At 70.5% G+C, this 57,671-nt stretch carries 46 protein-coding genes (1 of these 46 running past the window's edge); 13 read left to right on the top strand and 33 right to left on the bottom strand.

Annotation, left to right across the window (positions count from 1 at the left end):
- Positions 1–1,072, bottom strand: partial view of a glycoside hydrolase family 43 protein gene (locus ACK4TT_RS01410; RefSeq protein ID WP_410212175.1) — the 5' portion only. The gene continues 608 nt to the left of window position 1, outside the view; 1,072 of the gene's 1,680 nt are visible here — the first part of the coding sequence; it begins with the start codon at positions 1,070–1,072; its stop codon lies off the left edge, out of view.
- An 8-nt stretch (positions 1,073–1,080) separates the two neighbouring features.
- On the bottom strand, positions 1,081–2,205 hold the full coding sequence (locus ACK4TT_RS01405; protein ID WP_410212174.1) for an endo-1,4-beta-xylanase: 1,125 nt from the start codon (positions 2,203–2,205) through the stop codon (positions 1,081–1,083).
- Positions 2,206–2,339: 134 nt separating this feature from the next.
- On the opposite strand from ACK4TT_RS01405, the gene ACK4TT_RS01400 reads away from it, so the two are divergent.
- On the top strand, positions 2,340–2,996 hold the full coding sequence (locus ACK4TT_RS01400) for a hypothetical protein (protein ID WP_410212173.1): 657 nt from the start codon (positions 2,340–2,342) through the stop codon (positions 2,994–2,996).
- Between the two features lie 60 nt (positions 2,997–3,056).
- Here the strand turns inward: ACK4TT_RS01400 and ACK4TT_RS01395 are convergent, their stop codons facing one another.
- Positions 3,057–4,139: a substrate-binding domain-containing protein gene (locus ACK4TT_RS01395; RefSeq protein ID WP_410212172.1), complete on the bottom strand. Its 1,083-nt coding sequence runs from the start codon at positions 4,137–4,139 to the stop codon at positions 3,057–3,059.
- Positions 4,140–4,206: 67 nt separating this feature from the next.
- A complete protein-coding gene (locus ACK4TT_RS01390; RefSeq protein WP_410212171.1) occupies positions 4,207–5,010 on the bottom strand; it encodes a potassium channel family protein in 804 nt (267 codons plus the stop codon).
- Positions 5,011–5,109: 99 nt separating this feature from the next.
- Here ACK4TT_RS01390 and ACK4TT_RS01385 point away from each other — a divergent pair, with 99 nt between their 5' ends.
- Positions 5,110–5,295: a DUF3008 family protein gene (locus ACK4TT_RS01385; RefSeq protein WP_410212170.1), complete on the top strand. Its 186-nt coding sequence runs from the start codon at positions 5,110–5,112 to the stop codon at positions 5,293–5,295.
- Positions 5,296–5,379: 84 nt separating this feature from the next.
- Entirely contained in the window at positions 5,380–6,876 is a 1,497-nt protein-coding gene (locus tag ACK4TT_RS01380; protein ID WP_410212169.1) for an amidase, read from the top strand.
- Between the two features lie 162 nt (positions 6,877–7,038).
- Here the strand turns inward: ACK4TT_RS01380 and ACK4TT_RS01375 are convergent, their stop codons facing one another.
- Positions 7,039–8,124, bottom strand: coding sequence for an acyl-CoA dehydrogenase family protein (locus ACK4TT_RS01375; protein WP_410212168.1), 1,086 nt, complete (start codon positions 8,122–8,124; stop codon positions 7,039–7,041).
- A gap of 1 nt (position 8,125) precedes the next feature.
- Positions 8,126–9,292: an acyl-CoA dehydrogenase family protein gene (locus ACK4TT_RS01370; RefSeq protein WP_410212167.1), complete on the bottom strand. Its 1,167-nt coding sequence runs from the start codon at positions 9,290–9,292 to the stop codon at positions 8,126–8,128.
- Between the two features lie 188 nt (positions 9,293–9,480).
- Between ACK4TT_RS01370 and ACK4TT_RS01365 the strand changes: the two genes are divergently transcribed.
- Entirely contained in the window at positions 9,481–10,794 is a 1,314-nt protein-coding gene (locus tag ACK4TT_RS01365; RefSeq protein ID WP_410212166.1) for a PQQ-dependent sugar dehydrogenase, read from the top strand.
- Between the two features lie 10 nt (positions 10,795–10,804).
- Here the strand turns inward: ACK4TT_RS01365 and ACK4TT_RS01360 are convergent, their stop codons facing one another.
- Positions 10,805–11,176: a VOC family protein gene (locus ACK4TT_RS01360; RefSeq protein WP_410212165.1), complete on the bottom strand. Its 372-nt coding sequence runs from the start codon at positions 11,174–11,176 to the stop codon at positions 10,805–10,807.
- Between the two features lie 120 nt (positions 11,177–11,296).
- On the opposite strand from ACK4TT_RS01360, the gene ACK4TT_RS01355 reads away from it, so the two are divergent.
- Positions 11,297–13,666: a penicillin acylase family protein gene (locus tag ACK4TT_RS01355; RefSeq protein WP_410212164.1), complete on the top strand. Its 2,370-nt coding sequence runs from the start codon at positions 11,297–11,299 to the stop codon at positions 13,664–13,666.
- Positions 13,667–13,672: 6 nt separating this feature from the next.
- Here ACK4TT_RS01355 and ACK4TT_RS01350 read toward each other — a convergent pair whose 3' ends face one another.
- The 4 genes from ACK4TT_RS01350 to ACK4TT_RS01335 form a co-directional block, all read right to left on the bottom strand.
- Positions 13,673–16,225, bottom strand: coding sequence for a TonB-dependent receptor (locus tag ACK4TT_RS01350; protein WP_410212163.1), 2,553 nt, complete (start codon positions 16,223–16,225; stop codon positions 13,673–13,675).
- Between the two features lie 90 nt (positions 16,226–16,315).
- Positions 16,316–16,996 carry an SDR family NAD(P)-dependent oxidoreductase gene (locus ACK4TT_RS01345; protein WP_410212162.1) on the bottom strand — a complete coding sequence of 227 codons (681 nt, stop codon included), beginning with the start codon at positions 16,994–16,996 and terminating at the stop codon, positions 16,316–16,318.
- A gap of 131 nt (positions 16,997–17,127) precedes the next feature.
- Positions 17,128–18,300, bottom strand: a complete 1,173-nt coding sequence (locus ACK4TT_RS01340; RefSeq protein ID WP_410212161.1) for an acetyl-CoA C-acetyltransferase — start codon at positions 18,298–18,300, stop codon at positions 17,128–17,130.
- 101 nt (positions 18,301–18,401) lie between these two features.
- Complete coding sequence (locus ACK4TT_RS01335; protein WP_409633874.1) at positions 18,402–18,902, bottom strand: GAF domain-containing protein; 501 nt, start codon at positions 18,900–18,902, stop codon at positions 18,402–18,404.
- An 89-nt stretch (positions 18,903–18,991) separates the two neighbouring features.
- Between ACK4TT_RS01335 and ACK4TT_RS01330 the strand changes: the two genes are divergently transcribed.
- Positions 18,992–21,043 carry a prolyl oligopeptidase family serine peptidase gene (locus ACK4TT_RS01330; protein WP_410212160.1) on the top strand — a complete coding sequence of 684 codons (2,052 nt, stop codon included), beginning with the start codon at positions 18,992–18,994 and terminating at the stop codon, positions 21,041–21,043.
- Positions 21,044–21,360: 317 nt separating this feature from the next.
- Positions 21,361–21,774, top strand: coding sequence for a helix-turn-helix domain-containing protein (locus ACK4TT_RS01325; RefSeq protein WP_409633868.1), 414 nt, complete (start codon positions 21,361–21,363; stop codon positions 21,772–21,774).
- A gap of 90 nt (positions 21,775–21,864) precedes the next feature.
- Here ACK4TT_RS01325 and ACK4TT_RS01320 read toward each other — a convergent pair whose 3' ends face one another.
- Together ACK4TT_RS01320 and ACK4TT_RS01315 are read right to left on the bottom strand one after the other, a co-directional pair.
- Positions 21,865–23,412 carry a class I adenylate-forming enzyme family protein gene (locus ACK4TT_RS01320; protein WP_410212159.1) on the bottom strand — a complete coding sequence of 516 codons (1,548 nt, stop codon included), beginning with the start codon at positions 23,410–23,412 and terminating at the stop codon, positions 21,865–21,867.
- A 2-nt stretch (positions 23,413–23,414) separates the two neighbouring features.
- Positions 23,415–24,893: an MFS transporter gene (locus ACK4TT_RS01315; protein WP_410212158.1), complete on the bottom strand. Its 1,479-nt coding sequence runs from the start codon at positions 24,891–24,893 to the stop codon at positions 23,415–23,417.
- A 161-nt stretch (positions 24,894–25,054) separates the two neighbouring features.
- Between ACK4TT_RS01315 and ACK4TT_RS01310 the strand changes: the two genes are divergently transcribed.
- Complete coding sequence (locus tag ACK4TT_RS01310; RefSeq protein WP_409633859.1) at positions 25,055–26,092, top strand: alpha/beta hydrolase; 1,038 nt, start codon at positions 25,055–25,057, stop codon at positions 26,090–26,092.
- On the opposite strand, the gene ACK4TT_RS01305 is transcribed toward ACK4TT_RS01310, so the two are convergent.
- The 12 genes from ACK4TT_RS01305 to ACK4TT_RS01250 all read right to left on the bottom strand — a co-directional run bounded on the left by ACK4TT_RS01305 (position 26,093) and on the right by ACK4TT_RS01250 (position 41,168).
- A complete protein-coding gene (locus ACK4TT_RS01305) occupies positions 26,093–27,328 on the bottom strand; it encodes a TetR/AcrR family transcriptional regulator (protein ID WP_409633857.1) in 1,236 nt (411 codons plus the stop codon). It abuts the gene before it with no gap.
- A 32-nt stretch (positions 27,329–27,360) separates the two neighbouring features.
- A complete protein-coding gene (locus ACK4TT_RS01300; protein WP_410212274.1) occupies positions 27,361–27,798 on the bottom strand; it encodes a helix-turn-helix domain-containing protein in 438 nt (145 codons plus the stop codon).
- Between the two features lie 59 nt (positions 27,799–27,857).
- Positions 27,858–29,942: a penicillin acylase family protein gene (locus ACK4TT_RS01295; protein ID WP_410212157.1), complete on the bottom strand. Its 2,085-nt coding sequence runs from the start codon at positions 29,940–29,942 to the stop codon at positions 27,858–27,860.
- A gap of 78 nt (positions 29,943–30,020) precedes the next feature.
- The gene (locus ACK4TT_RS01290) at positions 30,021–32,474 is read right to left on the bottom strand and encodes a TonB-dependent receptor plug domain-containing protein (protein WP_409633853.1); all 2,454 of its coding nucleotides are present in this window, start codon (positions 32,472–32,474) and stop codon (positions 30,021–30,023) included.
- A gap of 149 nt (positions 32,475–32,623) precedes the next feature.
- Positions 32,624–33,646, bottom strand: a complete 1,023-nt coding sequence (locus ACK4TT_RS01285) for a ketopantoate reductase family protein (RefSeq protein ID WP_409633851.1) — start codon at positions 33,644–33,646, stop codon at positions 32,624–32,626.
- 100 nt (positions 33,647–33,746) lie between these two features.
- Complete coding sequence (locus tag ACK4TT_RS01280) at positions 33,747–35,084, bottom strand: MFS transporter (protein ID WP_409633849.1); 1,338 nt, start codon at positions 35,082–35,084, stop codon at positions 33,747–33,749.
- Positions 35,081–36,496 carry an amidohydrolase family protein gene (locus tag ACK4TT_RS01275; RefSeq protein ID WP_409633847.1) on the bottom strand — a complete coding sequence of 472 codons (1,416 nt, stop codon included), beginning with the start codon at positions 36,494–36,496 and terminating at the stop codon, positions 35,081–35,083. The genes ACK4TT_RS01280 and ACK4TT_RS01275 overlap by 4 nt, the downstream gene beginning before the upstream one ends.
- A 15-nt stretch (positions 36,497–36,511) precedes the next feature.
- Complete coding sequence (locus ACK4TT_RS01270; RefSeq protein ID WP_410212156.1) at positions 36,512–37,984, bottom strand: FG-GAP repeat domain-containing protein; 1,473 nt, start codon at positions 37,982–37,984, stop codon at positions 36,512–36,514.
- A gap of 103 nt (positions 37,985–38,087) precedes the next feature.
- Entirely contained in the window at positions 38,088–39,179 is a 1,092-nt protein-coding gene (locus ACK4TT_RS01265; RefSeq protein ID WP_410212155.1) for a PLP-dependent cysteine synthase family protein, read from the bottom strand.
- A 73-nt stretch (positions 39,180–39,252) separates the two neighbouring features.
- Positions 39,253–40,068, bottom strand: a complete 816-nt coding sequence (locus tag ACK4TT_RS01260; protein WP_409633841.1) for a sulfite exporter TauE/SafE family protein — start codon at positions 40,066–40,068, stop codon at positions 39,253–39,255.
- Positions 40,065–40,250, bottom strand: coding sequence for a hypothetical protein (locus ACK4TT_RS01255; protein ID WP_409633839.1), 186 nt, complete (start codon positions 40,248–40,250; stop codon positions 40,065–40,067). The genes ACK4TT_RS01260 and ACK4TT_RS01255 overlap by 4 nt, the downstream gene beginning before the upstream one ends.
- 9 nt (positions 40,251–40,259) lie before the next feature.
- Entirely contained in the window at positions 40,260–41,168 is a 909-nt protein-coding gene (locus ACK4TT_RS01250; protein WP_410212154.1) for an MBL fold metallo-hydrolase, read from the bottom strand.
- 119 nt (positions 41,169–41,287) lie between these two features.
- Here ACK4TT_RS01250 and ACK4TT_RS01245 point away from each other — a divergent pair, with 119 nt between their 5' ends.
- From ACK4TT_RS01245 to metC, 5 genes are all read left to right on the top strand, one after another.
- Positions 41,288–41,926 (top strand): peroxiredoxin, encoded by a 639-nt coding sequence (locus tag ACK4TT_RS01245; RefSeq protein ID WP_409633835.1) that lies wholly within the window; start codon positions 41,288–41,290, stop codon positions 41,924–41,926.
- Positions 41,923–42,294, top strand: a complete 372-nt coding sequence (locus ACK4TT_RS01240; protein ID WP_410212153.1) for an ArsR/SmtB family transcription factor — start codon at positions 41,923–41,925, stop codon at positions 42,292–42,294. The genes ACK4TT_RS01245 and ACK4TT_RS01240 overlap by 4 nt, the downstream gene beginning before the upstream one ends.
- Before the next feature lie 4 nt (positions 42,295–42,298).
- Positions 42,299–42,799: an Lrp/AsnC family transcriptional regulator gene (locus tag ACK4TT_RS01235; protein WP_410212152.1), complete on the top strand. Its 501-nt coding sequence runs from the start codon at positions 42,299–42,301 to the stop codon at positions 42,797–42,799.
- A 223-nt stretch (positions 42,800–43,022) separates the two neighbouring features.
- The gene (locus ACK4TT_RS01230; protein ID WP_409633829.1) at positions 43,023–43,589 is read left to right on the top strand and encodes an RNA polymerase sigma factor; all 567 of its coding nucleotides are present in this window, start codon (positions 43,023–43,025) and stop codon (positions 43,587–43,589) included.
- Positions 43,590–43,637: 48 nt separating this feature from the next.
- Positions 43,638–44,807 (top strand): cystathionine beta-lyase, encoded by a 1,170-nt coding sequence (gene metC, locus ACK4TT_RS01225; protein WP_409633827.1) that lies wholly within the window; start codon positions 43,638–43,640, stop codon positions 44,805–44,807.
- A gap of 9 nt (positions 44,808–44,816) precedes the next feature.
- On the opposite strand, the gene ACK4TT_RS01220 is transcribed toward metC, so the two are convergent.
- The 8 genes from ACK4TT_RS01220 to ACK4TT_RS01185 form a co-directional block, all read right to left on the bottom strand.
- Positions 44,817–45,089, bottom strand: a complete 273-nt coding sequence (locus ACK4TT_RS01220; protein ID WP_409633825.1) for a hypothetical protein — start codon at positions 45,087–45,089, stop codon at positions 44,817–44,819.
- A gap of 1 nt (position 45,090) precedes the next feature.
- Positions 45,091–45,828, bottom strand: a complete 738-nt coding sequence (locus tag ACK4TT_RS01215; RefSeq protein ID WP_410212151.1) for an amino acid ABC transporter ATP-binding protein — start codon at positions 45,826–45,828, stop codon at positions 45,091–45,093.
- Positions 45,825–46,886, bottom strand: a complete 1,062-nt coding sequence (locus tag ACK4TT_RS01210; protein WP_409633821.1) for an amino acid ABC transporter permease — start codon at positions 46,884–46,886, stop codon at positions 45,825–45,827. Before ACK4TT_RS01210 ends, ACK4TT_RS01215 begins: the two co-directional genes overlap by 4 nt.
- Complete coding sequence (locus tag ACK4TT_RS01205) at positions 46,883–47,944, bottom strand: amino acid ABC transporter permease (RefSeq protein ID WP_410212150.1); 1,062 nt, start codon at positions 47,942–47,944, stop codon at positions 46,883–46,885. The genes ACK4TT_RS01210 and ACK4TT_RS01205 overlap by 4 nt, the downstream gene beginning before the upstream one ends.
- An 89-nt stretch (positions 47,945–48,033) precedes the next feature.
- Positions 48,034–49,101, bottom strand: a complete 1,068-nt coding sequence (locus ACK4TT_RS01200; protein ID WP_410212149.1) for an amino acid ABC transporter substrate-binding protein — start codon at positions 49,099–49,101, stop codon at positions 48,034–48,036.
- Positions 49,102–49,221: 120 nt separating this feature from the next.
- Positions 49,222–52,275: a TonB-dependent receptor domain-containing protein gene (locus tag ACK4TT_RS01195; protein WP_410212148.1), complete on the bottom strand. Its 3,054-nt coding sequence runs from the start codon at positions 52,273–52,275 to the stop codon at positions 49,222–49,224.
- A 250-nt stretch (positions 52,276–52,525) separates the two neighbouring features.
- Positions 52,526–55,270: a M14 metallopeptidase family protein gene (locus ACK4TT_RS01190; RefSeq protein ID WP_409633813.1), complete on the bottom strand. Its 2,745-nt coding sequence runs from the start codon at positions 55,268–55,270 to the stop codon at positions 52,526–52,528.
- Positions 55,271–55,337: 67 nt separating this feature from the next.
- Positions 55,338–57,047: a CIA30 family protein gene (locus tag ACK4TT_RS01185; protein ID WP_409633811.1), complete on the bottom strand. Its 1,710-nt coding sequence runs from the start codon at positions 57,045–57,047 to the stop codon at positions 55,338–55,340.
- Positions 57,048–57,671: the final 624 nt, after the last annotated feature.

The raw sequence follows: 57,671 nt of genomic DNA, 5'->3' as shown, positions 1-57,671 counted from the left end.
GCAACTTCGGCCGGGCGTGGGTCAGCGGGATCTCCCGCCCGTTCTCCAGGATCACCGGCCAGCCGTCCTTCCAGGTCACGGGCAGCAGGAAGGTCTCGCGGCCGGTGTTGTAGAAGTCGCCCGCATAGGGCCGGGTCGCGAGGAAGCTCGCCCACCATTCGCCCGACGGCGTGTCCACCAGGTCGGCGTGGCCCGCCGAGGTCACCGGGTTGGGCCGATTCCGTGGCAGGTCGCGCTGGGTCAGGATCGGGTTGCCGGCATAGGGCTCGTAGGGTCCCCAGACGTCGCGGCTGCGCAGGACCACCTGCGAATGGCCCTCGGCCGTCCCGCCTTCGGCGCAGGTCAGGATGTACCAGCCGTCCTTCTTCAGGATGTGCGGCCCTTCGATCCAGATCGGCTTCTTCGAGAGGTCGACGCCGCCGTTGACCAGCACCTTGCGCGGCCCGACCGGCTTCTGGGCCTTGAGGTCGAACTCCTGCATCCAGATGGCCCGGTGGCCCTGGTACAGCGCCGGCCCCTCGGGCTCGCCGTTGTTGAGCAGATAGGTCCGCCCGTCGTCGTCGAAGAAGAACGACGGATCGATGCCCGCGACGTCCTTGATCCAGACCGGGTCCGACCACGGCCCCGCCGGGTCCTTGGCCGTGAGGTAGTAGTTCTCGCCGCAGTCCACGCAGGTGTTCAGGATGTAGAACGTCCCGTCGCGCCAGGTGATGTCCGGCGCGAACACGGCGCGCGACAGGCCGAGGCCCGAGAAGTCGAGCTGCGTCGGCCGGTCGATGGCGTTGCCGATCTGGGTCCAGGTCACGAGGTCGCGGCTGTGGAAGACCGGCAGGCCCGGGAAGTAGGCGAAGGTCGAGGTGACCAGGTAGTAGTCCTCGCCCACCCGCGTGATGCTGGGATCGGGATGGAAGCCGGTCAGGATCGGATTGCGGTATTCCCCCGGCCCGGCCACGACGCCCGCCAAGGCTCCGGCCGGGTCATGCCCCTGGTAGTCGAACCAGTCGAACCGGGCCTCGGCCGCCCGGGCGGGAGCCGCCAGCAGCAGGCCGGCCACCAAAGCGGCAGGGATCATTCGCGGGATCATGCCCAGGTCCTCCGTTCAGGGGCGGCGCGGAAGGCCGCGGCGATGGCCGCGCGCAGCGGCTTGGCCTTGAGGTCCGTGTCGTAGGGGGTGGGGCGCTTGGGCAGGCCGTCGGCGCGCGGCGCCGTGCCCTGGAGCCAGGAGTAGCGATCCGCCAGGCCCCAGACGAGCACCTGCTTCAGCTCGCGATAGTCCAGCATCAGGTCCAGGAAGTCCTTGGCCAGCGCCGCGACTTCGGCGTCGCGGCGGGCCGTGTCCGCCGGCATCGCCCGGTCGTTGACGTCGAACTCGGTGATCAGCAGGTCCAGGCCCATGCCGCGCACCTCGTCGACGAAGGCGCGCCAGTCGCGCTGGTCGGCCGCGGAGAAGCGGGCCACCGGGGTGGAATCCACGCCCCCGCCGATGTGCCCCTGGATCCCCAGGGCGTCGATGGGGACGCCCCGGGCCTTCAGGCCTTCGAGCAGCTTCAGCACGCCCTTGCGGTGCGTGGCCTCCTCGGCGCCGAAGTTCATGTAGTCGTTGTAGACGAGCCGGGCCTTCGGGGCGGCCGCCTTCGCTTCGTGGAAGCAGATGTCTATCAGCTCAGGCCCCAGCAGCTTGCCGAGCACCGTGGCGCGCAGCTCGCCGGTGGCCGGGTCGACGGTCTCGTTGATCACGTCCCAGGAGTCGATCTGGTTCGCGTAGCGGCCGGCCACCGTCCGGATGTGGTCGCGCAGCATCCGCCCGGCGGCCTCGCGGGGCCGCGACCCGAAGTCATGGGCGGGCAGCCACTTCGCCCCGTATTCGTCTCGGTTCCACAGCAGGGTGTGTCCGCGGAACCCCAGGCCCCTCTCCCGCGCGAAGGCCGCCAGCCGGTCGGCGGGGCCGAAATCGAAACGTTCGGCGGATGGCCGCAGCACGTACCACTTGAGCTCGTTCTCGGGGACGATCAGGCCGCACTCCTGCGCGATCAGGCCGCTGTACCCCGCATCGGCCAGGGCGCCGGCCGGCATGGCGGTCCCGAACCTCAGGCCCTTCTTCCGCGCCAGGGCGTCCAGGGACTCCTCGGCTGGCCTAGCCGCGCCGCAGAGCGCCGCCGCACCGGACAGCGCCAGCGCCTGCCGTCTCGATATGGCCTGAGACACCGCTTCCTCCGCGACCCGGCCCCGTCTGGCGCGGAGCTGTCGACCCGAACGTTGCCCAAGGTGGTCAGACCAATCAAGGAGAAAATGGTAGCGCTCCCAATGCGGGGCCGGGCAAAACCGTCTAAAGCTCGGCCGTGGACACTCCGGTGGAGCACGGGTGGCGAAGCTATGTTCCGGTCGCGGCCTGGACGGGCGCGGCCGTGGTCTGCGCGCTCGTCGCCGGCGAAGGCCCGTTCGCCCGCTTCCTGGGTCCGGCGCCTGCGGCCGCCGCCATGCTCGCCGCGGGCCTCGTGGCGGGTCTCTGCCTCTGGAGCCTGGGCCGCCGCGGGTTCGAGCCAGCGGGACGGGGGGTCCTGACCGGCGCCCTGACGGCGCTCCCCTTCGCCGCCGTGGTCACGGTCGCCGACATCCTGCTGCGCTTCCCGCAGGACCTGAACGCGCCCCTGCCGGCGGCGCTCGCCGTCTATCCGGCCATGGCGCTGGTGGCCGAGACGATCTTCCACCTCCTGCCGCTCGCGCTCATCCTGGCGGTCCTGCGGGGCCGCGCGGTGGGCCTGGCCCTCGTGCTCGCAGCCCTGGTCGAGCCGCTCTATCAGGTGCGCGGCATGTTCGCGGACGAGGGCCTGACGGCGCAGAACGCCTTCGTCCTGCCCTTCGTGCTGGCCTTCAACCTCGTCCAGCTCTGGCTTTTCCGCAGATACGGCTTCCTGGCCATGGCCGCCATGCGGCTCGCCAACTACGCCTGGTGGCACCTGGCCTGGGGCGCGCTCCGGCTGGAGCTGCTCTTCTAGCATCCAAAAAAGAAAGGCCCGGCGGATGGCCGGGCCTTTCCGTTCGACTTCTGGCGACGCCTACTTCGGCGCCGTCATCGGCGTCAGCGCCTTCACGGCTTCGCGCTGGGCGGCCAGTTCTTCCGTGTGCAGCGGGATCAGGCCGCGCTGGATCAGGTAGCCGCCGCGGCCGACGGCGGCTTCCGACAGGAAGCCGTCCACGAATTCGCGCAGGCCCGGGGTCACGCCCAGGTTGGCCTTCTTCACGTAGATGTAGAGCGAGCGCGACAGCGGATAGCTGCCGTTCGAGATGTTCTGCAGGGTCGGCTCGACGCCCTCGATCTTGGCGGCCTTCACCTTGTCGAGGTTGTTCTCCAGGAACGAGTAGCCGAACACGCCGACCGCGCCCGGGGTCTTTTCCAGGGTCTGGACGATGACGTTGTCGTTCTCGCCGGCGTCGATCCACGCGCCGTCCTTGCGCAGGACATGGCTGCGTTGCTTGAAGGCGTCCTCGTCGGACGTCTTCAGGGCGGCCATGGCCGGGACCTTCTCGGCGCCCTTCTCCATCGCCAATTCGACGAAGGCGTCGCGCGTGCCCGAGGTCGGCGGCGGGCCATAGGCCACGATGCGCTCGTTGGGCAGGCCGGGCGCCACATTGCTCCAGTTGGCGACGGTGTTGGTGGTGAAGCCCGAACCCTGCGGGACCTCGGCGGCCAGCGCCTTGTAGATCTGCTCGCGGGTGATGTTGAACGTGGGCGCCGCCTTGGCGTTGGCGATGACGATGCCGTCGTAGCCGATCTTGATCTCGAGGATGTCGGTGACGCCGTTGGCCTGGCAGGCGTCCCACTCCGACTTCTTCATGGCCCGCGAGGCGTTGGCCACGTCGGGGAAGCCCTTGCCGGCGCCGCCGCAGAACAGCTTGAAGCCGCCGCCCGTGCCCAGGCTCTCAACCTTGGCCGGCGCGCCGCCGGTGGTGCGGGCGACGGTCTCGGCCACGCGGGTGGCGAAGGGGAACACCGTCGAGGAGCCGGCGGCCCAGACCTGGCCCTGGGCGGCGCCCTTGGGCGCGGCCGCCTGGCCGGACTTCTGCTCGCCGCCTTGTCCGCAGGCGGACAGAGCGACCGCGCTGAGCGCGAGGACGGCGGTGAGGGTCGGGAATCGCATGGCGTTGCTCCGAATGTCGGTTGGTCTGGGCGCTACCACCGCTGTGTGACAGTTCGTTGACGGACGATCATGGCTCGTCGTTCGGGATGTTCAGCAGGGTCCCGCAGGCCTTGCAGTGCACGGCGTCGGCGTCGTGCCGCATCAGCCCGCAGGCCGGACAGGTGAAGCGCACCTTGTAGGGCCGGATCAGCGTCTGGGCGAGGCGCACGAACAGCGTGATCCCGCTGATCATGATGACGATGGTCAGCAGCCGGCCCCACACGCCGGTCAAGGTGATGTCGCCGAAGCCGGTCGTCGTCAGCGTCATGACGGTGAAGTAGAGCGCGTCCAGATAGCCCGCGATGCCCGGGTGCTCGCCCGCGAAGCTCGTGTAGACGAAGCCCGTGGCCACGAAGACGAAGGTGACCATGGTGGCCACGGCCTTGGTCACGTCCTCCCAGCGGGTCTCGTCGTAGCGGCGGCCGATGGTCTCCCAGAAGAAGTCGCCGTGGAACAGCGACCACAGCTTCAGCACCCGCAGGAAGGCCAGGTTGAACAGCCACAGCGGGAACAGCAGCGTGACCAGCACGAACAGGTCCACCCAGACGCTCGGCTTGCGAATCCAGGTCCAGAAGCCCGAGAACGCCATGGCCCGGGCCGCGATATCCACGGCGAGCACGAACGCGACCATGTAGTCGACGTAGAGGTAGACCGGGTATTTCCGCAGGAACGGCGCGGCGATGAAGAAGCCGATCAGCAGGAAGTCGAGCCCGATGATTCCCAGCCGGAACCGCACCGCGGCCGGCGTGCGGCCGTGGTAGAGCTCGCGCAGCTTCACCCGCAGCCTGGGCAGGCGCCGCCGCGATCCGCCGGCCTGTGTCGCCCCCGTCAAGATCCCTCCGCTCCGTCCCCTTCCGCCTGAACCCCTGCGCGCCTGAAGGGTTCATGAGACGCCGCGCAGGCTCGCGCGGCCAAGCGGAAAGGACAAGCCATGCCTGCCAAGTCCGGAGCCCAGCAGAAGGCCGCCGGCGCGGCCCTGTCGGCCAAGCGGGGCGACACGCCCAAGAGCAAGCTCAAGGGCGCCTCGAAGTCGATGATGTCGATGAGCGAGAAGGAGCTGGAGAAGATGGCCTCGACCAAGCGCAAGGGTAAGCCGGAGCACGTCGCCAAGTCCTGAGGCTTGGCGCCCGGCCTCCGTTTGGGCCAAGCTTCCCCCGACGCCGGCGCAGACCGGCCTTGAGGGGACGAACGGGGGCATCGCATGGTCCAACTCACTCGCCGCGCCTTCGCGGGCGCGCCGCTCGCGCTCACCGCCTGCGCCACGGTTCCGGCAGGCAGGGCCCCGGCCGCCGCCGGCTGGCCCAAGGGGTGGCCCGACGCCACCGAGACCGCCGCCGCCATCCGGCGCGGCGAGCTGACCGCGCAGCAGGCCGTCGGCGCGGCGGTGGACCGGGCCCTGGCCCTCCAGCCGAAGCTGAACTTCCTCGTCGCCTCGGACTTCGACCGGGCCCTGGCCAGGGCCGCCACCGGCCCCGGCGCCGGCCCATTCGCGGGCGTGCCGTTCCTCATCAAGGACCTGGACGACTACCGGGGCCTGCCCACCCGGTCGGGCTCGTTCTCCCAGCTTCCCCTCCCTCCGGCGAAGGGCCAAGGCCCGCTGGTGGACGCCTTCGAGCGGGCGGGCGCCGTCGTGGTCGGCAAGTCGGCCACGCCCGAGTACGGCTTCCTGCCCACCACCGAGCCGAACGTCTTCGGCCCCACCCGCAATCCCTGGGACCCGGGCCGCTCCAGCGGCGGTTCGTCCGGCGGCGCGGCGGTGGCGGTCGCGGCCGGCGTCGTCCCCTTCGCCCACGCCAGCGACGGCGGCGGCTCGATCCGCATCCCCGCCTCCTGCTGCGGCCTCTTCGGCCTCAAGCCCTCGCGCGGCCGGATGGTGGGGACCCGCGGCGAGACCAAGATCAGCGATCTGTCCGTCGACCACGTGCTGACCCGCAGCGTCCGGGATTCGGCGGCCATGTTCGCGCTGACCGAGGACCAAGGCCCGGACGCCCAGCATCCGCCGGTGGGCCTCGTCTCCGGACCCCTGCGCCGCAAGCTGCGGGTCGGCCTCGTCATGGACGGCATGGCCGGCAAGGCCCCCTCCCCCGAGGTCCGCGCCGCGACCGAGCGCAGCGCGAAGCTCATGGAGAGCCTGGGGCACACGGTCGTCGAAACCCGCTGGCCGATGGGCCAGGAGTTCATCAACGACTTCCTCCTGCTGTGGTCGTCAGGCGCGGCCCAGCTCGCCGCCGCCATCGGCAAGGCCGCCGGCCGCAAGCCCGACACGACGCTGCTGGAACCCTTCAGCCTGGGCATGGCCGAGATGTACGCCAAGGCCCCGCCCGGCGCCTTCCAGGCGGCCATGGAGCGGCTGCACGCCGCGGCCATGGCCTACGATCCCTGGTTCGTCGGCAACGGCTTCGACGTGATCCTCTCGCCCGTGCTGTCCGCCCCGCCGCCGCCGCTGGGCTGGGTCGGGCCGAACGTGGCCTTCGACACGCTGGTCGAGCGGCTGATCGAGTACGTGGGCTACACGACCTACCACAACGTGGTGGGCGCGCCGGCCATGAGCGTACCGCTCAACTGGACCGACGCCGGCCTGCCGGTCGGGACCCAGTTCGCCGCCCGCGTCGGCCACGAGGCCCTGCTCTTCCAGCTCGCCTACCAGCTCGAAGCCGCCCAGCCCTGGGCGCAGCGTCTCCCGACCGTCCACGCCTGATCGAGCCGCCGCGCAAGCGGCGGCTCAGCGAGTTTGGAACCACAGAAAACACAGAAGGACACAGACAGCGCCGAGTCCTTCCGTACAAGGCGCGCGGACAGCGCGCCTTCTGTGTTTTCCGTGGTCAATCCAAGCTGAGGCGCCGCTTCGCGGCCTTGGCCTCTACGCCGCCAGGCCCTGCAGCCGGGCGGCGGTCTCGCGCACCCGCTCGGGCCCGCCCAGGAGCTGGCGGTTCAGGCCGATGCGCTTGAACCAGTAGTGCAGGCCCAAGAGGTCGGTGATGCCCATGCCGCCATGGACCTCGGTCGCCGTGCGGGCCACGAAGCGGCCGATCTCCGAGGTGTGGGCCTTGGCGTGGGCGGCCATCAGCGGCGCCTCGTCCGGCGCGTGGTCGAAGGCGTAGGCGGCGTACCAGACGAGCGCGCGGGCCGGTTCGAGCTCGGCGGCCATCTCGGCGCACAGGTGCTTCACCGCCTGGAACGAGCCGATCACCCGGCCGAACTGGCGCCGCTCCTTGGCGTAGGCCACGGCCTTCTCCAGCATGGCCTCGCCGGCCCCCAGCGTGTCGGCCGCCAGCATCGTCCAGGCCGCGTCGCGCAGGCGATGCAGGGCGCCCTTGCCGGCCGGCGGCTCGGCCAAGGGTTGGGCCGGCGTGTCCCGGAAGCTGATCTCGGTGAGCCGGCGGGTGGCGTCGATGGTGCTCATCGCCTCCACGGCTTCCGCCGTCTCGGCCAGGTGCAGGCCACCGGTCCGGTCGGCGACCACCAGCAGGTCCGCGCCCTCGGCCCCGATAACGAACAGCGCCTTGCCGGTCAGCCGCCCGCCCTGCGCCGCCACCCCGGCCCCGTCCCGGGCGCCGGCGATCGGCTCGGAGATGGCCACGCCGGCCGTGACCTCGCCCGCCGCCAGCCTCGGCAGCCAGCGCGCCTGCTGCCCGGCCGACCCGCCGAACTTCAGCGCCAGGGGCGCCAGCACGGCCGAGCCGAGGAAGGGCGTCGGCGCCACGGCCCGGCCCAGGGCCTCCGCCGCCAGCGCGGCCTCCAGCAGGCCCAGCCCCAGGCCGCCGTGCTCCTCGTCGATCAGCAGGCCCGGCAGGCCGAGATCCGCCAGCCCCGCCCAGATGTCGCCGGCCGACGGCTCGTTGTCGTCGGCGAAGCGGCGCACCCGCTCCAGGGGCGCGAGGTCCGCCAGGGCCTTGGTCAGGCTGTCCTGCAGCAGCTTCTGGTCTTCGGAGAGCGCGAACCGCATGTCAGGCCTCCACTGTCTTGGGCTCGCGGGGCATGCCCAGGCCGCGTTCGGCGATGATGTTCTTCTGGATCTGGGCCGTGCCGCCGCCGATGATCAGGCCCAGGTCGAACATGTAGTTGCGCTGCCACGAGCCCCGCGCCCGCAGGTGCGGCCCGTCGTGGTAGAGGACGCCCAGCTCCCCCAGGGCGTCGATGGCCAGCGCCGCCACCTGGTGGTTCAGCTCGCAGCCCTGGAGCTTGACGATCAGCCGGGCCAGCCCCGCCGTTTCGTCGGTCATCGTGCGCAGGCCGTTGAACTTCATGGCGAAGACCCGGGCCTGGAGCTGCATCAGCCGGTCGCGGAAGACGGCGTTGTCGATGATCCGCTGGCCGTCCACGGCCTCGGTCTTCATCAGCTCGATCAGCGCCTTGAGCCTGGCCTCGGTGGCGTTGGGATCGCCCAGCATCCCCCGCTCGTGCTTCAGCGTGGTGTTGGCCACCTGCCAGCCCCGCCCCCGCCCGCCCACGACGTTGGCCTGCGGCACGCGCACGTCGGTGAAGAACACCTCGTTGAACTCGGCATGACCGGTCATGGTCTTCAGCGGCCGGACCTCGATCCCGGGCGTGTCCATCGGGATCAGGACGTAGCTGATGCCCTCATGCTTCGGCCTGTCGGGCTCGGTCCGCACCAGGCAGAACATCATGTCGGCGAGGTGGGCGGTGCTGGTCCAGATCTTCGAACCCGAGATGACGAAGTCCTCGCCATCCTCCACCGCCCGGGTCTGCAGCGAGGCGAGGTCCGAGCCCGCGCCCGGTTCGGAATAGCCCTGGCACCAGACCACCTCGCCGCGCAGGGTGGGACCGATCCAACGCGTCTTCTGTTCCTCCGAACCCACCTCCAGCAGGGTCGGGACCAGCATCGAGATGCCCTGGTTGGCGATGCCCCGGGGCGCGCCGGCGGCGATGAATTCCTCGGCGATGATCCGGCCCTTGAGGATGTCCGGCTCGGCGCCGAAGCCGCCATACTCGCGCGGGATCGTTCGGGCCGCGTAGCCGTGCTCGATCAGCAGCCGCTGCCAGGCCAGGGCGTCCCTGGGCTGGCCGGCCTCGTACTCGCCACGATGGGCCTCCAGGAAGCCGCGCACCTCCTCCCGGAAGGCGGCCAGTTCGGGCGTGAGCGTCAGGTCCATGCGTTCCCCGCGACGATTTTCTGTAACTGCACCCGGGTTCGCGCATCTAAGCAACGGCGCCCTGGCGTCAACGCGCGGTTTCGGCGCAAGACGCGCCGGATCGTCCTCGCAAGCGTAGGAGTTGTGTCCTGCGCCATATGCGCCAACCTGTATGGCGCCCGCCGGCCATGAAGCCGTGGAGATCCCGAATGCTCCGTCCCGCCCTTTTCGCCGCCGCAGCGATCACCCTCGCCGGCTGCTCCTCCGGATCGAACGACCCCTTCGTGGGGTTCGGGCCCAACCCGCCGCTCAGCGCGCCCCGCCAGTCCCTGATCCCGACCGTTGGCGTTCCCGACGTGGTGGGCTGGCCGGCGGGCGCCGCGCCCAAGGCGCCGCCCGGCTTCGCCGTGACCCGCTTCGCCGAGGGGCTCGACCATCCCCGCTGGCTGCTGGTGCTGCCGAACGGCGACGTGCTGGCCGCGCTGTCGGCCTCCGAACCCAGCAAGGCCGACAAGTCCAACCAGGGGATCAAGGGCTTCTTCCAGAAGCTGCTGATGAAGAAGGTCGGCTCGGCCAAGCCCAGTCCCAACCGGATCATGCTGCTGCGCGACGCCGACGGCGACGGCGTGGCCGAGGTCCGCACCACCTTCGCCCAGGGGCTCAGGCAGCCCTTCGGCATGACGCTGGTGGGCGATACGCTCTACGTGGCCAATTCGGACGGGGTGGTGAGCTATCCCTACCAGGCCGGCCAGACCGAGGTCGCGGGTCCGGGGACCAAAGTCTTCGACCTGCCCGGCCCGCCCATCAACCACCACTGGACCAAGAACGTCGTCGCCAGTCCCGACGGCGCCAAGCTGTTCGCCACCGTCGGATCGAACTCCAACATCGGCGAGAACGGCATGGAGAACGAGGTCGGGCGCGCGGCCATCTGGGAATACGACCTGGCCACCAAGCAGGCCCGCGTGTTCGCCAGCGGCATCCGCAACCCGAACGGCATCGATTTCGAGCCGACCACGGGCGTGATGTGGACCGTCTCCAACGAGCGGGACGAGATCGGCAACGACCTGCCGCCCGACTTCCTGACCAGCGTGAAGGACGGCGGCTTCTACGGCTGGCCCTACAGCTACTGGGGCCAGCACGTCGATGCGCGGGTGAAGCCGCAACGCCCCGACCTCGTCGCCCAGGCCATCGCGCCGGACTACGGCCTGGGCCCGCACACAGCCTCGCTGGGGCTGACGTTCTACCAGGCCGACGCCTTCCCGGCGAAGTACCGGGGCGGGGCCTTCATCGGCCAGCACGGATCGTGGAACCGCAAGCCGCTCAACGGCTACCGCGTGGTGTTCGTGCCCTTCGCGGGGGGACGGCCGCAAATGCCGGCCGAGGCCTTCCTGACCGGCTTCCTCAACGCCGACCAGAAGATCCAGGGCCGCCCCGTGGGCGTGGCCGTGGACGGTCGCGGCGCCCTCCTGGTCGCCGACGACGTGGGCGGGATGGTCTGGCGGGTCGCGCCCGCCAGACCGTGAGGAGCGCTCCTCACCCCATCTTGAAGACGCAGATCTTGTTGCCGTCCAGGTCGCGGAAGTAGGCGCCGTAGAAGGTGGGCAGGCGCTGGCCGGGCGCACCGTCGCAGGTTCCGCCGGCGGCGAGGGCGGCGGCGTGGACCTCATCCACCTGCTCCTTGGACTGGGCGGGGAAGCCGAACATGGTGCCGTTGCCGGCGGTGGCCGGCTGCTCGTCGTAGGGCTTGCTGATGGCGATCATGCCGGGCGTTCCGGCGCCGCCGTAGAACTGCATCCGCTCGCCATTGGCGAAGGTGCGCTTGCCGCCGAGCGGTGTGAGCACCGCGTCATAGAACTTGGTCGCCTTTTCCAGGTCGTTCGTGCCGATGGTGACGTAGCCGATCATGGGGCTCTCCTCCTGCTGTCCCGCCAAGCTTAGCCGGTGACGCCCACGGAAGGGCAAGGCCCGCGTGGACGGGCAGGCGCCTCCCGGTCCAGAGTGACGGAAGTCTCGGGGGAGGATGGGATGTTCCGAAGCGTTGGACTGGGCGCGGCCGTGGGGCTGGCGCTGGCCGTGGGAGCGCACGCGGAGGAATCCACCGCCGTCCGCCGGGAGGCCGCCGCCGTGAAGGGCCTGGCCCAGCCGGCCGAGCTGGTGGTCGACCGCTGGGGCGTGCCGCACATCTATGCCCAGAGCGCCCGCGACGCCTTCTTCCTGCAGGGGTGGAACGCCGCCCGCGACCGGCTCTGGCAGATCGACCTGTGGCGCAAGCGGGGCCTGGGGCGGCTGTCGGCCAGCTTCGGGCCTGCCTACGTGAAGCAGGATCGGGCCGCGCGGCTCTTCCTCTATCGCGGCGACATGGCCGCCGAGTGGGCGGCGTACGGCCCTGACGGCCGCGAGGCGGTGGAGGCCTTCGCCGCCGGGATCAACGCCTATGTGGCCGAAGTCCGCGCTGGCCGCCGGCCCCTTCCCGTGGAGTTCGGCCTGACGGAGAGCGCGCCCGAGGACTGGGCCCCGGAAGACGTCCTGCGCATCCGCAGCCACGCCCTGGTCTCCAACGTCGCCTCGGAAGTGGCCCGGGCCCGCACCATCTGTGCGGGCGGCGTCGAGGCCGACGCGCTGCGGCGGCGCCTGGAGCCCGCCCGCAAGGTGCAAGTCCCCGCCGGGCTCGATCCCTGCGACGTGCCCGAGGACGTGCTCGCCGACTACCTCCTGGGCACGGCGGCCGTGAGCTTCGAGGCGCCGCGCGCCAGCGGCGCCGGGGGCAGGCTCGCCCAGCACATCGAGGCCGCCTCGGCCGAGGGTTCGAACAACTGGGTGATCGGCGCCGACCGCACCGCGACCGGGCGGCCGATCCTGGCCAACGACCCGCACCGGGCGGTGGGGACACCGTCGCTCCGCTACATCGCCCACTTGGACGCGCCGGGCCTGTCGATCATCGGCGCGGGCGAGCCCGCCCTGCCCGGCGTGTCGCTCGGCCACAACGGCCACGCCGCCTTCGGCCTGACCATCTTCTACATCGACCAGGAGGACCTCTACGTCTACGAGACCCGCGGCGACGCCTACCGCTACAAGGGCGGCTGGGAGCCGATGCGGGTGGTCCGCGAGACCATCGAGGTGAAGGGCGAGGCGCCCCGCGAGGTCGAGCTCCGCTTCACCCGCCATGGCCCCGTGCTCAAGCAGGACGACGCCAGGGGCCGCGCCTTCGCTCTGCGCACCGTCTGGAACGAGCCCGGCCTCTCCGGCTACTTCGGCTCGGCGCGGCTGTGGCGGGCGAAGTCCTGGGACGACTTCCAGGCGGCCCGCGACCGCTGGGGCGCGCCGCCGCTCAACCTGGTCTATGCCGACACCTCGGGCGACATCGGCTGGTCGGCCGCGGGCCGCACGCCCCGGCGGCCCAACTGGGACGGCCTGACGCCCGTGCCCGGCGACGGCCGCTACGAGTGGCAGGGCTTCCTGCAGGACGGCGGCCTGCCGGCCGTGCGCAATCCCAAGGCCGGCTTCTTCGCCACGGCCAACGAGATGAACGTCCCGGCCGACTATCCCATGGCCGAGCGCAAGCTGGGCTTCGAATGGTCGGACCGGACGCGTTCCACGCGCATCCACGAGGTGCTGGCCGCGACGGCGAAGGCCACCCTCGCCGACTCCATGGCCCTGCAGACCGACACCGTCAGCGCCCAGGTCCGCCGCGCCCAGGCGCTCATCGCCCCGCTCGCCTCGGACGATCCGGACGTGGCCCGGGCGCTTGCCCTGCTGAAGGCCTGGGACGGGGACGAGCGGCTGGATAGCCCCGCCGCCTCGATCTACGAGGTCTGGGTCGGCAAGCACCTCGGCCGCGAGGTCGCGGCCCGCAACCTGGCGTCCGAGGAGGCCCGACGGCTGATCGGCGCCGGTTCGCCCGACGCCGTCCTGCTCTGGCTGGAAAACGCCGCGCCCGCGGCGCGCGCGCCGTTGCTGCTGGCGAGCCTCAAAGCGGCGACCGCCGAGCTGCGCGCCCGGCTGGGTCCGGACATGGCGACCTGGACCTGGGGCCGGCTGCACCACGCGAAGTTCACGCCGGCGGCGGCGGCCCTGGCCGACCCAGCGCTTGCCGCCCAGATGACGGTGGGGACCCTGCAGGTTCCGGGCTCGGCCTCGACGCCGCGGGCGGCGAGCTGGCGGGCCATCGACTTCCAACAGACCGCCGGGGCCTCGGTGCGCCTCGTGCTGGACGTGGGGGCCTGGGACAACTCCATGGCCATCAACACGCCGGGGCAGTCAGGGGACCCGTTCAGCCCCCACTACCGCGACCTGTTCCCCCTGTGGGCGGCCGGCGCCTACGTGCCCCTGCGGTTCAGCCGCGCCGCCGTGATGGGCGACGCGGAGACCGTCATGAGCCTGACGCCGGCTCCCTGACCCGCTCTAGCGGAACCGGTAGGTGATCCCGGCGCCCACCATGCGGGGCGCGCCCGCGATGAAGGTGGGCAGGCCCAGGCTGTCGCCGGTGTTGCCCGCGTCGATGATGTATTCCTCGTCCGTCAGGTTGGTGGCGAAGGCCTCCAGCGTGATCGGGAGATCGTCCGAGGTCCACGAGACGCGCAGGTTCAGGAGGCCGTAGGCCTTCTGGAACTCGTCCTGCACGTTGTCGGCCACGAACACGTTCGGCGGCTGCTGGAACACGGCCCGGTCGTTGTTGTCCTCGAAGAACACCTTCGACTGCCAGGTGTAGCTCGGCCGGATGTCCAGCTCGCCGTTCAGCAGCGGCAGGCGCCAGGACGCCGCGACCGACAGCGAGTGGTCGGGCGACAGCCGGAAGCGGTTGCCGTCATAGGCGCCGCCCTCGAACCGGGCGTGGCTGTAGGCGTAGGTGGCCAGGAGGTCGAGGGCGCCCGTCACCGCCAGGTCGGCCTGGGTCTCGAAGCCGTAGGCCTTGGCCTTGCCGGCGTTGGTGGTGACGAACAGCGTGCCCCGCTGCTCGACGGTCTGGAAGTTGTCGTAGTCGTAGTAGTAGGCCGAGGCGTCCAGGCGCAGGCGCCGGTCCAGCAGGGCCGCCTTGGCGCCGACCTCGTAGCTGTCGACCGTCTCGGCCTCGACGGTGGCGAAGCGCGGGGCCGTGCCCGGGGCCGCCGGGTTCGAGGCCGCCAGCACCTGCGGTCGCCGTCCGCGGGCGTACGAGCCGTAGAGGTTCACGTCCTCGGTCGCGGCGTAGCGGGCCACCAGGCGCCAAGTGACGCTGTCGTCCGTCAGGTCCTGGGTGAAGACCTGGCCGTTGCCGGTGGTCGGCTGGAAGGTCAGGCCGAACAGCGGAAGCTGCGCCTCGGGAATCTGCTGCACGATCGGGAGCTGGAGCGCGCCCAGGATGGCCTGCGCCTGGGCTAGGCCCTGGGCCGTGCCCGTGCCGGCGAGCTGGGCCGCCCCGATGGCGCCGCCCAGCACGCTGCGGCCGCCGACGACGCGCGAGCCGAAGCCCGTAGTCTTCTCGTCGCGGGTGAAGCGGACGCCGGCCGAGACCTCCAGCTTGTCGGTCACGTCGGCGGTGACGTCGGCGAAGACGTCGAACGAGTCGAGCTCGCTGGAGCTGGTCGCCTCCTCGACGTGGTTCGAGCGCAGGTTGGCGGCGATGGCCGCGGCCTGCGTCGGGGTCAGCACGACGCGGTTGCCGCTGAGGCTGGCCACCAGGCCGCGCAGCAGGGCGCCCGTGAACGCGGTGTTGCCGAACAGGGCGGCCGGCGCCGGCGTCGTCGCCGGCAGGCCCGTGCCCGCCGCGCCGCCGTTGAGCTGGCCGGTCAGCACGGCCAGGCCGATGCGCTCGTCGAACTGCAGCGGCAGGCGCTGGTCGTCGTTGGCGGTGAAGAAGCCGCCGCCCACGAAGCCGCGCACCCGGCCGCCGTTGTCGTAGTTGAGCCGGATCTCGTGGCTCCACTGGTCGCCGCGGGCGTCGTTCAGGCCGGTCAGGATCGGCAGCGACAGGCCGTCGGGATCGTAGGTCTCCTCGCTGTCGTAGCGGCGGTAGGCGCTGACGGTGTTCAGCGTCAGGGCGTCGGTCAGCTCCAGCGAGACGAGGCCGGTGTAGCTCACCAGCTCGCGCTCCAGGCCCAGGGTCCGATTGCCCTGGAAGCCCGCCGGCGCGGCCAGCGCCGCGGCGCTCCACGGCGTGCGGTCGGCCAGCACCTGACCCGTGGCCGGGTTGGTCGGCGAGAAGCCGCCCGACTTGAACGAGGTGCCGGTGGGCTCGTCGCGCTGGTAGTTGGCGATCAGGTCGACCTTCATCCGCTCGGACGGCTCGAAGTGGACCGAGCCGCGCACGGCCGAGGTGTCCACCGACTGGAAGGCGTCGCCGCCCAGCGCATTGTCCACATAGCCGTCGCGCTGGCGCACGCGGCCCGACAGGCGGACGGCGACGGTGTCCGAGACCGGCACGTTCAGCACCGCCTCGCCCAGGCGGTAGCCGTAGTCGCCGCCTTCGACCCGCACATGGCCCGAGGCCTGGGCGGGGGAGGCCTTGGCCTGGATGATGTTGACGCCGCCGATCAGGGCGCCGCGGCCGAACAGCGTGGACTGCGGGCCCTTGGCCACCTCGACCCGCTCCAGGTCGAACAGCTCCACATAGGCGCCCTGGGCCTTGGAGATCGAGACGCCGTCCTGGAACACCGACACCCGGGCCTCGGCGGCCGGGTCGGTGGAGTCCGAGGTGATGCCGCGCATCACGAAGCCCGGATTGTTGGGCGATTGGTCCTGGACCTCGAAGCCCGGCGTGAACAGCGACAGGTCGGCGAAGTCCTGAACGCCCAGTTCCTCCAGCCGCTGGCTGCCGTAGGCGGTCAGCGCGATCGGCACGTCGATGGCCTGCTGCTGCTGCTTCTGGGCGGTGACGACGATCTCCTCGACGGCCGGCGCCTCCTGGGCGGCGGCGGTTCCGCAGGCGCCCATCCAGACGAGGGCGCTCGCCGCGGCCAGCAGCCGCGAACGTGACATATGCATTGAACTATCCCCTACGCTTTGCGCGTGCCTTGGCCCTACGGCGCCATCACCAAGGATTCGTGACAGCCGCGGGCGGCGCCTGCCCTACACGCGTCCGGTGACCGGGACCAGGGCGCCCGTGACCGGTCTTGCCGCTTCGCTGGCCAGGAAGAGGATCACCGCCGCGAGTTCGGCGGGCGCCACCCAGGCCGAGAAGTCGGCGTCCGGCATGTCGGCGCGGTTGGTCGGGGTGTCGATGATCGAGGGCAGCACGGCGTTGACCGTGACGCCCGCGCCCTTCAGCTCCTCGGCCAGCGCCTGGGTGAGCGCGTGCACCCCCGCCTTCGAGGCCGCATAGGCGCCCATGCCGAGCCCCGCCTTTAGGGCGGCCGCCGAACCCACATTGACGATCCGGCCCGCGGCGCTGCGCTTCAGGTGCGGGATGGCCGCGCGGCTGGCGTTGGTCGCGGTGAGCACGTTCAGCCGGTAGAGCGCGGGCCAGGTGTCGGGCGCGCCGCTCTCGATGGTTTCCCAGCGGAAGCCGCCGGCGATGTTGAGCAGGACGTCCAGGCCGCCGAACCGCTCGGCCGCGGCGGCGATGGCCGCGCCCGCGTGGACGGGATCGGTCAGGTCCACGCCCGTCTGGACGAAGGCGCCCTCGGGGCCCGGGCATTCCTTGGCGTGGTCGATCAGGGCGAGCCGCGCGCCCTGGGCCGCCGCGGCTTCGACCACGGCGCGTCCCAGCACGCCCGCCGCCCCGGTGATCGCGATGATCCGTCCCGCCATGCCAGCCTCCCAGAATCGTCATGGCCGGGCTTGACCCGGCCATCCATAAGCACCGCGTTTTGGGGTCGCCCCGCAAGCGCCTGCGTGTCTGGATCCCCGCGCCAGGCCCGGGGATGACGACGGAGTGAAGCCTACAGCGCCTCGACGATGGTGACGTTGGCCATGCCGCCGCCTTCGCACATCGTCTGCAGGCCGTAGCGCTTGCCGCGGGCCTTCAGGGCATGGATCAGCGTGGTCATCAGCTTGGTGCCCGAGGCGCCAAGAGGGTGGCCCAGGGCGATCGCGCCGCCGTTGACGTTCAGCCGGTCCGGATCGACGCCCAGCTTCTGGAGGTAGGCCACCGGCACCGAGGCGAAGGCCTCGTTCACCTCGTAGAGGTCGATGTCGTCCACCGACATGCCGGCCTTCTTCAGCGCCCGCTCCGTGGCCGGGATCGGGGCCTCCAGCATGATCACCGGGTCGTGGCCCAGGATCGACAGGTGGTGGATGCGGGCCAGCGGCGTCAGGTTGTGCTCCTTCAGCGCCTTTTCCGAGACGACCATCACGCCCGAGGCGCCGTCGCAGATCTGGCTGGAGGTGGCCGCGGTGATCCGGCCGCCCTCGCGCAGCAGCTTCACGCTCTTCATCCCGTCGAGGCTGACGTCGAAGCGGATGCCCTCGTCCACGTCATGACGCACCGCATTGCCCTCGGCGTCGAGGCCGTCGATGGCCAGGATCTCGTTCTTGAAGGCGCCGGCCTGGGTCGCGGCGATGGCGCGCTGGTGGGACTGGTAGCCGAACTCGTCGAGCTGGTCCTTGGTCAGCCCGTACTTCTCGGCGATCATCTCGGCGCCCATGAACTGGCTGAACTGGATGTTGGGGTAGCGCTCCTCCATCCGCGGGCTCTTCGGCACGCCGAAGCCTTCCTTGGCGGGCAGCGACACCGACAGGCCCATGGGCACGCGGGTCATGCTCTCGACGCCCGAGGCGATCACCACGTCCATGGTTCCGCTCATCACCGCCTGGGCGGCGAACTGCAGCGCCTGCTGCGAGGAGCCGCACTGGCGGTCGACCGAGGTGGCCGGCACGCTTTCCGGCAGCTTGGAGGCCAGCACCGCGTTGCGGGCGATGTTGGTGGACTGCTCGCCCACCTGCATGACGCAGCCCATGACCACGTCCTCGACCGCCGCCGGATCGACGCCGGTGCGATCCATCAGCTCGTTCAGGACCACCGCGCCCAAGTCGGCGGGGTGCCAGCCGCGCACCCGGCCGCCCTTGCGGCCGCCGGCGGTGCGGGTTGCGGCGACGATATAGGCCTCGGCCATCTCACTGCTCCGTTGGTTTCCTCGTGCGCTTCGGAAGCGCCGTCGAAACAACTGTATGGAGGCGCCGCAACGGAAGACAACGCCCCCCAACTCGCCCGGAGTCAGGACCGCGAGAACACCTGCTCCAGAATGGTCTCCAGCCAGGTCCGGTCGGTCTCGTCGAAGGCGGCCTTCTCCTCGGAATCCACGTCCAGCACGGCGATCAGCCGGCCTTCTCCATCGAATACCGGGACAACGATCTCGCTGGCCGAGCGGCTGTCGCAGGCGATGTGGCCCGGGAAGGCGTGGACGTCCTCCACGACCTGAGTCTTCCCCGTCGCGGCCGCCGTCCCGCAGACGCCGCGGCCGAAGGCGATGCGCAGGCAGCCCAGCGTCCCCTGGTAGGGGCCCACGACCAGCTCGTCGCCCTTGGCCGGATCGACGACGTAGAAGCCGGTCCAGAAATAGTGGTCGAAGCTGGCGGCCAGCATCGAGGCCACGGTGGCCATGCGGGCCGTCAGGTTCGGCTCGCCCTCCAGCACGGCGGCGATCTCCTGCGCCACCGCCGCGTAGCGCTCGGCCTTGGCGGACGGCAGGACGATCTCGTTGAAGGCTTCGGCCATGGGAAGGGGTTCTAGCGCCACGCCGTGGCTGGACAAAGCCTCCGGCAGCGCATTTTCTGCCCGCCTCGGTTCGGTTTGGGGGAAGCTTCATGCGTTTGGCGGTGCTGGCGTCGGTCGTGGCGCTCACGGGGACGGCCGTTCTGGCCTCCACGGTCTCGGCCCAGGTGGCGGAAGCGCCCTCCCGCATCTTCACCGGGCGCGACCTCTTCGACCTGCAGACGGCCAGCGATCCGCAGGTGCGGCCCGACGGCGGCGCCATCGCCTACGTCCGCACCCGCTACGACGTCATGACCGACCGCGGCCAGCGCTCGATCTGGCTGGCCGATCCGCAGACCGGCGCCCAGTCGCCGCTGGTGGTCGAGGACGCCTCGGCCTTCAATCCCCGCTGGTCGCCGGACGGCGCGCGGCTGGCCTATGTCTCCACGGCCGGCGGCCAGCCGCAGCTCTACGTCCGCTGGGTGGCCCAGGGCCGCTCGGCCAAGGTGGCGACGCTGGAGCAGGCGCCCAACGACATCGCCTGGTCGCCCGACGGCAGGACGCTCGCCTTCACCATGCTCACGCTCGACGAGCCCAAGCCCCTGGGCGCGCCGGTGAAAAAGCCCGAGGGCGCCAAGTGGGCCGAGCCGCTGAAGGTGATCGACCGGATCACCTACCGCGCCGACGGCGAGGGCTATCTGAAGCCGGGCTACCGGCACGTCTTCGTGGTCTCGGCCGACGGCGGGGCGCCGCGCCAGATCACCTTCGGCAAGTATGACGACTTCGGCCCCATCGACTTCTCGGGCGACGGGCGCAGCGTCCTCTTCGCCACCAACCGGGCCGATGACTGGGAACGCGACCCGCAGGAGAGCGAGATCTACGCCGTTTCCATCGCCGACGGGACGCTCACCCGCCTGACCAACCGGGTGGGGCCCGACGCCAATCCGGTCGTCTCGCCCGACGGCTCGAAGATCGCCTACGTGGGCTATGACGACACCCGCCGCCGCGGCTACGAGAACGTCCGCCTGCATGTGATGGACCGTGACGGCCGGAACCCCCGCGTGCTCACCGGCGGCCTCGACCGCAGCGTGGGCCGGGCGCAGTGGGCGCCGGACGGCCGCAGCCTCTACGTGGACTACGACGACCAGGGCCAGACCAAGGTGGCCCGCGTCACCCTGGACGGCCGGGTCGAGACCCTGGTCACCGGCCTGGGCGGCGGCTCGCTCGACCGGCCCTACACCGGCGGCCAGTTCTCGGTCGGCAAGGGCGGCCTCATCGCCTTCACCCAGAGCACGCCCGACCATCCGGCCGACCTGGCGGTCGCCCGCAGCGGCAAGGTCACGCGTCTGACCCGCCTCAACGACGACCTGCTTTCGGCCAAGACCCTGGCCCGGGTGGAGCACCTGCCCGTGAAGTCGTCCTATGACGGCAAGCCGATCGACGCCTGGATCGCCACTCCGCCGAACTTCGACCCCTCGAAGACGTATCCGCTGATCCTGGAGATCCACGGCGGGCCGTTCGCCGCCTACGGCCCCTCGTTCGGCACGGACATCCAGCTCTATGCGGCGGCCGGCTACGTGGTGGTCTATGCCAACCCGCGGGGCTCCACGTCCTACGGCGAGGCCTTCGCCAACGAGATCGACCGCAACTATCCGAGCCACGACTACGACGACCTGATGAGCGTCGTGGACGCCGCCGTGGGCAAGGGCTTCGTCGATCCGCAGCGGCTCTACGTCACCGGCGGCTCGGGCGGAGGGGCGCTGACCGCCTGGATCGTCGGCAAGACGAACCGCTTCAAGGCGGCCGCCACCCAGAAGCCGGTGATCAACTGGACCAGCCAGGTGCTGACCGTGGACGGCTACACCTTCATGGCCCGCTACTGGTTCGGGAAGATGCCGTGGGAGGACCCGCAGGCCTACTGGGCCCGTTCGCCCCTGTCGCTGGTCGGCAATGTGACCACGCCCACCCTGGTGGTGGTCGGCGAGGAGGACTACCGGACCCCGCCATCCGAGTCGGAACAGTACTTCCAGGCCCTCCAGCTCCGCGGCGTACCCACGGCGCTCGTGCGGGTCCCGGGCGCCAGCCACGGGGGACTCGCCGCGCGGCCGTCGCAGTCCGCCGCCAAGGCCCAGGCCATCCTCGGCTGGTTCGAGCGTTATCGCTGAACGGAAGCGTGACCGTTTGACGCGGCCCACGGAGATCGCCCTCGGAGAACCGGGTCGGCCTGACCATGGCGGCTCCACCTATGGGTGGTGGAGGCCGAAGGGGGCGGCGCGGCGGCGGGATGAGCGGCCGCCGCCTCTCCCGCCCGGGGCATGATCAAAACAGGAACCCGACCCACCCCCAAAATGGGTAGTCGCGGGCTTTCTCGGATCGCCGGCATCTCGCAACTTAAGGGCGCACCTCGGGGGAGGTGGATAAGGGCGGTCGCGCCCGCAGGAGCATTGTTTTGGGAACGACGAGGCCGTTGCAGCAAGAGGTCATGGGCGCGCCGCTGGCGCTTGAGGCTCATGATCCCCACGGCGAAGGCCCGCATCCGGTCGACCGCCATGTCGGCCTCCGGATTCGGATGCGCCGTAAGGAAATCGGTGTCAGCCAGGAGCGGCTCGCCGAAGCGCTGGGGATCACCTTCCAGCAAGTTCAAAAATACGAACGCGGCGCCAACCGCGTCAGCGCCTCCAAGCTTTGGGAAATCGCCCGGGCGCTGAAGACGAACGTGACCTATTTCTACGAAGGTCTGAACGAGCACGACACGACGCCTTCCGATCAGGGCGCGCAAGACTTCATGCTCACCAGCGAAGGTCTCGAACTGATGGCCTCGTTCCCGCGAATCCCGAAGCCCGGCCTGCGACGCAAGCTCGTGGACCTGGTCCGCGCCGTGGCCGACGAGGACTGAGGCCGCTCACCGCCTGATGAAGCCGATCATGACGGCCGATCCCTCGCGGATCGGTCGTCTTCACTCGCCTTATAGGCGAGTTCCGGTCGGTCAGGCCCGGGCCGGGACCTGATAGCTGTCGCGCAGTTCGCGCTTCAGCACCTTGCCGATGTGGCTGCGCGGCAGGCCCTCGACGATCCTGAGGTCGGCCAGCCGCTGGGTCTTGCCGACCCGGCTGTTGACCCAGGCCTTCAGCTCCTCTGCGCCGACCGCCTGACCGGACTTCAGGGCCACGAAGGCGACGGGCGTCTCGCCCCAGGCCTCGGAGGGCACGCCCACGACGGCGGCCTCCAGCACCGCGGGGTGCCGAACGATCTCGGCCTCCAGGTCGCTCGGGTAGATGTTGAACCCGCCCGAGATGATCATGTCCTTCTTGCGGTCCATGAGGGTGAGGAAGCCGTCCTCGTCGAAGCGGCCGACGTCGCCGGTGCGGATGTAGCGCAGGCCCTCCGGCGACCACCACTCGGCGTCGGACGTCTTTCCCGGCTGGTTGTGGTAGCCGACCATCATCGCGCCCGAGCGGCCGACCACCTCGCCGATCTCGCCTCGCGGGACTTCCCGGCCGTCCTCGTCGATCAGCCGGATGTCGTGGCCCGGCAGCGGCTTGCCCACCGTGTGCAGCTTGTCCGGATACTCGTGGCAGACCAGGCCGCATGAGCCGCCGCCCTCGGTCATGCCGTAGTATTCGACGAGGCCGCCCGGCCAGCGCCGCAGCACCTCGGCCTTCAGCTCGGCCGGGAACGGCGCCGAGGTCGAGAACTTCATCCTGAAGGCCGACAGGTCGTACTTGTCGAAGTCCGGATAGGCCATCAGGCGCCGGTACTGCACGGGCACAAGCATGGCGTGGGTCACCCGGTGCTTCTCCGACAGCTTCAGGAACAGCTCGACGTCGAACTTCGGGATCAGCACCGCCGTCCCGCCGTTCGTGATCGTCGGCAGGAACGAGACCAGCGTGGTGTTCGAGTAGAGCGGCGTCGAGACGAGGCTGACGGCGTCCGACGGATAGACACCCCGGCGGATCTGGCCCCAGCGCATCCGGTGCGGCTGGACGATGCCCTTGGGCGCGCCGGTCGTTCCCGACGAGTAGATGATGTTGAAGCCCTGGTCGGGCTCGATCTCGTGCAGGACTGGCTTCGCTCCCTCGGGCGCCAGCCACTGCTCGAACGGCACGCCTGCGTCCGAGCCGTCGAGGGCCACCCGCCTGGCCGTGACCTCGCCCAGGACGCCGGCCATGGCCTCGGCCACGCCCTTGTCCAGGAAGAAGACCTTGGCGCCGCAGTCCTTGAGCTGCATCACCAGGCTCTCGGGCGTCGACGACGGCGCCAGCGGCGCCACGACGGCGCCGGCCCGCAGGATGCCGAAGAACGCCGCCCCGTACTCCGCCGAGGTGCTGGCGCAGATCGCCGCCACCTCGGCCTTGTCCACGCCGTCCCGCTGCAGGGCCGTGGCGATGCGGTCCATCAGGGCGTCCAGCTCGGCATAGGTGATGACCCGCCGGGGATCGACCAGCGCGGGCTTGTCCTTCAGGACGGCCGCCTGGGCGCGGATCACGTCGGCCATGGTCCCGAAATCCTGGGACAGCAGTTCCTCGGGGGTCACGCTCAACTCCTTACTCCGACGCCGGGCTCGGGCTCGTGGGTCAGCTCGGCCTGGGCCGCCAGCCGGCGCAGGGTCTCCGCATGGCTCGTCCGGCTGATGCGGTAGCCCAGCAGCAGCAGGGTCGCCAGTCCGTAGAGGGCGACCTGCACCGGCACGTAGACGAGTCCCAGGTTGCGCAGGATGTCGGCCGGCACGGCCCCCGGGGCGACGCCCTCCGGGAAACCCGCCGCGTCCACGATCATGCCCGCGCCGAAAATGCCGAGGCCCGAGACCGCCTTGTTCACGAACGCCGCGGCGGCGAAGAACAACCCTTCCTGCCGGCGGCCGGTCTTCAGCTCGGCGTCCTCCACCACGTCGGCGATCATCGAGACGAAGAGGATGCTGCCGGCGGTCCCCAACGTGACCGTCGCCACGTTGTTGGCGAATATCCAGACATAGAGCGCCGTCGTGCCGTTCTCCGGCATCAGGCCCAGAAGCCGCAGCACCACGGGCGAAACCGAGAGCATCATGGCCATGGGCAGCATGACGAGGGCGGCCGGCTTCTTGTCGAACCGCTGGCCGATGCGGGCCGCGGTGGCGAAGGCGACCACCGCGGCGATCAGGCTGGAGAACGTGAACCCCGCGATCTGGGCGGCGCTGAACTCCCAGAAGTAGGTCGAGAAGTAGAGGGTGATGGCGAAGCCCAGGCCGATGGCGGTGGCCAGGAAGAAGCTAGAGGCCAGGATCATCAGGAACGAGCGGTTGGCGAGCGTGCCGAACATCTCGATCCAGAAGCGGCCCATGCTGAGGCGCTCGTGCGGCGGCTCGCGCAGGCGGCGGATCTCGCGGTGCGTCCCGATGGCCGAGACCAGGATGGCGAACAGCATCAGCCCGCCCGCGAAGAGGCCGTAGTCGTGATAGCCCTCCGCGTTGAGCTGGCCCACCGGATGCTCGGGCGTCGGCCGCAGGAAGACCGAGAGCGCCAGACCGTACATGGCCAGGCCGCCCAGCCAACTGAACAGGAAGCGGTACGACAGGAGCCGGGTGCGTTCGTCGTAGTCGGTGGTGAGTTCGGCGGCCAGCGCCGCCGAGGGGATCTCATAGGCGCTGATGAAGGTGCGGATCAGCACCGCCACGCCCACGAGGTAGGCGATCTGGGCGTTCTCGCTCCAGCCCGTCGGCGGGTTCCAGAGCAGCAGGTAGGACACGGCCACCGGCAGGGCCGCGGCGTACATGAAAGGATGGCGCCGGCCCCACTTCGAGCGGGTGTTATCCGAGAGCTGGCCCAGCACCGGATCGATGAAGGCGTCGATGACCAGGGCCGCCATGATGGCCACCCCCACCTTCGCGGCCGGCAGTCCCAGCACCTGGGCGTAGAAGAAGGCCAGGAAGAACGAGAAGCCGTTGTCCTTCACCCCGAAGGCCACCGACCCGAACCCGTAGAAGAAGCGCGTGCGGAAGCCCAGGCGGCGCGCGCCCGGAGCCAGCGTCTCTGCAGCCAAGGCCTTCCCTCCCTTCCCACGGGCCCGTTGCGGGCTTCTCCGGGCCACCGTGCGGGAGCCGCGGGGGCGCGTCAACGTTTGAGTTAACGGTATGTAACAGTGCTTGACGGTCCGGCGGCCTTTGGTTGAGTAACTGGTATCCAACGATATGGGAGGCGGCGATGGGTGTGGGGAACTTGGGCCGGCGGGCGGCCATGCTGGCCATGGGCGCGGGCCTGGCGGTCCTGCTGGCGGCCGGGGCGGACGCCCAGCCGGCGCGCCGCAATCCGGCCGATCCGGCCACGTGGAGCACTGGCCGCGCCCGCGACTACCGGGCGCCCGAGGACGTGGCCTTCCGGACCGTGGACATCATGAGCGAGGGCGTGCGCCTGCACGGCGAGATGTTCCGCCCCAGGGCGGTCCCGCCCACCCAGAAGCTGCCGACCATCGTCATGGCCCACGGCTGGGGCGGGGTGGCGGCCAACTTCCGCGCCGACGCCGTCCAGCTGGCGCGCGCCGGCTTCCAGGTGCTGACCTTCGACTACCGCGGCTGGGGCGAGAGCGACTCCCGCGTGATCCTTACCGGGCCAGAGCCCCTGCCCCTGCCGCCCGGCCGCAAGTTCACGGCCGAGGTCCAGGCGATCCGCGGCTACGTCGATCCCGGCGAACAGGCGCAGGACTGGTTCAACGTGATCAACTGGGCGGCGGCCGAGCCCACCGTCGACGCCGAGCGCATCGGCATCCGCGGCTCCAGCTTCTCGGGCGGCCTGGTGGTCCATGTGGCGGCCCACGACGACCGGGTGAAGGCGCTGGTGAGCCAGGTGGGCTCCATTCCGTCCAGCCCGCCGCCCGGGGAGCCGAACCCCATGGCCGCCCCGTTCCGCGCGGCGGCGGCGCGGATGGCCCGCGGCGAGATGGGCTATCCAGAGCCGGGCGCCCAGGTGATCGGCGCCCTGATGGGCGCGCCCATCGGCGACAAGCTGCTGCGCTGGACGCCCGGCGACGACGCCGCCCGCGTCTCCGCGCCGGCGCTGTTCATCGTGGCCGAGAACGAGGAGCTGTTCGACAATCGCCCCAACGCCATCGCCGCTTCCGAGCGGGTGAAGGGGCCAAGGAAGCTCGTCGTCATGCCCGGCATCAAGCACTACGGCGTCTACAACGAGAAGCGCGAGGAGGCCGTGGCGCTGGCCGTCGACTGGTTCCGCCAATACCTAAAGTAGTCAGGGCGCGGGCGGCGAGACGAGCCCCTCGAACACCGGCCGAACGTAGGCGCCGGCCGCCCCCTCCGGGGTCAGCCCGGGCGTCCAGAAGTGCAGCTCGGCGGCGGCGTTGATGGCCGCCGTCAGCATCTGGGCGGCGATGTTGACGTCCACCGGCCGCATCGAACCGTCGGCGATTCCGTCGCAGATCATCGAGGCGAAGCGGTAGGAGAGCTGGCCGAACTTCTCCATCAGGCCCGCCCGGATGGCCTCCGGCACGGCCGTGAGCGCCGAGGTTCGCAGCAGGGGGCCGCCGCCGGCCATCTGGTGGCCGATCAGGGTCGAGGCGACCGTCGCCAGCATCTCCAGCCCCGAGCCGGCCTCGGCCTCCGCGGTCCGGATCGCCCGCCACATCAGGTCGAAGGTGCGCTCGAAACAGGCGACCACCAGATCGTCCTTGGTCTCGTTGTGGTGGTAGAAGGCGCCCTTGCTGACGTTCAGCCGGGCCGAGATCCGCTCCACCGAGGCGCCATGGTAGCCCTCGTCGTTGATGAGCTGGGTGGCGGCGCGCAGGAACAGCTCGGACGAGGAGTCCGGCGCGCCCTCCAGCGAGGGCGCGACCGCCCTCGCCTTGGGCCAGGCGACGCCAGGCGCCAGCAGTCCGTTCACCAGGATGTCGCCCATGCGCTCGGCGGTGCGCGGATAGTCCGACAGCTCAGCCTGGCGCAGCCACGCCGGAATCCAGAACATCTGCGAGAGCAGCAGATGGGCCCGGGCGTTGCGGTGCGTGCGGGGAAGCTCGCCCAGCAGCCGCCGCAGACGCCGGAACATCTCCACATAGGCCACGTTGACCGGTTCGCAGTTCAGCGCGCGGACATCGTTGAAGACGGGGATGCGGTCGGCCTCGCCCCGCGCTATCGCCCCCGCGTAGTCGAAGTAGGCCCGCACGAAGGCCGAAAGCCGCTCGGCCGGCGCCCCCGCGCCCTCGCCCGCTGCGATCAGCGCCTCGAACTGGCCGATGCCCTTCAGGAAGGCGGCGGCGGCCAGCTCCTCCTTGTTGCGGAAGTAGTAGATGACGCCGGTGGGCACGAGGTCGAGCCGCGCGGCCACCTCGCCGAGCGTCATGCCGCGCACGCCCTTGCGGTTCATCTCCTCGACGGCGAAGCGGACGATGGCCTCGCGCTTGGCCTGATAGCGTCGGGTCGGCGCCCGCTGGGCCTGGGGTTTCGACGGGGCTGCGTCGTCGGGGGTGGCCATCTGCCCTGTTTAGCGAAATTGCAGCCCCGGCGCTAACGCGACCCGCCCATGGTTGACCCAGGGGCAAGCTGATCACCGGATCGGTCGGCGGCCGCCTCTCCCGCGCCGCCAGGAGGCTCGCCATGGTGGAAGTCGTCCACCATCTCGTGGAGCACGACTGCGGGCGCTGGAGCGACCATGGCGCCGCCGCGCACCGCGGTGAGCCGATCGGCGATGTCCGCCAGGAAGGCCATGGGGTCGGGGGCCAGCAGCTCGGCGATGGCGTAAAGCTCCAGGGCGTCGACGCGCCGCTGACCGCGTTCGATCATCGCCACATGGGAGGCGGCCTTGCCGAGGGCCGCGGCGAGCCTGGCCTGGCTCATTCCGAGGCGTTTTCGACCCGCCACCACCGCCTCCCGGATCGCCCGGTACTCGTCGCTGAACACCGGGTTCGGACGGCGCTGGGCGGACGGAGGCCGGCGCGGCTGCATCGTCACGTTCGGCTCCTTTCCCGGGCGCGGTCCAAACCCCTCTCCTCGATCGCGACGCCTCAGTAGACGATGCGGCTTTCCAGGTGCCGTTCGACCTCCTCGCGGGTGGTCCACAGCGTGCGATAGGTGCGGGTGGAGAGACGTTCGAGCTGGTCGCCGCGATGTCGCGCGCCCGGTTGCGTCGAACTCCCGTAGCTCATCAGACCGACCGCGCGGATTGGCGTGCTGAACTCGACCATCGAGATCCAGGTCTCGCCATGGACCGGCGTCCGCCGGCCGTCCTTCGGCGGGCTCCAGGTGATCACGTTGAAGACGCCCATGTTGCCGAAGCCGCCGGCGCCGGGCGCGTCCGTCCCGGCGAGCGCGAAGCGCGAGACCTCGCCGAACGGGCGGTCCAGGGCGCCGTACTGGGCGCGGGTCTCCTCGGCCGCCGCCTTGAGCATCGCCACGGCCACCGCCGGGTCCTTGAGCCCCACCGGCGTGTCGATGGGACGCTCGGCGTCCCAACGGACACGGTAGTTGGCGTCGCTGCTGAAGGTGGGACCGGCGAAGCGCTTCGCCCAGGCTTCGAACAGCAGGGCGCCGCGCGCTTCGGGACTGGTCGTGCGGTCCCAGCCCCTCAGCACGGCCGCCGCGGCCTTTATCTCGGCATCCGGGCTGGCGTCGGCCGCCGCGAGAAGCTCGTCCAGCACGCGGTCGGCCATGAGGACATGGGTCGAGGCCTTGCGGCGCACGAAGTCGTCGAAGCTGATCTTCGGCGCGTCGGCCATCAGGTGCGACGACTGCTGGGCCCTCAGCGACAGGGGTCCGGGGTTCGCCAGGTAGGGCGGATAGTCCTTGGCCTGGATGGCCTGGGGCCAGGTGGAGACCCAGGGCGGGTCGTTGGTGTTCTGGACATAACCGGTGGCCGGATCGGTGACCTTGGCGAGATCCTCATAGGGATGGACCTCGGTCCAGAGGGTGGCGGAGGTGTCGCCCGGAACGAGGCCGCTCCAGTAGCGCAGGTCCCCGCTCGCCCGCTTCGGCAGGATGCCGTTGTGCAGGTACTGGATATGGCCTTCGCGATCGGCGTAGACGATGTTGAAGGATGGCACCTGGAGCCGCCGCATCACCGCCTCGTACTCGGCGAAGCTCTTCGACTTGCCCATGTCCCAGTACTGGCGGAGCGCCCCGGGACGATCGAGGCCGGCCACCCGCACGGCCACCGTCTTCCCGTCTGCGCGGGTGAACACCGGACCGTGCACCGACGAGCGCAGCTCCAGCGTCTCGGTCTTCATCGACCCGTCCGCCTGCCGCACCTTGAAGGTCTTGCGGCGGGTCGCGAAGGGCCGCACCTGGCCGTCGAAGACATACCCGCCGTCGGCCAGCTTGAGCTCGTAGTTGGTCGCCCCCAGCATGTTGTTGACCGTGTTGGTGAACCCCATCCGGTCGTTGAAGGCGAAGCGCAGGACGGGCAGGCCCACCTGGGTCGCGCCGTACATCTTGAAGCCGGGTCCGTTGAGGTCGGCTTCGAAATAGGTGAGCTGGCTGGGCTCCCACGGCAGGTGGGGATTGGCCAGCAGCAGGGTCGCGCCGCTCGCCGACTTCTTCGGGGCCACGGCCCAGGCGTTGGAGCCCGCCTCGGCGTTGCCGCCGAGGGTGCGCTGGGCGGGCGCGACGTACTGGAAGTTCATGAGTTTGTGCGCGTGGGCCATCACGTCCACGCCGGTCACCGGCAGCACCTGCCGCACCGAGGGGTCCAGGGCCTCGGGATGAGCCCGGGCATAGGCGTTGATGCCGGCCGCGAAGGCGTCGAGGTTGGCGCGGAAGCTGGCCGGCTCCTGGGCGTACCAGGCCTGCGCCCGCTCATAGACGTCGTTGGCCAGCACCCAGCGGTCGCTTTCGATCTCGGCCGGGCCCCAGTATTCGGCGGCCCGCCCGCGGGCCTGGCCATAGAGCTTCAGCACCAGGTCGCCATGGTTCTGCGCGGTGGCGTAGCCGAAGCCCTGGAAGACGGCGGCCTCGTCCTTCCCGTAGATGTGCGGCACGCCGTAGGTGTCGAAGAGGATTTCGCCGCGGCTCTCGGCGGCCGCGTAGGTCGGCGGAACGCCGACCAACAGCGCGGCGGCTGCGACACCAATGAGCGTGCGGCGGAGCAGGGTCATGGGGGATTCCTCACCGATCCAGGAAGCGGGCGAGGAGGTCCGGCGCGAGCGTCGGCCCGGCCTCCTCGCCAGCCGGCCTCAGAAGTTCACCGTCACCCGGGCGTAGTAGTAGCCCCCATAGAGCCCGAACGGGGAATTCCCGCCGAACGGCGCGAAACCGTTCGTGTCCGGCACGGTGTTGCGGTCGGGATAGACATCGAAGACGTTGTTGGCCCCGCCCGCGACCGTCACCCGCTCGTTGACGTCGTAGCTGATTTCCAGGTCGGTGAGCCACTTGGCCCCGAACTTCTGGTCGAAGGTCGGATTGTTGTTGAGGCTCTTCCACTTGCCGTAGCGGTTCTCGCGGACGCTCACGCGCCAGGGACCCTGGGTCCACTCGCCCCCGAGCAACAGCTTGGTCCTCGGGGTCGAGACGGTCACCGAGCCCTGCTGCTGGCGGTCGAACAGCGTCAGGCCGAGGCCCGCCAGTTCCGGCGGGTTGTCGGCGATGTCGTGGATCGTCGTCTTGTTCCAGTTGAAGCCCAGCGTGCCCCGCAGCCGGCCCAGGTCGCCGAGGTCGTGAGTGTAGGAGCCCACGACGTCGACGCCGGTGGTGTTGGTGTCGATGGCGTTGGCGAAATAGCGCACCGACAGGTTGGTCGGCAGGCCGTTGGCGCGCAGCACGTTGGCGACGCCGGTTCCCGACAGCAGGCCGGTGAGCGCGATGCGGTCACGCAGCTCGATGCGGTAGGCGTCGACGGTGACGGAAAGCCCCGGGACGGGCTTAAGCGCCAGCCCGACGCTGTAGTTGGTCGACGTTTCCGGCTCCAGCGGCTTGGCCCCCAGGGCCTCGCCCACCGGCGAGTCCGGGCGCACCGTCTTCGACTCAACGAACGTGAAGACGCCGTTGATGATGTTGGCCTGGTTGGCCGTCTGGGCGTAGCCCGTCTGCGAGAGCGAGGGAGCCCGGAAGCCGTTGCTGACAGTGGCCCGGAGCGCCACGGCGTCGCTGAACTCGTACCGGGCGGTCACCTTGCCGCTCAGCACGTCTCCGGCGGCGTCATCGTAGCTTTCGTAGCGGCCGGCGGCGCCGATCAGCAGCCGGTCGGTCACGTCGAGGCTGAGGTCGACATAGGCGGCGACATTGGTGCGGGTCACGTCCGCCTCGTCGGCGGGTGTCAGGATGGTCGCCCCCTGCGCGCCGACGCTCGCCGCGCGGCCCGCCAGATTGCCGTAGCCCGCGGGATAGACATAGCCGCCCGCGGCATAGGCTTCCGGATCGCCCGCCTTGGTGGCGTAGCGTTCCCAGCGGAACTCGGCGCCGGCCGCGACCGTCAGCGGCCGATCCCCGAAGACGGCGAACTGGCGGTTGGCGTCAAGGTTCGTGGTCCACTGCTCGAAGGTCGAGCGGAAGGTGTGGAATTCGGTCGGGCTGCTCGGGCCCAGCGAGGCGTTCAGACTGTGGCTGGACCCGTGGTCGACGCGGTTGCGGCCGTAGGTCGTGCTCAGGTCGAAAGCCCACGCCCCGATGTCCCTGCGCCCGCCCGCCGTAGCCTGGAAATCGAGCTCGTCCAGGGTGTAGTTCGGCGCGAAGCCGTCGGGGTAGATCTGGATCAGGTTCTGATTGCTGTTCGGACGCCGGAAGCCCTGGCCGACCACCGCCTCACGGAAGCTTAGGGTGCCCGACGCGTAGGCCTCGACGGCGCCGAGCGTCTGGCCGGCGTTGAGCGACAGACTGACCGACTTGTTCTTCGGCAGGCCGCCCCGATAGAGCTGGTAGCGGTGGGCGGTGGCCTCCCGCGGGTCCGGCGCGCCGCCCGGCAGGGTGAAGTAGAGCTGCCCGGTCACATCCACGCCGCGAAGTGCGTCGTGCTGGGTCTTGGCGTCGGCGGCGAGCGTCAGATAGCCGTCGTCTCCGAAGTTGAAGCCATGCCAGATGTCGGCCTGCGCCGTCTCGCCGTCGGTCACGCCGTTGTAGGCGTAGCGCTGGCCGGCGTTGACGTTCAGGCGGCCGCCCTGGGCGTCCTTCCGCAGGATGACGTTGATCACGCCGGCGATGGCGTCCGAGCCGTACTGGGCCGCGGCGCCGTCCCGTAGGACCTCGATCCGCTCGATGGCGCTGGCGGGAATGAGATCGAGGTCGACGGGGTTGCCCCCGTTCGACAGGTTGCCCGTGCTGAGGTTCAGGAGCGAGCTGTTGTGGCGGCGCTTGCCGTCCACCAGCACCAGGACGTGCACCCCGCCCAGGCCCCGCAGGCCGGCTGGACGCGCCAGGCTGTCCCACGACGAGCTGCCGACGGTCTGGGCCTGGAAGGATGGAATCAGCTGGGTGAGGGCGTCCCGCAGGGGAGCGGCGCCGCCCATCCGCTCGAGCTGATCCCCACCGATCACATCGATTGGCGCGGGGCTGGAGAGCACCGTACGCGCCTGCCCCCGACTCCCGGTGACCACCACTTCCTCGACGGCCCCGCCGTCGCCCGTCTGGGCGAAGGCAGGGGCGGCGAATCCGGCGGCCAGCACCGTCGTCGCCATCAGGATGTTCCGCATCTTCATATTCTCGATCCCCTCTTCTGTTCCGCCGTCGGATGGCGTTTCGGCACTCGCCGCGCTCGCGCGCCCCCGTTTCGCGGCGTCTGACGCGCCGCTGCTATTCCCTAGACGGAACAGCCGGGCGCTTCCGCACCGGCCGGTCCGCCGCGTCGCTAGCCCGCCCGCGCCAGCACCAGCAGGTTGGCGTCGGACAGCGGCCGCGCTCCGTTCTCGATTTCGTGGATCATCGCCACCAGGCGCTCTAGCGTCGGGCAGGCAAGGCCCCGGCGGCGGCCGATGGCGATCACGCGGCCGAGGTGCTCATCGACCTCGGTCCGGCGGCGGCGCACGGCCAGGTCGCGCCAGACGCCGGAGTGCGTCTTGGTGCTGCCGTCGTAGGCGGTCGCCATCGCGCGTATGTTGGCCCGCAGCAGCTCGCGCGGCGCCTGGGCCCGAAAGAGCTCGGGGGAGAAGCCGTTGAAGCCCACCGGGCTGACGCCCTCCGCCTCGGCGACGCCCAGCACTTCCTGAACCAGGCGGATGAACAGGTCGTCCAGGTCCTCACGCCGCCAGCAGTCGGCGATCCCCGACACCCCCAGCGCCTGCGCATAGAGCAGCGCCGCATAGGCGAGCTTGCCCCAAAGGAAGCCGCGGATGTTGTCGGTGGCCAGGGCGTTGGGCTCGAAGGCGGTGAGCGCCTGCCGGAGTTCATGCACACGGCGGCTGGGCCGCCCGTCGAGTTCGCCCACCGCCAGGGCGCCCCGGTTGCCATACGCGATCTGGCCCGGCCCCAGCCAGTCAGCCGCGAAGTTGACGAATCCGCCCACCGTCCGTGCGACGCCGAGGCGCTCGGCGATGATATCCTCGCAGAGACCGTTCTGCAGCGACACGACGAAGCCGCCGTCGGCCAGTCGCGGCGCGAGCGCCGCGACGGCGGCGGCCGTGTCCTGCGCCTTCACGCAGAGGAGCACGCGGCGCCAACCGGCGGGGACGTCGTCCGGCCCCCAGGCCGGGGCGCTGGCGCGGTCGTTACGCACAGGGCCTGTCACGACCAACCCTCGCCCGGGATCGCGAATGGCGGCGACGTGATCCGGGTCCTGGTCGACGAACCCGACCGAATGACCCGCTTGCGCGAGCGCTGCGCCCACGGCCCCGCCGACGGCGCCTGCGCCCCACACGAGGAAGTCCTGATCCATGCCGCCCCTGTACGTCGCCTGCGCGGCGGCGCGCGCCGCCGCCTCACTTAACCCTTGGGCGTCGTTCGCAACAATGAACTTTGTTCAGAGGAGAGAACGATCAGGCGTCCTGGAAATAGCGGTCCGGTTCGTAGCGGAGGGTCAGGAGCGTCACGAGCGTCAGCGCCGCCCCGGCCATGACATAGAACCCCGGGGCCGCGGCGTAGCCGGTCTCGCGGACGAGCAAGGTGGAGATGAAGGGGGCGAAGCCGCCGAACAGCATGACCGCGGCATTGTAGCCGGCCGACATCGCCGTGTAGCGCACCCGCGTCGGCAGCAGTTCGCAGAGGAAGGCGGGCGCCGCGCCGCTGAATATCCCGGTCAGCACGCCGCCGGTCGCGGTCACGGCCAGCACGGTCCAGAGGCCTGGATAGGCGCTGACCAGGGCGAACAGGGGCCAGGCGAGCACCAGGCATCCTAAGGCGCTGAGGATCAGCAACGGCTTGCGCCCAACCTTGTCGGACAGCCAGCCGAACAGCGGGATCGTGGCGATGTTGACGATCGCCCCGGCAAGCGTCCCGGTAAGAACCACCGGGGCCGGCGCCCCCAGGGTCTGGGTGGCGTGGGTGGCCAGGAAGGTGGTGAAGATGTAGCTGCCGATCGTCCAGATGGTGGTCACGCCAAGGACCCGGGCGATGGCGCCGCTGTGGTGGACGAACGCCTCCCGCAGCGGCGCGCGCGGAACCTCATGCGCCCGCGCCTCGGACATATAGGCCGGCGTTTCGGCGACGTGCGCCCGCAGCCAGAAACCCAGGGGGGCGACCAGGAACCCAAGAAGGAACGGGATGCGCCAGCCCCAGGCCTGCAGATCCGCTTCCGAGAGGATCAGGTTGAGCAGCAGGGCCAAGCCGATGGCGGAGACGATGGCCAGGCTGGTGCTGAGCTGCTGCAGGCTGCCGAAGAACCCGCGTCGCCCGGGCGGGGCGAACTCTACGAGGAAGGCGGTCGCGCCCCCCCACTCCCCGCCCGTCGCGAAGCCCTGCAGCAGCCGGCAGGCCACCAGCGCCAGGGGAGCGGCGACGCCGATGGCCGCGTAGCTTGGAATCAGGCCGGTCATGGCCGTCGCCGCGGCCATGATCAGCATGGTCAGCACAAGGGCGGCCTTGCGGCCATAACGGTCGCCGTAGCTGCCGATCACGATCGCTCCGACCGGTCGCATGACGAAGCCGACGCCATAGGTCGCAAAGCTCGCCAGCACGCTGGTCAGCGGATCGGCGGCGGGAAACATCGCCTTTCCGATCTGGGCGGCGAAATAGCCGTAGATGATGAAGTCGAAGAGCTCGAACCAATTGCCGATCATCACCGAGCCGAGGGCTCGCCGCAGATCGCGGCCCGATAGCTGGGGCCGATCCATGGCCGGGGCGGCGCCGGCCAGGGTCATGGCTTCGGGCTTGCTCATCGCACCTCGGCGGGCGGCGACGGCTTCGGCAGCGCCGCGGGCGCGTGCGGCGGGATGACGAGCCGGCCGCCATCGACCCAGAGGCGCCCGTCCTTCACCACCTTGTCGATCCTCGCCAGGTCGTCGAGCTGCTCGTCGGGCCGGCCGTCGACGACGATGATGTCGGCGAGCTTGCCTGGCTCCAGGGTTCCGAGCTTGTCTTCGAGGTCGAGCAGGCGCGCATTGGTGCGCGTGGCGGCGATCAGCGCCTCCGGAACGGTGTAGCCGCCCTTCACGAACCACTTCAACTCGGCGATGTAGAAGTTCGGGATCATCGTGTTGACGCGGCCGATGCTGTCGGTGCCGACACCCATCGCCACCCCGGCCGCCTTGAGCTTCTTGAACATGTCGAAGTTGCTCTGGCTGGTCATGGCGAACCGCCGCGACGTGGAGCCATAGAAGCCCCCGCTGGTGTCGATGACATTCTGGTAGACCTGCAGCGTGGGGATGGCGGCCACCTTGTTGCGGGCCATCAGCTGGATCGCCCGGTCGCTACGCGGAAGCGGGTGCTCGATGATGTCGACGCCCGCGGCGGCGGCCATCTCCGTATAGGCGGTCTCGCAGTCGCAGGTGACCTTCAGCCCCAGGGCGTGGGCCTCCTCGACCGCCGCGCCAATCTCGGCCGAGGAGAAGTGGCTGGCCACCTTGATGACCGCGGCGCCTTCCTTGAAGGCTTCGCGGACCGCGGCCCGCCAGGCGTCGGCCCCGTTGCGCTCCCACTGGTAGGCGGGCCCGTGATTGGGCGTGACGGGCCGCTCGGTGGCGTGGCCCCCCGTGCCGGTGATGATGTGGCCTGCGGCGAACACCCGCGGCGCGGGGATCCGGCCGGCGGCGCTCCAGCGGCTGAGCTGGAATGGCGCGTTCAGCACCCCGCCCAGGTCGCGCACCGACGTGAACCCCGACTCCAGGAACCAGCTGAGGTTGCGGGCGCCCCGCAGCACCCCGTCGCCCTCGGTGTCCTGCTCGTCGATCGGCGTATTCGGGTCCGGGTAGGTCATGTGGACGTGCATGTCGATCAGGCCGGGCATGACCGTCTTGCCGGTGACGTCCACCACCTGCGCGTCCGGGTTCCAGCCGCCGGCGTCCGGCGGCAGGATCGCCTTGATGGCGCGCCCCTCCACCACGACGGTGGCGGGATACGCCGTGGTGCGCACGCTGTCGAACACGCGTCCGCCCCGAAGGACCAGCTGTCGAGGCGGCTGCGGGTCGGGCCGCCGGGGAATGCGCTGCGGATCGTCCGTCGTCTCTATGCCGCGGAGCACGGGCCGGCGGTCCGTCGGACCGCTATCCTGGGCGGCGGCGCAGATGGGCAGGAGCGCGGCGGCCAGGCCGGCGGCGAAGGCGGCCGCCGCGGCGGCGGGAAGGCGTGACATGCGGCTTGTACCCTCTCAGGGCGCGGCGAGAATCAGCGGGCGCGCGCGATAACGGCCGGGATCGACGCCGCGCTTGACCACCGTGCGGCGGCCCGACGGCGTCAGGAAGGTGGCTTCGACCGTGACGCGGCCGGGGCCCGCGGCGAGATGGACGGGCGCGCCGCCCTGGGCGTCGTAGCCGCCTCCGGTGTCCTGCAGACGCGTGGCGATCAGCTTGCCGGCGGCGTCGCGGACGCGCACTTCGGCACCGGGCGCCGGGCCGCCGCCGCGGCCTCGCAGCAGCACCTGGAATCCACGGTCGCGGGCCGGCGCCGCCAGGTCGTTGCGGAACACCCGCGCCCCGCCGACCTTGTCGTCGTTATGGGTGAAGGCCAGGTCGAGGTCGCCGTCGCCGTCGAGGTCGCCGGCGACCACGCCATGGTCGGCGCCCGGCGAGACGAGCGCCGTGGGCAGTTGCTCGACGAACCGGCCGCCGCGGTTCCAGTAGAGCTTGTCCGGAAGGCCCGGGTTCGGCGTGCGGAAGGTGGTGACGTAGAGGTCGAGCGCACCATCGTTGTCGAGGTCCGCCCACGCCGCGCCCACATGGTGGTCCTCGCCCACGATGCCCAGGGCCTCGGCGACGTCCGGGAAGCGGTCGCCGTCGTTGCGGTGCAGGCGGTTCATTCCGTAGGCCGCGACGAACAGGTCGAAGTCCCCGTCGCCGTCGTAGTCGCCGACCGCGCAGCCCACAGAGCCGTCCTCCGCCTTGCGGGCGAGCGGCGTCAGCCCCAGGGCTTCGGCCTGATCGGTGAACCGACCGCCGTCGTTGCGGAAGAAGCCGTCGCGGTCGCCGGCCTGGTTGGCCACGAAGACATCGAGGTCGCCGTCCGCGTCGGCGTCGAACCAGCAGGCCCCCACGGTCTTGCGCGCGTCGGCCAGGCCGATCTCGGCCGCCACGTCCGTGAACCGCCCCGCATCGTTGCGGAACAGCTGGTTGGGCGCGGCGCGCTGCGCGACGAAGAGGTCGAGGTCGCCGTCGCGGTCGTAGTCGATCCAGGCCACCTGCCGGGTGCTGGCGCCGGGCGGGGCGGCCCCGGCCCCCTCGGGGACTTCGCTGAACCGTCCGCGGCCGTCGTTGCGGAAGAGCCGGTTCGACAGCCGGGGGGTCGCCGAGGTGCCCACATAGAGGTCGAGGTCGCCGTCGCCATCGTAGTCGCCCAGGCCGACGGCCCGCGCGTCCTTGCCCGCGCTGAGCACGGGGCCTGCGGCGAGGCGCCCGCCAACGTTGGTGGCGATGCGGACCGCGCCGTCCTTGTAGCCGACCACCAGGTCGAGATTCCCGTCGCCGTCCAGGTCGCCCCAAGCGTTGGATAGAGCGCCGGGGTGGTCGAGGAAGTCAGCCTCCACGCGGCTGAAGCCGGGCCGGTCGGCGGCGGAGGCCGGCGCCTGCGTGAGGCCGAGCAGCGCGAGGCCAGAGGCTGCCGCCAGCGCGAGCTTCCGAAGCTTCATCAGACCCCCTCCTGCAGACGAGGCGCGCAGCCGGCGCGCCATCCCTCAGACGGAGATCGTCAAGCCTTCCGCACCTGTCGAGCGGAAAAAGCCGGAGTCAGCCTCAAATGGCCTTCAGTTCGAGGATCTCCACCCGCGGTGTGAGGTAGTGGTCGCGGACCGGCTCCTCCCGGGGGAGATCGGTCGTCAGATAGCGGGCGCTGTTGTCGCAGAAGACGGTGGCGATGCGCGGATTGGCCCAGCCAAGGGACATGCCGGCCTGGAGGGCGGCGACCATATTGGCGCCGCTGGAGATGCCGACGCCGAGACCGAGCTCCTTGGCGAGCTTCTGCGCCATCAGGATGGCGTCGCCGTCCGGGACCGCAAGGACGGGAGCCAGTTCGCCGAGCTTCACGATGTCTGGAACGAACTCGTCCGAGACGCCCTGGATTCTATGACGGCCCACCTTGCGGCCGGTCGACAGGGTCGGCGACTCCGCAGGTTCCACCGGGTGGACCGCGCATTCGAAGCCCTGCGTGGCGAAATAGCGGCTCACGCCCATCACCGTGCCGCCGGTCCCGACGCCGGCCACGAACGCATCGGGCGGTCCGCCATCCCCGCCCATCTGGGCGAGGACCTCCGGGGCCGTGCCCGAGAAGTGCGCGCGCCAGTTGTCCGGGTTCGAGAACTGGCGGGACTCGAAGGCTCCCGTCCGGCGCGCGTGGGCCTCCGCCTGGGCGATCGCCCCGAGGAAGCCGCCCTCCTCACGGGACACCAGGCGGATCTCGGCCCCGTAGCCGGCGAGCAGGGCCCGCCGCTCCGCGCTCATCCAGTCGGGCATGAAGATCGTCACCGGGTGGCCGAGGGCCGAGCCCAGCGCGGCCAGTGCGATGCCGGCGTTTCCACTGGTCGCTTCGACGATCGGCTGTCCGGGCCATAGGTCAGCCCTCGCATAGGCTCCCGCCAGGATGCGGTGCGCCATCCGGTCCTTGATGCTGCCCGTCAGGTTCAGGAACTCGGCCTTGGCGTAGACCCGCGCCTCGGTCTTCCCGACGCGGCAGCGGATGACCAGCATGGGGGTCCGGCCGATCAGACAGGACAGCGCGTTGAGCCGCGCCTCGAGCGCCGGATCGAGGGTCGCCATCGAGGCGCGGGGTGCGCCGGCGGCAGGCAGGTGTAGGGTCACGTTGGTCCCGAGCGGAGTCAGCGCCCGCACGCGGGCATCGCTCCCTAGGACGGAAGCGCCCGCCGGGTCCGCACCTCGACGCTGCAATTTCCGGCGCCGCCGCCTAGCGTTTGGGCGCCCCCGCCGGGATCAGCCCGAGCTCGAACCCCGTGCGCGCAAGCATGTAGACCGCGACCAGCGCCAGCACGCCGGCGAACAGCAGGTTGAGCGCTCCCCGGCGCTCCGACAGACGCGCGCCCGCCCGCCCGCCGAGGACGCCGCCCGCCACGCCGCCCGCCACGAACAGGGCGGCCAGGCGCCAGTCGACCCACCCTGAGGCGGCATAGTTGGCGGCCGTGGTCAGGCCGAACGCGGTGACCGCAACCAACGACGAGCCCACCGCCGCCAGGATGGGCATGCCGGCGGCGGCCATAAGGCCGGGTACGCAGAGGAATCCGCCGCCGATCCCGAAGAAGCCCGACAGCAGGCCGGTCGCGCCGCCGGCGGCGGCGAGCCGCGGCGCGTTGGCGCGGTTCAACTGCACGTCGGCGTCCCCCGCCTGACGGCGCGACCACGCCATGGTGACGCTCACCACGAGCATCAGCGCGGCGAACAGGCCGAGCAGATGCTGGCCCGGCACGGCCTTGCCGAGGGTCGAGCCGACCATCGCCCCGATCACCCCGGCGGCGGCGAACACCAGGGCGCAGGCCCAGCGGACATTGCCGGCCCGCGCATGGCGCACAAGGTTCGTGGCCGCGTTGGCGGCCACCGCCACGGCGCTCGTGCCGATCGCCAGGTGCGGACTCGACACGCCAACAACGTAGACGAGCAGCGGGACCGCCAGGATCGACCCCCCGCCGCCGACGAGGCCGAGGCTGAAGCCCACGGCCCCGCCGGAGAGGAGACCGAGCAGATCCCGCAGCAGGATAGGCCCGTTCACGGGAGCCGGCCGGTTCCGGGCGGCAGGCATTCGGCCATCGGCCGGCGGGGCTCCATGACGGCGAGCCCCACGTTCGGCCGCCTAAGCAACACGCTGGCGGCCGCCGCGATGCCGGCGCCCCCGACGAGGACGTCACAGGGGTTCGTCGCCGCGCTGCGGCGGCCTTCGGGGAAGACGGACATTGCGCGGCCTCAGATCGCGTTGACGGGGATTTTCAGATACCGGCCGCCGTCCGGCTCAGGCTCGGGGAGGCGGCCGCCGCGCAGGTTCACCTGCAGGGCGGGCCAGATCAGCTTCGGCACCGGCAGGGTGGCGTCACGAGCGCGTCGCAGCGCCACGAACTCGGCCTCGGTGACGCCTTCGCGCACATGCACATTGCCCACCCGCTCGGCGGCGACGGTGGTCTCCCAGGCATAGGCGTCCCGCCCCGGGGCCTTGTAGTCGTGGCATGTGAACAGCCGCGTTTCCGGCGGCAGCGACAGCAGGCGCTGGATCGAGGCGTAGAGCAAGGCGGCGTCGGCGCCGGGGAAGTCGGCGCGGGCCGTGCCGAAGTCGGGCATGAACAGGGTGTCCCCGACGAAGACGGCGTCGCCGATGACGAAGGCCACATCGGCCGGCGTATGGCCTGGAACGGCGAGCACCACGCCGTCGAGACCGCCGATGCTCAGCCGGTCGCCGTCCCGCAGCAGGCGGTCGAACGCGGCCTCCGCGCGGGTCGGGTCGATGAGTCCCGCGAACAGGTCGGCCACCTTGGTCACCGCCGCGCCGATCGCCGTCCGCCCGCCGAAAGCCTCCTTGAGCCTCGCGGCCGCCGAAAGGTGGTCGGCGTGGACATGGGTTTCGAGAATCCAGGCTACCTCCAGCCCCTCCGCCCGGATCGCCGCGCACAGCGCCTCGGTGGGGCCGTTGCAGGTCCGGCCGGAGCTCGGATCGAAGCCGAGCACGCTGTCGATGACGGCGCAGGCGCGGCTGCCGGGGTCGCGCACCAGGTAAGTGGCCGAGGAGGTCGCCTCGTCGAAAAAGGTCTGGACGAGCGGCCCGCCGCCTCCGCGAGCGGCGGTGACGATTTCACAGGCGTGCTCGAGGGCCGGATCGCGCATCTCGCTACACCCATTGATTCATATTTTCTGTAATTGTGTAATTTTCACGAGACGAATGCGTCAAGCGTCGTGATCTGCGCCGAACCGCGCTAGAAGGGCGGCAGCAACCGAAGGCTTGAATGGACCAATCGCCCCCAACCCCGGCGCCCGCGCTTCGCCCGGGAGCCGTCGCCCCGGCCTTCAGGGCCCGCACCACGCTCGGCGAACGCGCGCTCGCCGACTACCGCGGTCGTTGGCTGGTGTTCTTCTCGCACCCGGCCGACTTCACGCCGGTCTGCACCAGCGAGTTCGTCACGCTCTCCCGCCGCGCCCCGGAGTTCGCGGCCCTGAACTGCGATCTGCTCGGGCTGTCGGTGGACAGCCTCTTCGCGCACCTCGCGTGGGTCGTGAGCATCGAGGAGCACTTCGGGGTCCGGGTGCCGTTTCCCATTGTCGAAGATCCGTCCATGGCGATCGCCACCGCCTATGGGATGACCGGTCCCGGCGCCCCGGACGCCTCGACCGTCCGCGCCACCTTCTTCATCGATCCGGCCGGTATCGTGCGCGCCATGACCTGGTATCCGATGACCAACGGCCGCTCGGTGGACGAGATGCTCCGCCTGCTGGCGGCGCTGCAGGAGACGGACCGCAGCGGGGCGTCCACGCCGGAGGGCTGGACCCCCGGTCAGCCCCCCGTCGCCCCCGCCCCGGTCAATCTGGAAGAGGTGCGCGGCCGGACCGGAACAGGCCCCTGGTACCTGCAGGAGCTGCGCCCTTGACCGGCAAGCCTGGCGTCGAGACCCTGGCCGAGGACCTTCGCGCCCTCGCCCATCCCGCTCGCCTTCGGATCCTCGCCTGCCTCGCGGCCGGTGAACTCGCCGTGCGCGAGATCGAGCGGCGCAGCGGTCTTCGCCAACCGGCCTTGTCCCAGCAGCTCGCGGAGCTGCGCCGCGGCGGATGGGTGGCCACGCGGCGCGAGGCGCGATCCGTCCTCTATCGGCGCGCGGACGGCCGCATGGCCGGCCTGATCGAGGCGGTCCAGATGCTGACGGGCGCGGCCGGCTCGCCGTCGGCGGCGCCGGCGCCCGCCCCGGGCCCGCGGACGCAGGCGGCGGTGTTCGCCGTCACCGGCGAGCGGGCGGCATGACGCCGTGACCTGGAGACGGCCCGAGCAGCGGGCGCCCGAACTGGACGCCGCCGATGTGCGCATCCTGTCCGCCCTGCAGGAGGACGGCTCGCTATCGGTGGCCGCCGTGGCGGAGAAGGTGAACCTGTCCACCAACGCCTGCTGGCGGCGCATCCGGCGCCTCGAAGACGAAGGCGTGATCCGGCGGCGGGTCACCCTGCTGGATCCCGAGGCGCTGGGCCTCGATGTCACCGTCTTCGTCAGCGTCCGGGCCAGCGAGCACAGCGAGGCGTGGCTGCAGACCTTCGCCGACGCCGTGCGCGAGATGCCGGAGGTGGTCGAGTTCTATCGGATGAGCGGCGAGGTGGACTATCTGCTGAAGATCCAGGTCTCCAGCATCGCGGAATACGACAGCGTCTATAAGCGCCTGGTCTCGAAGGTGAAGCTCGTGGACGTCAGCTCGGCCTTCGCCATGGAGGAGCTGAAGCACACCACGGCGCTGCCGCTTCCCGAGCCCAAGTCATAAATACCATAAATATCACTTATGATGTGATATTCATCACACGAACAGCAGGCATTTCGCACCATTCATCCCGCCCAACCCAGAGATGGATGGAAAAGATGGTGAGGATTTCCCGCGCCTCCCCGTGACAGATTGACGACCGCAGCGCGGGGAGCGACGTGGTCGGCGGATCGAAGAAGACGAGAACGGCGTCGGGGCGCCCGGACCTTTCCGGGGGCTGGCCCCCGTGAGCGCCGCGCCCCTCTCCCCGACCATCGCTCAGGGACCGAACCCCGACGCGCTGAGCCGCGTCTGGCCATATTTGCCGGAACTGCGCGGCTATCTGCGCAAGCGGGTGCCGGAAGCTGATGTCGAGGACGTGGTGCAGGATGTCCTCCTGCGCATCGTTCGTCGGGGCGACGGCCAGGTGGAGTATCCCCGCCGCTACATGTTCCAGGCCGCCGAAGCCACGCTGATCGACCGCTTCCGCGCCGAACGCAGCCGCCGCCGCGACCAACATTGCGAGCTCACGCGCGACCACCATCCGACGGACGAGCTCTGCCCCGAACGCATCCATTTGAGCCGTGAGGCGGTCCGCGCCGCCCGCGTCGCGCTCGCCGACCTGCCGCAGCGCACCCGCGAAATCCTGCTGGCCATTCGGCTGGAGGGGCAGCCCGCCAAGGTGGTGGCCGCCGCGCATGGCATCTCCATCAGCGCGGTCGAGAAGCACCTTCGGCGGGGCCTGCGGTCGCTCGCCGTCAGCCTCAACGCCGTCGGGGCCGAGCCGCCCCCGGCGGATCTCATCCGCGCCTGACGGCGCATCCCGACGGCTCGTCGTTCCCTCCCCCAACGAAACGATTCCATGACCCAGACACCGAACCTCCACGAAACCACGCGGACCCTGCACGGAGGCGCTTGCGCGGAGACCCTGCTGCGCACCCCCGGCCCGCCGGTCCAGCGCGGCTCCACCGTCCTGATGCCGAGCGCGAAGGCGCTCTACGACACCTCCCGGACCACCTACGGCCGCAGCGGGCTCGCCACCCACGTGGCCCTCCGGGAGGCGCTGGCCGACCTCGAGCACGGCGAAGCCGCCTTCCTCTATCCCTCGGGGCTGTCGGCGATCACAGGGGTGCTTCAGGCGCTGGTGGGCGCGGGGGACCATATCCTCGTCAGCGACGCGGCCTACAATCCGACGCGCCGTTTCCTGGACGGAACCATGGCGCGCTTCGGCGTGCGGACCACCTACTATGCCGCCACCGCCTCGGCCGACGACATCGCCGCGCTCATCGAACCCGGCACCCGGCTGATCTTCCTCGAGTCGCCGGCCTCGCTCACCCTGGAGGTCCAGGATACCCCCGCGATCGCCCGGATGGCGCGCCAACGGGGCCTGCTCACGGTGACGGACAACACCTGGGCGGCCGGCGTGCTCTTCAAGCCGCTCGATCACGGCGTGGACGTCAGCATCCAGGCGTTGACCAAGTACGTCTGCGGCCACTCCGATGTTTTCATGGGCGCGGCCGTGGCCTCGGGGCGGGCCGCGGAGCTCCTCGCCCGCAGCACGTACGAGATGGGTTGGACCGTGTCGGCGGACGACGCCTACCTCGCGCTGCGCGGCATGCGCACCCTGCACACCCGACTGGCCCAGCACGGCGCCTCCGCCCTGCGCGTGGCCGAATGGCTCGAGACCCAGCCGGAAGTCGCCGCGGTGCTATGCCCGGCCCTGCCGAGCTTCCCCACCCACGACCTCTGGCGGCGCGATTTCCAGGGCTGCTGCGGCCTCTTCTCAATCGTGCTGAAGCCGGCGGCCGCCGACGCGGTCGCGGCGATGGTGGAAGGCCTGGAGCTGTTCGGCCTCGGCTACTCCTGGGGCGGCTACGAGAGCTTGGCCCTGCCCTGCGATCCGCAGCTGGCGGCGCGCACCGCCGCAGCGCCCTTGGCCGGGCCGCTCATCCGCCTGCACATCGGCCTCGAAGCGCCGGAGGATCTGATGGCCGACCTGCGCCGGGGCCTGGACCGCCTGACCTTGGCCTGAGACGACGCCTCAGCCCTGGCCGGCGTCGCGGGCCAGGGCTAGGCCCAGAATATCCCAGAGCCCTTGCGCCTGCGCCCACGCTGAGGTCCGGCAGGAGCAGCCGGCCAGCCAGTCCGCGTGTTCCACGAGGTTGGCGTCTTCGCCGACGTGGAGGCGGACACGCCAGTTGATCGCCTCGTCCAGCGTCGCATCCGGCGCATGACCGCATCGCGGTTTCTCGCGCCCCGCGCCGGACGTTTCGTCGCCCTGCATCTCGCCCGTCCCGTACGTGTGGCGCCGCACCCTAATGGATCCGGCGCAGAAAGGCTCGCGCCCGAGGCTCCTGCGCGCCGCCGAAGAAGGCGTCGGGCGTAGCGGCCTCGATGATCTCGCCCGCGGCCATGAATACGACCCGGTCGGCCACCTCGCGGGCGAAGCCCATTTCGTGGGTGACCACGACCATGGTCATTCCGGAAGACGCAAGCCCCGTCATCACGTCCAGCACCTCGCCGACCATCTCCGGATCCAGGGCGGAGGTGGGTTCATCGAACAGCATGACCTCGGGCCGCATGGCCAGGGCGCGGGCGATCGCCGCGCGCTGCTGTTGTCCGCCGGAGAGCTGCGCCGGGCGCTTGTGGGCCTGATCGGCGATCCGGACGCGTTCCAGCAAGGCCATCGCCTCGCCCTCGGCCTCCGCGCGAGGGCGCTTGGCCACGTGCACGGGGGCGAGGATGCAGTTCTCGAGCACCGTCAGGTGGGGAAAGAGGTTGAAGCTCTGGAACACCATGCCCGTCATCCGCCGGGCGCGCTCCCCGATCGCGCGCGGGCCGTCCAGGGCCAGGCCGTTCACCGACAGCGACCCGCCTTCGAAGGTCTCCAGGCCGTTCATGCAACGGATCAGGGTCGACTTGCCGGAACCCGATGGGCCGAGCAGCACCACCCGCTCGCCGCGCGCCACCTCGAGCGAGACCTGCTTCAGCACGTGCAGCTCGCCGAACCACTTGTCGAGCCGCTCGGCGCGGATGGCGGGAACGGTGGTCATGCGGGCCTCCTTCCGGAACCGTCCAGCCGCCGCTCCAGGCTGCGCGACCAGCGCGAGAGGCCGAAGCAGAACGACCAGAACAGCAGGGCCACGAAGACGTAAGCCTCGGTCTCCAGGCCCTGCCAGGCGAAGTCCGTGACGGCGTTACGGAGCACCCCGGTCACGTCGAGGACTCCGATGACGTAGATCAGGCTCGTGTCCTTGAAGAGCCCGATGAAGCTGTTGACCAGGGCGGGCGTGGCGATCCGCAGGGCCTGCGGCAGCACCACCAGCCGAAGGGTCTGGCCTCGGCGGAGGCCCAGGGCCTGGGCGGCTTCGGCCTGGCCGCGCGGCGCCCCGCGCAGGCCCGCGCGCACCGCCTCGGCCATGTAGGCGGCTTCGAAGAGGGTGATCACCACCAGGGCGCGGGTGAGCTTGTCGAGCGAGACGCCGGCCGGGGTGAAGAGCGGCACGATCACCGACGCGGCGAAGAGAAGCACGATCAGCGGCGAGGCCCGGACGCCCTCCACGAACCCCGTGGCCAGCCATCGCACGGCCGGCAAGCGGCCGTTGCGGCCCAGCGCCAGCAGCACGCCGAGCGGCAGGGCGAAGATCGAGGCCGTCACGCCGATCAGCAGGTTGAGGAAGAAGCCGCCCCAGTAGTCCGTGGGGGCGCGGGGCAGCACCCCCGCCCCGTGCATCACCGCCAAGGCGCCGACCACCGCCAATGGCGCGATGACGGGGGTGTATCTCGCCGAGCGACGCCAGGCGAGCGGCGCGGCGGCGCCCGCCAGCAGGAGGGTCGCCAGCGCGACCCGCCAGAGGTGGTCTTCGGGATAGAAGCCGGCGAGCACCTGGCGCCAGCGGGCCGTCACGATGGCCCAGCAGGCGCCGCCGGCGCCGCAGGCTTGGCGGCTCTCGCCGGTCCAGGTCGCGTCGAGCACCGCCCAGCGCAGGAGCGGCGGGGCGAACCACAGCACCAGCACCGCGAGGCCCGCGAAGGCCACGGTGTCGCGCGGGTGGGCGCGGACCCAGGCGGCCAGGCCGCGCGACGGGGGACGGGCGGACGCCGACCTCATCGGGCGTCCGCCCAACGCGCCTGCCGGCGGCTCCAGGCGTTCACCCCGGCGCTCAGGCCGAGGCAGACGACCAGGTAGAAGGCCAGCACCAGCCCCAGGGTCTCGATCGCCTGCCCGGTCTGGTTCAGGCTGGTGCCCCCGAAGGTGGCCACGAGGTCCGGATAGCCGACGACCACCGCCAGCGAGGAGTTCTTCAGCAGGTTCAGGTACTGGCTGACCAGCGGCGGCGCGATGATGCGGAGGGCTTGCGGGAGGACCACCCGGCCCAGCACCGCCCCGTTCCGCAGGCCAAGCGCCCGGGCGGCTTCCCACTGGCCTCGGGGGGCCGCCTCCAGGCCGCCGCGGACCACTTCGGCGATATAGCCGCCCGTGTAGACCGTCAGCGCCAGCACCAGGCTGACGAGCGGCGGACTGACGGTGGCGCCGCCGGTGAAGCCGAAGCCTTCGAGGCGCGGCGGTTCGGGACGCCCGTGCGCGGCCGTCCAGGCGACGGCCATGGCGCCCGCCGCCACGGCGACCGCAAGCCAGGGCGACGGGCCGTGGCCCTCGACGCGGCGGCGCCGGCCGAGCAGCCAGGCGCCGCCCACGCCGACGAGGGCGCATGCGGTGAAGGCGGCAAGCACCCACGGCGTGGGCCAGCTCCATACGATGGTCGGGAGGTGCAGCCCGCGATTGGTGAGCCAGGCCCCGCCGGGCAGGGCCAGCGCCGCCCGGGGCGGCGGCGCGGCGGTGACCAGACTGTACCAGATGAGCAGTTGGATCGGCAGCGGGGTGTTCCGCGCCGCCTCCACGTAGACGGTCGCCGCCCCCCGCAGGGCGAGCGAACTCGACCCGCGCGCGACGCCCGCCGCCACGCCGAAGACCGTGGCGAGGACGACGCCGAGCACCGCCACCAGCAGCGTGTTGAGCGCGCCAACCAGGAACACCCGCGCGTGGCTGTCCGTGGGACCGTACGGAACGAGGGTCTGGGCGATGTCGAAACCCGACGGTCGGGCGAGGAAGCCGAAGCCCGCGGCGAGGCCGCGGGCCTGCAGATTGGCCGCCGCCGTCGCGGCCATCCATGCCCCCAACCCTACGACCGCGAGCAAAATCGCGATCTGGATCAGCAGGTCCCGCCGCCACGGAGCAGGCTGTCGCGTGACGCGGCTCATCGGACCGGCGTGGCGTAGAGCAGCCCGCCCGGCTCGGCGCTCCACAGCGCGTTGAGCCCTCGCGGCAGCTTGAGCGGGGTGGAGCTTCCCAGATTCCGGTCGAACACCTCGGCGTAGTTCCCGACCTGCCGGATGACCTGCACCGCCCAGTCCTGGCGCAGCCCGATCATCGGCCCATAGGCGCCCTCCACGCCGAGCAGCCTGCGAACCTCGGGATTGCGCGAGGTGTCCCGCTGGGCTTCCACGTTGACCGACGTGAGCCCGAACTCCTCGCCGAGGATCATCGCGTTGAGGGTCCAACGAACGATGTCGCCCCACTGATCGTCGCCCTGCCGCACGACGGGGCCGAGCGGCTCCTTGGAGATCACCTCGGGCAGGATGACGTGGTCGCCGGGGTCGTCCATGGCGACGCGCGAGGACGCGAGGTTCGAGATGTCGGCCGTATAGGCGTCGCACTGCTCCCGCGCATAGGCGACGCGCGCCTTGTCCTCGGTGTCGAAGACCACCGGTTCGTACCGGAGGCCGGCGTTGCGGAACCAGTCGGTGAGGTTCAGCTCGTTGGTCGACCCCGTCTGGATGCAGATCCGGGCGCCGTCCAGATCTGCGAGCCGCTTCACCCCGGCGTTCCGGCGGACCATGAAGCCTTGTCCGTCGTAGTAGTTGACCGCCGGGAACTCGAGCGCCGCGTCGCGGGTGAAGGTGGCCGACGTGTTGCGCCAGAGCACGTCGACCTGCCCCGACTGCAGCATCGAGAGCCGGTCGATGGAGGAGGTCGGCACGAACCGCACCGCCGCGGCGTCGCCCAGGACCGCCGCCGCCGTGGCGCGGCAAAAGTCGGCGTCGAAGCCGCGCCACCGCCCCCGGTTATCCGCATAGGCGAAGCCGAGAAGCCCCTGGTTCACGCCGCAGAGCAGATAGCCCCGGCGGCGCACCGCGGCCAGGGTGGCGCCGCCTCGGACGGGACCCGCGATGGCGTTGTCCTGCGGGGCGCCTTCGAGCGCGGCGGCCTGCGGCGGCGGCTCGTCCACCGCGCTTCCGGGATCGCCGCAGCCGGCCAGGAGCATGGCCGCCGCCGCGAAGATCAACGGGGGGCGCAGCCAACGGGCTGCGCGCCGGAGAGAGGGCCCCATTTGGCGCTCCGGAAAGAACGGGCGGCGATCCGGCCGCCGCCCGGGTCAGAGAACTCAGAAGCTCTTGCGGATGCTCGCGTACCAGTAGCGGCCGTAGGGCTGGTACAGCGCGCCGAGGTAGCCGCTGGACGACACGGCGAGAGGCGGCGCCTTGTCGAAGATGTTGCGCGCCCCCACCCGCACGCGGGTGTCCGACGCCCAGCCCTCCTTGAAGGCGTACTCGGCGAACAGGTTGGCGGTGATCTGCGATTCCACCACCCAGGGCACGCCCGCCGCGTCGGCGGTGTCGTCCTGCACCTCGTGCGTGTACTGGGTGAACGCGCCGAGGGTCAGTTGGTCGTACCGCCAGGTCAGCGAGGCGGACCACTTCCACTCCGGCCGCCCCTGCTGGCCCACCAGGTCGCCGCCTTCGGTGATCACCGTGCCGGCGTTGATGACGCCCGAGGCGCGGGCCTCCAGCAGGGCGGCGATGTCCGGCGAGGGGGCCCGGTAGTAGCGGATCAGGTGGGCGGCGTTGATGCTGGCGTTGAAGGCGCCGAACCGGTCCGTGTTGAGCCGCCAGTTGAGGCCGAGGTCGAGGCCCCGCACGTCCTGCGGCTCCAGATTGACGTATTGGTCCTGAACATAGATCACCTGCCCCACCGGGGCGAGGCCGGTGCCCGCGAAGACGGCGATGTCGTCGGCGGTCGGCTCGGCGCGCACCACCTTGGGATTGGTCTGGCCCTGCACCCGCTGCAGGTAGTCCAGGATCAGGCCGTTGCCCTCGCCGAACACGCCGACGATGCCCTTCTGCTTGATGCTCCAGTAGTCGGCCGTGAACGTGAAATCGCCCCAGGACGGCGGCAGGAAACGGGGTTGGAAGACCACGCCGAGCGTCCAGTTCTCCGACTCCTCGGGCTTCAGGTCCGGATTGCCGGCCCGCTGGGCGGTGGCCACGAAGCTCCGGGCGCAGTTGGCGAACGAGGTGATGCGGCCGGCCCGCAGGTCGGCCTCGCAGAAGATGTAGTCGGTGCGGGTGTTGCCGCGGGTGACCAGGGTGGCGTTGATCTGCTCCAGGTTCGGCGCCCGGAAGCCCTGGGCCCAGGAGCCCCGGAGCCGCAGGCCGTCGAACAGGTCCCACGCCACGGCGACCTTCGGCTTCGCAACGTCGCCGAAGTCGCTGTAGTGCTCGTAGCGCCCGGCCAGCTGCATCTCCACCGAGCGGACGAGCGGGATGTTCATGTCCGGCGAGACGATGGGCGCGGCGAACTCGACGAAGGCCGAGCCCACCTTACGCGAGCCCTTGGTGTCCGGAGTGGGGCTGACGCCGAACAGGTCGGATGTCTGCACCTCGCCCGTCACCGCGTCGGTGAAGGTGATGGTTCCGTCGACGCGCGGGTCGCGATCGTCGAGCTGGCTTTCGCGCCGCAGCTCGACGCCCGCCGCCATGCCGATGTCTCCGGCCGGCAGCGCGAACAGGTCGGCCTTCGACACCTTGAAGTCCCAGAGCGCCAGCGTGCTCTTGCCTTTGCGGACGGTCTTGATGCGGATGGCGTCGAGGGCGGCCTGGGAACTGGGCGTGGGGTCACCGCCGGCGCGGGGATCGGTCGGCGAGCCGCCGCTGAACGGGTTGTAGGCGTCCGGAGTCGACAGCGCGAGCTGGCGCTGCAGCAGGGTCGAGCTGATCCCGTCCTGAACATCCGTCGCCTTGGCCTCGGAATAGAGGAAGGCGCTGTCCCACCGGAAGCCGAATTTCTCGCCCCTCAGCCCCGCGAGCGCGCGAACCTGGGTGGTCTCCACGTCGACCTCGGTCTGCCCCATGTCGACGAAGCGATAGTTGAAGAGCGTCACCGGCAAGCCCGCCGCCGGCGCGTTCAGGTTCGGCAGCCGGTTGGGATTGGCCTGGCCGTTGGCGAACACGGTCGGGCCGAACGGGTTGTAGTAGTTGCTGGCAGGGATCGTGACCTTGGTGGAGCCGATGGTGAACACCGGATCCTGGAGGCTGTGCGTATCGGCCTCGTAGTAGCCGAACTCGCCGTACGCCTCGACGTCCTCGGTCAGATCGTAGCGGCCGGTGAGGAAGACGTTGGTCCGCTTCAGCTTCGGCATCAGATAGTTGCCGAACGTCTCCGAACCGAACCGGGTATTGCGGTCCGCGCCGGCCGTGGCGCGCGAGCCGTCATCGATGCAGACGCCGCCGGCCAGCACGACCTGGCAGCCGCCGTTAGCGGTTGGCTGGATGTGGAACTGTCCGCCGGCCGAGGTCACCGCGACGGTTCCCGACCGGACGGTCCCGAAGCTGGCCGGCGTCCTCAGGTCCGCCCAACTGCTCAGGGTGCTGGAGAGGTCGAGGCTCGCCAGGCCCTCCATGCGGGTGCCGACGAACAGCGGCCGCTTGTCGGAAGACGACGAGTACGGAAAATCGTAGGCGGCCAGCTCGCTGCGGTCGACATGGTTGAAGAACAGCGAGACGTTGCCGCGGCCTTCCTGGAAATTGCGGCCCAAGAAGGCGTTGAACTCCAGCTCGTGCAGGTTGGCGCCTTCGGCGCCGCCGTACTGAACCTCGACCATCCCGCCGTCGATGTCGTTGCGCAGCACGTTGTTCACGACCCCGGCCACGGCGTCGGACCCATAGATGGCCGCCGCGCCGTCGCGCAGCACCTCCAGGCGCGCGAGACCCGCCACCGGGATGGCGTTGGTGTTGTAGGTCAGCACCGGCACGAGACGCTCGGCCTGGCTGCCCGGGTGGGCCACCACCCGGCGGCCGTTCAGCAGGACCAGGGTGTTGCCCACCCCAAGGTTGCGCAGGTTCACCGAGCCGACGTCGCCGCGGGCGAAGTTGCTGCTCGTCGCCCCGTTCGTGGAGTTGAACGAGACGTCGCCCATCTGCGGGATCGAGCGATAGAGATCATCGCCTGAGACCGCCCCGGTGGCGACGATCTCATCCTGGGAAACGACAGTCACGGGCAGGGCCGCGGTGACCTTGGCGCCCTGGATCTGAGAACCGACCACGACCAGTTCCTCGACATCGGTCGGCGCGCGCCCTTGTGCGACGGCGGCCGAAGCCGCGGTCAGGGCGGCGGTGGTGGTGAGCAGCGCGAGCCGGAAGCGGCGCACCGATGACGTCATGATTTCCCCCTGCGACATCACGCCGGTCAGCGCCGGCGCTCTGGTGTCGAAGACGGGAGGCCGCTGGAAATCCGCACCGGGCGGAGGCGAAAAAATGTCAGGGCGGAAACGTGACCAGCCCCGCCCGGGGGTCCGGAGGCGGGGCTGGCGAGCGGGACGCAAAGGGGTGGATACGCCCGCGTCGGGACCGGACCGTCCGCCGCTCAAGGGGAGGAGAGGAGCGGCGGCGCGACCCCGATCCGGTTCGGTTTCAGCGGGCGGCCGCGGGGCCGTACTGCAAGCCGTTGAACAGGAACTTGAAGGCGGCGTGCGATTGCGCCCGTTGCGCCACCTCCGGTCCCATCAGGAAGAGTTTGCCGCGACCGACATCGACTTCGACGATGGCGCCGGCGCCGGAGAGCTTCTCCTGGCCGACGGCCCAGCCGCTGCGCAGCACGTCGCCCTGAGGGTACCACGCGGCCTGACGGGCGCCCGTCCCCATGACCTTGAACGCCGGGCTCCGGTCGAAGAACACGCTCATCGAGCTCGGCGCGCCGTAGGCCACTGGCTGGGTGTTGTCGACGGCCACCTCGAGCAGCGACCCCGGAATGTAGAAGGTGTTGCGGGGAAGCTCCTTGCCATCCGGTCCGCGGAGCACATCGGAGACCGGCGCCTTGACGGCCTCCGCGAGCCGGCTGGACTCGCCGATCGCCACGACCGACCCGCCGTCCCGCAGGAATTCGGCGATCTTCGGCCACGACTTCTCAGGGGTCACCTCGCCGAGCCAGCCCCGGAACTCCGCCGGGATGTCTTCGGGCTTCGGCTGCCGGGACGGCCCGCCCTCGCCGCCTTCGGCCGCGGGGAGCACTCCGTCCGTGAACACCAGCACGTCGAACTGGCTGCGCAGGTCGCCCGCATCGATCTGCTGCGGATAGACGACCTTGAAGTCGAACTCGAACTGTTCGAGCAGCCACCGGGTCCAGCCGGAGGTCATGACCCCGCCGTAGCGGTCGACCAGGCCGACGCGGACCGGCCGCAGCTTCAGGGTTTCGGCCGCGGGCGGGCGGGCCTGGGCGTAGGCGTCGATTCCGAGCTCGGCGGCCGCCTTCTCGACGATCGCGCGGCTGGCCGGTGTGGCCGGGATCCAGAGGGCGCCGGGGGCCAGCGACTTCCCGCCGGCCTTGGTCACCGCCTTCACCCAGCGCACGTCCTGACCGGCCTTCAGCAGCCGGTTCGAGAGCACGAAGCTGTCGTTCTGCTCGTGGCTCACCAGCCAGCCCGCGCCGCCGGAGCCGACGACGCGGCCGGTCGGCGGCGACATCAGGTCCGGCACCCTTTGGAACGGGCCATCGAACCCCTCGAAGATGCGGTCGTACTTGACGCCCATCTGCATCGCGAGCGTGTAGCCGGTGGAGTCGTAGGGCGGGATCGGCGGCCCGCCCGGATAGGCGAAGTCGTGCGGATGGTCCTGGGGCTCGAACATGTCGAGCACGTGCGGACGATAGGCCTGCGCCGTCTTCACGACGAAGGAGCCCGCCGGATAGGTCTTGTCGCCGACCTTGAAGGGCTTCGTCGCCCGTTCCACGTCGACGCCGGTCTTCATCAGCGCGTTCAGGAACTTCACGGCGGTCGGCAGGTCCGCTTGGTCGGCGGGGATGATGTAGCCTCGCGGGTCGCGGCGCGCGGGATCCCGCAGCACCGCCTTGTAGAGCGACGGATCAAGCCCTTGGGTCCGGCCGCTCCCCACGAGCGGCTTGCCCTTGGCGGCGGCTTCGAGCGCTTCGATGTCCTTAGGCGTCGTGGTCCAGCTGTCCTGGCTGCCGCGCTTGATGGAGGCGTCCCCCATCCGCCAGATGTTCAGCAGCAGGCGCTCGCGGTTGCGCGCCGCATAGTCGAGGACCGCCCGGTTCAGCGAGAGCGAATAGTCGATCGACTGGCGGAAACGCCAGGTCTGGGGCGCGACGGGCGCCGGCAGATCGTTGCGCGCGATCTGGTTGCGCGCCACCAGCGGGATCGTCATCGGCGTCGGATGGCCGGTGATCTCGGTCAACAGGCCGACAGCGTTGTGGAAATAGGTGATCGACCGCTCCATCCCGTTGTTCCAGGTGGAGTAGGTAGCGCCGGAGCGCATGGTCGAGCCCGGCTTGCCCTCCTCGATCAGCCGGCTGTGCATGGCCGCGCCGACCTCGCTCAGGGTGGTCATCACGAGCGGGTCGTAGTTGTAGTTGAAGGGGTCGCGGAACGGCGGCATGAAGATGACCGTGCCGCCCGGCGCCGTCTGGTGGTGATTGTAGATGATTTGCGGATACCACTCCCGGAAGAATATCCGGTTGACGTTGGTGGTCTCCTTCATCGCCGACATGTAGTAGTCGCGATTGTTGTCGTGACCAATGTACTTCTGGTACAGCCGCGGGATCGAGTTGAATTCCCGCTTCTTCGGGTCCTCGTTCCGCATGTACCAGTTCGACACCAGCTCCTGGCCGTCGGGGTTCACCGCCGAGAACAGGATGATGACGTTGTCCAGGATGCGCATCGTCTCCGGATCGTCGCGGCTGACGAACTCGTGGACCGCGGCGATCAGCGCCTGCGGCGGCACCACCTCGGTGGCGTGCAGCCCGCCATCGATCCAGACCACCGCCTTGCCCTCGGCGGCGAGCGCCTTGGCTTCGCTCTCGCTGACGCCTTCGGCCTTGGCGAGCTTGCGGGCGATCTCCTTGTAGCGCGCGAGCTTCGCCAGGTTCGCCGGCGAGGAGACGACGCCCATGTACTGACGACGCCCCTCCTCGGTGGGACCGATGTCGACGAGCTCCATGCGGTCCGACTCGGCGGCCAGCTTCTTCAGGTAGGCTTCGGTGTCGGTGTAGTTGGCCAGGTAGTAGTCCTCGCCAATCTCATGGCCGAAATGGGCCTTGGGCGAGGTGATCCCGGGAACCTCGCCCCACCCCACGGCCGGCGCCAGCAGCGTTGCGCTCGCGAGCAGCGCGGCCAGTCCGCGCCCGAAGGTCTGTTTGGTCATGCTCTCCCCCTCGCCCCACCGGGCCCTGGCTCCACGCGAATGAACGGTCCTGACGTCCGTGAACGGCTCAATAGAAGGCGACGTTGTCGGCCTCGAGCCAGAGACGTTCCCCGGCCGCGCGCGACCCTCCCAGCAGCACCTGCTGCAGATCGGCGCCCGTCAGGGCGGGGGCAGGTCCGCCGCCCCGCCGGCCCGCGGGCTTGAAGGCGGAGAACGGCACCTCGACCGTCTTCCACTGAGGCCCGGCGGCGATCTCCGCCTCCCAGCGGCCGCCGAGGCCGGTGATGGCGAGCTCATAGGTCCCGCCGTCCCCGCGGACGTCGAGCCTGATCCCCTTGAAGGCGCTCGCATCGACCGGCTCCACCGAACCCCGGCTCAGGGGAAGAACGACGCCAGCGTAGGGATCCGACTTGGCCGCCATCTTCGCCGCGAGCCCGAGGGCCTTGCCCCCATCGGGACGCGTGAAGACCTGGCTCACCTGCACGGTGCGATCCATGCCGCCATCCATGTCGTCGGTGCGCAGGGTGTCGAGGCTGGTGCGCCCGTCGGCCCTTTCGAAATCATCAATGAGGGCGCGGCCCTTCAGCGTCGGCATGGCGCTCGCGGCGTTGGCGGCCGGCAACTGGACGCCGGGGCCGAACACCTGCTTGCCGTCGATGAACACGCGTTCCGTCTTGCGCACGTCGGAGATTGCCTCCCACGGGCGGCCGGCGATCAGCACCAGGTCGGCGCGCTTGCCGACTTCGATGGTGCCACGGTCGGCCAGGAGGTCCAGCACCTTCGCGCTGGTGGCCGTGCCGGCGATCAGCGCTTCGGCCGGGGTCAGACCGGCCTGCACCAGGAGCTCCATTTCGCGCAGCGTCGAGGCGCCGTGCGGCGTGCCCGGCATGCCCGCGTCGGTGCCCAGCGCGATCGGCACCCCCGCGTCGTGAAGGATCTTCACGTTGCGAAGGGCGTAGTCGAACTTCCGGAAGGATTGCGCCACACGCGGGTCGCTGCGGTCGGCGGGCGGCGTCTGCCCCGGCTTCACCGGCTCGTAGACCGCCAGCGTCGGGGCGTAGAATGTCCCCGCGCCCTTGATCAGGGCCGCCGTCTCGGGATCGACCTCGCGGTCCTGGAGGCTGTGGGCGATGAAATCCACCTTGGCCCTGGCCGCGACGCGACCGCGCTCGACCGTCACCGTATGGGTGCCGACCTTCAGCCGGTTCTTGTGCGCCTCGTCCACGAGGGCGGAGAGCACGCTGACGTCCATGCTGGTGTTGTCGGCCGACGTGCCATAGCGCCAGCCGTCCGCGAAGGCCTTGATCACGTCCGGCTTGTAGGGGATCAGCTCGCGGATGGCCGCGCGGGCGCCTTCGGGCGTGCTCACCCACTTGGTGGTGTTCACGTCGCCCCAGTCGGCCCCGTGCCCGCCAGGCGTGGACGTGCGCGCCGTATAGTTCACATGCGGCGTGGCCAGCGTCGTGAGCCAGCGGCGCCGCGGCTCCCAGGATTCCGGAGCCTGGTGGAAGTCGTTCACGGTGGTGACGCCGGACTTCACATAGGCCGTGGCGATGGCCGGCGTCGCCGCGGGGCTGCCGCCGGGCGTCCAGTGGGTGTGAAGGTCGAAGAATCCGGGCAGCAGCGCCTTGCCCTTGGCGTCGATGACGCGGGCGCCGCGCGGCGCCCGCACGTTCGGCCCGACGGCCACGATGCGGCCATCACGCACGACGACGTTGGCGACCCGAGGCGGGGCGCCCGTCGCGTCGAACACGGTCGCCCCGACAATGGCCGTCACCCCCGGCTCCGGCCCGGCTGACGCGGCCGCGCCGCCAAGGCAGGCCGCGCCCAAGAGGGCCGCCACGCCCGTCAAGGTCGTTCGCGCGCTCGATCCGATCCGCTTCATATCGCCCCCTTCCAGCGTCTGTCGCCGCTCTCCCTAAGACGGGAACCGCCCACAAGGCCGCACCTCGGACGGGTCGCGGCCGCGAAAATTTTCGCGCTGGGATGCGGATCGCACCCCGCCGGCCGTCTTAGATCGATACGGACATCTTCCCCTTTTCGCCCGCAATAATCAACAGTTATCAGGAAACACATTTGGCGTTATTCATTCAACAAGGCGGACTTATGATTGTTGACTTAAGTGGCGTCCAGTTTAGTCGATTTCCGCGGTAATAATTCTAACGCGAAATAACTTGGCGATCTCTGTCGCCGATCCGAAATTCGCCAACCGCAGGTATCTGCGCCGGCTCGGACCGCCTCGCGCGGGGGCCCGAGCCGGCGCCCAGGCCCAGGAGATCGCATGAACCGACTTTTCACCGCCTTCATCGTGGGCGCGATGGTGCTCGGGGTCGCGGCGGGCTGGGCCTTGAACCAGTTCCTGCCGGCCGAGCAGGCCGCGAGCGCGGCGGACACCCTGTCG

This window comes from Phenylobacterium sp. (genome assembly GCF_046463815.1).
Classification (GTDB): domain Bacteria; phylum Pseudomonadota; class Alphaproteobacteria; order Caulobacterales; family Caulobacteraceae; genus Phenylobacterium.
Note: the sequence above shows the minus strand (reverse complement) of the source record. Positions and strands in the feature narration are given on the sequence as shown.

Coding starts and splice junctions, on each gene's coding strand:
- ACK4TT_RS01350 (WP_410212163.1), bottom strand. CDS start 16,225: ATGTCACGTTCGCGGCTGCTGGCCGCGGCGAGCGCCCTCGTCTGGATG.
- ACK4TT_RS01340 (WP_410212161.1), bottom strand. CDS start 18,300: ATGGCCGAGGCCTATATCGTCGCCGCAACCCGCACCGCCGGCGGCCGC.
- ACK4TT_RS01300 (WP_410212274.1), bottom strand. CDS start 27,798: ATGCAGCCGCGCCGGCCTCCGTCCGCCCAGCGCCGTCCGAACCCGGTG.
- ACK4TT_RS01210 (WP_409633821.1), bottom strand. CDS start 46,886: ATGAGGTCGGCGTCCGCCCGTCCCCCGTCGCGCGGCCTGGCCGCCTGG.
- ACK4TT_RS01370 (WP_410212167.1), bottom strand. CDS start 9,292: ATGGACCTGACGCTCACGCCCGAACTGGCCGCCTTCCGGGAGGAGGTG.
- ACK4TT_RS01280 (WP_409633849.1), bottom strand. CDS start 35,084: ATGAGCAAGCCCGAAGCCATGACCCTGGCCGGCGCCGCCCCGGCCATG.
- ACK4TT_RS01345 (WP_410212162.1), bottom strand. CDS start 16,996: ATGGCGGGACGGATCATCGCGATCACCGGGGCGGCGGGCGTGCTGGGA.
- ACK4TT_RS01375 (WP_410212168.1), bottom strand. CDS start 8,124: ATGCGGTTCGCGCTCTCCGAAGACCAGAAGCTGCTGCAGGACAGCCTG.
- ACK4TT_RS01305 (WP_409633857.1), bottom strand. CDS start 27,328: ATGGCCACCCCCGACGACGCAGCCCCGTCGAAACCCCAGGCCCAGCGG.
- ACK4TT_RS01310 (WP_409633859.1), top strand. CDS start 25,055: ATGGGTGTGGGGAACTTGGGCCGGCGGGCGGCCATGCTGGCCATGGGC.
- ACK4TT_RS01395 (WP_410212172.1), bottom strand. CDS start 4,139: ATGCGATTCCCGACCCTCACCGCCGTCCTCGCGCTCAGCGCGGTCGCT.
- ACK4TT_RS01355 (WP_410212164.1), top strand. CDS start 11,297: ATGTTCCGAAGCGTTGGACTGGGCGCGGCCGTGGGGCTGGCGCTGGCC.
- ACK4TT_RS01285 (WP_409633851.1), bottom strand. CDS start 33,646: ATGGATCAGGACTTCCTCGTGTGGGGCGCAGGCGCCGTCGGCGGGGCC.
- ACK4TT_RS01380 (WP_410212169.1), top strand. CDS start 5,380: ATGGTCCAACTCACTCGCCGCGCCTTCGCGGGCGCGCCGCTCGCGCTC.
- ACK4TT_RS01365 (WP_410212166.1), top strand. CDS start 9,481: ATGCTCCGTCCCGCCCTTTTCGCCGCCGCAGCGATCACCCTCGCCGGC.
- ACK4TT_RS01270 (WP_410212156.1), bottom strand. CDS start 37,984: ATGAAGCTTCGGAAGCTCGCGCTGGCGGCAGCCTCTGGCCTCGCGCTG.
- metC (WP_409633827.1), top strand. CDS start 43,638: ATGACCCAGACACCGAACCTCCACGAAACCACGCGGACCCTGCACGGA.
- ACK4TT_RS01275 (WP_409633847.1), bottom strand. CDS start 36,496: ATGTCACGCCTTCCCGCCGCCGCGGCGGCCGCCTTCGCCGCCGGCCTG.
- ACK4TT_RS01335 (WP_409633874.1), bottom strand. CDS start 18,902: ATGGCCGAAGCCTTCAACGAGATCGTCCTGCCGTCCGCCAAGGCCGAG.
- ACK4TT_RS01330 (WP_410212160.1), top strand. CDS start 18,992: ATGCGTTTGGCGGTGCTGGCGTCGGTCGTGGCGCTCACGGGGACGGCC.
- ACK4TT_RS01385 (WP_410212170.1), top strand. CDS start 5,110: ATGCCTGCCAAGTCCGGAGCCCAGCAGAAGGCCGCCGGCGCGGCCCTG.
- ACK4TT_RS01245 (WP_409633835.1), top strand. CDS start 41,288: ATGGACCAATCGCCCCCAACCCCGGCGCCCGCGCTTCGCCCGGGAGCC.
- ACK4TT_RS01250 (WP_410212154.1), bottom strand. CDS start 41,168: ATGCGCGATCCGGCCCTCGAGCACGCCTGTGAAATCGTCACCGCCGCT.
- ACK4TT_RS01255 (WP_409633839.1), bottom strand. CDS start 40,250: ATGTCCGTCTTCCCCGAAGGCCGCCGCAGCGCGGCGACGAACCCCTGT.
- ACK4TT_RS01360 (WP_410212165.1), bottom strand. CDS start 11,176: ATGATCGGCTACGTCACCATCGGCACGAACGACCTGGAAAAGGCGACC.
- ACK4TT_RS01195 (WP_410212148.1), bottom strand. CDS start 52,275: ATGACGTCATCGGTGCGCCGCTTCCGGCTCGCGCTGCTCACCACCACC.
- ACK4TT_RS01325 (WP_409633868.1), top strand. CDS start 21,361: ATGGGCGCGCCGCTGGCGCTTGAGGCTCATGATCCCCACGGCGAAGGC.
- ACK4TT_RS01295 (WP_410212157.1), bottom strand. CDS start 29,942: ATGACCCTGCTCCGCCGCACGCTCATTGGTGTCGCAGCCGCCGCGCTG.
- ACK4TT_RS01205 (WP_410212150.1), bottom strand. CDS start 47,944: ATGGCCGCGACGGCGGCGGCCAATCTGCAGGCCCGCGGCCTCGCCGCG.
- ACK4TT_RS01215 (WP_410212151.1), bottom strand. CDS start 45,828: ATGACCACCGTTCCCGCCATCCGCGCCGAGCGGCTCGACAAGTGGTTC.
- ACK4TT_RS01190 (WP_409633813.1), bottom strand. CDS start 55,270: ATGACCAAACAGACCTTCGGGCGCGGACTGGCCGCGCTGCTCGCGAGC.
- ACK4TT_RS01200 (WP_410212149.1), bottom strand. CDS start 49,101: ATGCTCCTGGCCGGCTGCGGCGATCCCGGAAGCGCGGTGGACGAGCCG.
- ACK4TT_RS01290 (WP_409633853.1), bottom strand. CDS start 32,474: ATGAAGATGCGGAACATCCTGATGGCGACGACGGTGCTGGCCGCCGGA.